Here is a 47,598-nt window from a genome sequence, read left to right as displayed (position 1 = left end):
TTCGGCTTCACCGCCGAAGCCGTCACCGCCGCCGCACAGCGCTCGCTCGCACGCGCCAAGCGCACGCTACCCTCTCCGCCTCCGCCCACGAGCAGGTTCACCGCAGCTACCAGAGCGAACTGACTACGCACACAATGCCTAGCCATACACGAACCGGCAATCCGTATGCCCGCGAACAACTGCGGCGGACTGGCACCTTCACGCACGGGTGCGATGGCCTCGGCGTAATAGCTCTCCGGCACCTCCCGCTCACTACGCACGATCAGCTCGGAGAAATCCCACTTCCGCAGCAACTTGCCGTCACGGAACACCGGCTGCAGGATGTTCTCCTCCGGCGAGATCGACTCCCGCGGCACCGTCTGGTACTCACCCTGCGACAGTCGCAACCCGAGACGGCCACGCTTGGACGCCTTCATCGCATCCCCGGTCGGCGCCTTCGCGATGCCCCGCCATTCACCATTCACACACACCGCCGACGCCTTCTGCCCGAAGTTCATCGTGTCCCGGTTGCAGTGCTGCAACAGCCCGCCACCCATCCCGAAGATCGCGTTCTCCGCCGAGAAACCGCGGCGCTCGAGCTCGGCATACACAAGCTCGAGCAGCAGTTGCGCCGCTTTGGGCCATTGTCGACGAGCGGCCGCCGGACGGTCGTCAGGCCGGCGGCTCGCGCGCGTCGAGGGCGAGCAGGTCGGATACCGCGACGACCGCCATCATCGGAACTCATTGGCAGGATGTGAGGGCCGCCGGACCCTGCGCCCGACGATTTCCGCGAGATCCGATGTTGGTCGACCTGTCCGCCGTTCGCGCGCGTGATCAGGACAGGTTGAATGCCTTGTACCCGGCCGCGACGTTTTCCTCCCAGTGGTCGAAGTAGGAAGGAAGGCCGCCAGAGTAGTTGAACATCTGGCTCGGCTTACCGGGAATGTTTGCCCCGTGATACCAAGACTTGACCCGCGGAAAGAGCGACATGTGGAAGACTTCCTCCACGTGCGCCGTCCATGATTGCTCTGCGTCCTCGCTGGTCTCGAACCGCTGGTATCCGCCGTCGCGAACGTGAGTCAGGAAGTCGACCACGATCTCTCCTTGCACCTCCGCGCAAGTGGGCCCGTTGCAGAATCCGGCAGGGCTCTGCGGGCCGTACACGAACATCAGGTTGGGGAATCCTGCAGTGGCGAGTCTGATGAAGGTATCGAGCCGCTCGGACCACTTGTGGCTCAGGAGTTGATCATTGGTGCCTCGGATATCGATCGACGTGATGCCACCGCGGTTCGCGTCGAAACCTGTGGCGAACACCAGGATGTCGAACTCGCGTGGACCGGACTTGGTATGGGCACCCGTCGGGGTGATCCGCTCGATCGGATCCTTGTTGACGTCGAGGATGTCGACGTTTTCCTGGTTCACCACATCATAGAAGTTCTGCTCCAGCGAGGGTCGCTTCGTCCCGAACGGATGGGGCGGATCCTTCGGGGCAAGCTTCTCGGCCTTGATCGGATCGGTGACGCGCTGATGGACCTTGTTGCGCCAGAAGTCGTACATGGTGCGGTTCGCGTGTTCTTCGAGCAAGATATCTTGATAGTTGGCGAGCCATAGCTCGAAACCGCCGGTAGCCCACATCTGTTCGTAGGTGTCAGCTCGCTCCTCGTCCGAGACTTCGAACACGCTCTTCTGGATGAAGTCCATATCGAATCTGGCAAACGACCTCCGGCGCTGGGCAAATCGCTCGGGAAGGTTTTCCTTCAGCTTCTCCTTGAGTTGGCCTGTCAACTGTTGCTGCCGCATCGGTAGCACAAGGTTGGGCGTCCGCTGGAAGATGGTGATCTGTTCGGCGTCTGCGGCGGCCTCTTGGGTGACCTGAACGCCGCTCGACCCGGTGCCGATGATCCCCACACGTTGCCGGCCTCCCGGTTCTGGCTGCCCGATCGCTTGGTGAGAGTCGATGACCAAGACTGCGGTGGGCAAGATCGACAAAGCCGACATCAGACGACAACATCGGGAAAACACAGGTCGGCCCACCTCGGCAGACCCGGCGAGCACAGTCTCCGATCGTGGCGAGCGCAGCGTTGCAGTCATCCCCACCGGGTCCGGGACAGTGGGCGGGCTGTAGCAAAACGGGACACTGCCACAGATGTGAGCCAGGTTACATTGCAAGGGGGATCGCTCAGACGATCCCCTGACCAGTTATGTAAGGTGGCTATGAGTATCGACGAGGCAGGCCGCGAGCCAGGGAATGAACGTGAACGATTCTGGACATCAGCGCCATCACGAGAGAGCCAGGAGTTGAGCACTCTCCGACCCGAGATCGAGGCGTCGTGGCGACGGTGTGAAGTGATCGGCGTCTCGTCCAGCGATGGCGACCTTCCCTACACGCCGGACGTGGATCGCGACAGCCGGTTGAGGAGAGCCGCCGATCCGGTGATCGACAACCTCGTCCTGCACCTGCAGGACGCCCCCGCGACCATCCTGTTGGCCGATTCCGCCGCTCAGATCGTCGACCGCAGGGCGGGCGATGCAGGGTTGCGAGCGCGTTTGGACCGCGCTTACGTCGCACCCGGTTTCCGCTATGCCGAGGAGGACACCGGCACCAACGGGATCGGGACCGCGTTGGAGGAGCGACGACCGTTCCAAGTCAGTGGTGGTGAGCACTTCCGTGAGGCGCTGCAGAGCCTGGCGTGCGTCGGGGTTCCTATCATCCATCCGATCACCCGCACCGTGGAGGGGATACTCGACATCACCTCCAACCTGTCGGACTCCAACGCGCTGATGGGCGCCCTGGCGCAATCAGCCGTTCGCGAGATTCAGTCACGCCTCTACGCCGAGTCCTCCGATCGCGAACAACTGCTTCTCCGCTCCTTCCTGCAGGCCTCTCGCCGCGGCTCCTCTGCAGTGGTGTCCCTGAATCAGGACGTCATCATGACCACTCCGATGGCAGCGCAGATCATCGACACGTCCGACCAGGCGCTTCTGTGGGATTGGGCATGCCGAATGCTGGCCGGCCGCGACGAATACATCGGGGAAGTCAGGCTCGCCGACAACGTCACGGTTTCCGCGGCTGCACGCAGAGTCGGAGACTCCCGAACGCCGGCGGGCATCATCATCGAGATGAGGCAGCATCCCCGCGATACGAAGAAGTCGCCCGCCCGTCAATTGGCGTCGGCCTCCCCGGTCGAAAGACGCACGGAGACTGTCAAGATCCCCGGCCGCAGTTTGTCGACGAAACGACTGCAGACCGAACTCGAGCGGCTCGCCGCGACCGACGCGCCTGTGCTCGTCACCGGAGAACCCGGCGCCGGCAAGTTCTTTGCCGCGAGCGCCCTCCACCGGATGCAGGATGCCGACGGCCATTTCACGGTGTTCGACGCGGGTACCGCCTCCCTCGACCCCGACGCGTGGATTGCCGGACTGGTCAATTGGAACAAGGTCGACGGAGCCCTCATCATCCGGCATCTCGATCTCCTGCCGGAACAACTGGTCTCCAACGTCTGCGCGGTCCTCAGTGAGGCCGTCGACCACCGCGCCCACATCGTTGCCACCGCCGGCGAAGGGGTCCGTCAAGGCCCCGCCGGACGACTGTGCGATCACTTCATGCGCCGCATCGAGATCGATCCACTGCGACTTCGGTCCGAAGATATCGCCGACATCAGTGTCGCCCTACTGCGTAAGCACGCCCCGGACCGCAACGGCCTGCGCCTACAACCCAATGCGTTGCAACTGCTGCTCGCGCGGGACTGGCCGGGAAATGTCAGAGAGCTCGAATCGGTTTTGGCGTCCTCGCTCCTGCGGTCGATGGGCTCCGACATCGGAGTGCAGCATCTGCCCGACGGATACCGCGACGGTGATCTACGCCGCCGAAATGCCTCGACCTCACTCGAATTGGCGGAGCGTGACGCGTTGCTCAGGGCACTCGTCGAGACCGACGGCAACAAACTGCTAGCTGCGCAACGCCTGGGGGTAGCTCGCTCCACCCTCTACCGCAAAATGCGCGCCCTGGGAATCGACGGAAGCCGGTTCCTTCCGCAGTAGTGCCAGTCGATGACGGGACCGTGCCGATCGAGACGGAGCGTCAGTCACCGGCTCGCGCCCAGGCCTCGAGCATGCGCCGGGCAATCGAGACCGCGCCGGGCAACAACACGTGCGCATCCGCCGAGCTCGTCCAATCCCCGGCAGCCAGTGCCTCCCGCACCTCCGCGCGGGTGCACCAGAGAGCGTCGCCGATCTCACCGTCCCTGAAGACGAGCTCGTCGCGAGGGTCGGCGGTGGCATGGAATCCGAGCATGAGGGAGCGCGGGAAGGGCCAGGGCTGACTTCCGATGTAGACCACGTCGGAGACAGCGAGACCGACCTCCTCCGCAACTTCCCGTGCCACACAGCTTTCCAGAGACTCGCCCGCCTCGACGAAGCCCGCCAGCGTCGAGAAGTTCCGTGCCGGCCAGTTCGCCTGACGCGCCAGCAGTACTCGGTCTGCCCCGTCGTGCACCAGACAAATGATCGCGGGATCGGTACGCGGATATTCCTCCCGGCCGCACGCCGTGCACACGCGCATCCAACCACCCGAGGTGAGCGTTGTCGGCGCTCCATCGCGCGCGCAGAAGTGGGCGTCGTCCTGCCACGTCAGCAATGCCAACGCTGTGACATACCGGTCGGCGTCAGCAGCATCGAGGTGTGCTCCGTGTGAGCGCAGGTCACCGACCTCGACCACGGCTCCCGCTGAGGACTTGTCAGCGAGGAACTCCTCCCGCACCGCCCACTCGTGAACCGTGCCACAGACGCCGAGCAGCACGGCGTGCGCGGGAGGCTTCGGGTAGAGGTCGGCGGCCGGTTCCAGCATCAGCTGTCTGTCGACAAGCCGGACCTGACCGCGACCGTTGACGCGAAGTATTCGGGCATCCGGCCACGCCTCCACCCATGCGGCCGCGTCGTCACGCACCGAGACGGGACGGCTCAGGGCACCCCGTGACAGGGCCTGCCGGGTGTGTTCGACACTCACCACTGGATCGCAACTTTCGGAAAACGAGCGACACTGTCGACCGGATCGTCGTTCGGCGAACGACGGTCCGGTCGGGGCTATCGCGAGGCGAATTCGATCTGAACGGACGAATATGATTCGGCCATCACCGAAATGAATTCCTGGACGAGGCGCACATGATCGGGATGTGCCAGGTAGGTGCGAAAGTCGGGGACGTCTGCGAAGGTCGCGGAGATTGCGTAGTCACCGCTGCCGGGCTTGAGGGCCAGATCCCTTCCGTAACGGTATTCCACGACCTCCGGAATATTCTCCGAGACCGCGCTCAGAGCTTCGTGAAAGGACTGAATGTGCTCGTCACTGACGTCCTGCTTCCATTTGAACGTCACAACGTGATTCAACATGGAGAACCCTCCTTGGATTCGTCATTCCAACGTGGCATGGTCGGAACCCGGGATGCGTTCCCGGTCAGATCAGCACAGAGATTGCTCCGACAACGCCACCGTCTCCGGAGCGTTCTCCACCATGGGGTAGTGCCCGGCTTTGCCCTGAACGGTCTTCAGGTTCCCGTTCTTCAAGGCCGCCAACGTGTCCCCGAGGTACTCGGCGGTGACGAACGGGTCGCTCTCCCCCACGATCAGGGTGGTAGGCCCTTCGTAGATGCCCATCCGGTCGAGGAAGTCGGGACTGGTCCAGTTCTTCAGGTAGGACTCCCACATTGCCTGGTCCATCGTCGAGCGGTTGCGGTCGACGAGGTTCTTCAGATCTGTGGCGTCGATGTGTGGTGCCAGTGCGCCACGGATGGCTGCTCCCGGGTCGGCCCAGGCCCTGGCGAAGGAACCGTACGTCGCCTCGTCGAGAGGGGTACCTGCCGGGGAGACGGGCGTCAGTGCGACGACCGAGGTCACGCGTTCAGGTGCCAGGGTCGCCACCCGAAGCGCTGTGGTGCCGCCCATCGAATGACCGAGAACGGAAAAGGTCGACCATCCGAGCTGATCGGCGGCGTCGAGGGCGACCGCGGCCATCCCGTCGATTCCGTCGACCGGTGCTTCGGGACGGTTGACCCCGTATCCCGGAAAGTCGAGGTACGCGTAAGTGAAGCGGGACTGATCCGTCCGGGCGCGGGCGGTGAGCCATACGCTGCTGTCGAGCGCCCAGCCGTGCAACACCAGGACCCGATGGTCACCGCTTCCTTCGATCGCTGCAATCGCGCTCACTGCCGTTCCTCTCTGTCGTCGACGCTGAAATTCCCGCCGTCTGTTGATCACTCCGAATGAAACTAGAACCGCGGTAGGGCGTCGGAGTGTCCGATTGTGAAACACACGCCCGGGACATCCGGGGGCGCAGATGCGTGTGTGATTTTCGGACACTCCCCGCGCCGGACGCCCCCATAGTGTGGCTCCACCTGCCGGCTGAACAGACTTGCTCATGACATGAAGGAGAACACCATGGCACTCGATCCTGCGGTCAAGAATTTGATAGACACTCTGCACGAGCAGGGACTGAAGTCGTTCGAGCAGATGAGCATTGCTGAAGTCCGTGGGGTCGTCGAGTCCTTCGGCGACCTTCAGGCACCGAAGGCGGATGTCGCTCGTGTCGTCGACACGGTTTACCCCGGCCCCGGTGGCGACCAGGCGGTGCGTCTCTACATCCCGGAGTCCGACACACCTCTGCCGATCGTGGTGTACATCCACGGCGGTGGCTGGGTCGCCGGCAGCCTCGACGTCACCGAGCAGCCATGTCGCGCGCTGGCCGCCGACGCGAAGGTCATCGTGGCTGCACTGAGTTACCGGCTGGCTCCCGAGCACAGGTTTCCTGCCGCACCCGACGATGCGTTCGCCGCACTGAACTGGGTGGTCGAGCACGCAGCCGACTTCGGTGGCGACGGCACGCGCGTAGCCGTCATGGGTGACAGCGCCGGAGGCAACCTGGCCGCGGTCACAGCCCTCCGGGCACGCGACACCGGCGCCCCGGCACTGCGCGCTCAGGTATTGATCTATCCGGTCATCGACGGCACGGCACGGTTCCCGTCGCGCGAGGAGAACGCCGAGGGGTACCTGGTCACCACGGCAGCCATCGACTGGTTCTGGGAGCAGTACCTGGCCACCCCGGAAGACGCCGAGAATCCGTACGCCTCCCCGGCCAAGGCCGCGGATCTGGCGGGGCTTCCCTCCACCCTGCTGTTGCTCAACGAATACGAGGTCACTCGGGACGAGGGCGTGGACTTCGGCCGGAGGCTGGCCGACCAGGGCGTCCCCGTGCAGGTCGAACTGTATGAAGGCCTTGTCCATGCCGTGTACTGGATGACCGGTGCCATTCCGCGCAGCGCTGAACTGCACGGTGCCGTCGTCGAATTCCTCGGCAAGCAGTTCGCCGACTGACCACGGTGTCCCGGGTCGACAGCATTACAGTCGTACGCTGCGATCGGACCAACTCCGGGCACCTTGCTCCAAGAGGGCGACCAGCCTGTCGCGCTCCTTCGTGATCACGGTATGTGGTGCGATGACACCGACGGCGGCGACGGTCTTGCCGTTCTCGCGAACCGCGACCGAGACACCGTCGCCGTCGGTCGACTCGTTGGGGGAGGCGCAGATTCCGGTCTGTTCGATCTCCGGTAGGGCAGCGAAGAACCGCTCGACAGTGTCGCGATCCTCGTCGGGCAGAGTCTGGATGTACGCCCAGAGGTCACGCTTGTCCATCCCGGCAAGCAGTATCCAGCCGCCGGAGGTACGGATGAGCGATCGCCTCACGTAGTTCTCGGCGAGGTACGCGAACCGTGGGTCGGAAGAGCAGTAGTCGACGTAGAAGATGTTCGGACCGACGGCGATCGACAGCACGGTCGTCAAGCCGGAACTCGCGTGGACGTCTTCGAGGTCGGCGTGCGTGACCGTCGAGACGGGCTGCCGCCCAGCGAGGCGGTTGAGTAGATACGGGGCACTGCCGAGCGAGTACCGTCGCTCGTGCTCCTCGAGATAACCCGTCGCAACGAGCCCGTTGACGAGACCTTGCGTCGAACTGATCGGCGCGTCCAGCTCTTTGGCCATCCCACTCAAGGTGAGTCCGGTGCGGGATCGGGCCACGAGCTCGAGAATCGCAGCAATGCGGTCCACGGTTCGATGGCGACTGCGGCCTCGAACATTGAGGGCGTCATCTGGTTGCGTCACGGCACATTCTCCCTACGGGCACTGCTCCATCCGAGCGGTCACCACCCACTCTATCTTACTTATATCAGTAATCAACTCCTTTATTGCGGAAAATTGCTCCGGCTGACATAGTCCTTGAAGTGCTTCCTGTCGCAGCGAAAGAGGTTTCAGTGGAACTCACACCCGGCGCTCTTCATGGTCTGCGCGTCATCGATCTGACGACCGTGATCATGGGTCCCTTCGCCACCGCAACCCTCGCCGACATGGGCGCAGACGTCATCAAGGTCGAGAGTCTCGACGGTGACATGAGCCGAGATGTAGGTGCCCGCCGCCATGAAGGTATGAGCGCTCTGACACTCAACCTCCAGCGCAACAAGCGCAGCATCGCGATCGACCTCGCCTCCGAGGAGGGCCGCGAGATCCTCGACGATCTGGTGCGTACCGCGGATGTGTTGGTGACGAATCTCCGGCCGCGCTCCCGGCAGAAGTTGGGCATCACCTATGAGCGGCTCTCGGAGAACAATCCGGGACTGATCCTCTGCACCGCACAGGCGTACGGCTCCGAGACCGCCTTCCGGGACTACCCCGCCTACGACGACATCGTGCAAGCAGCGTCCGGCGCCGCGAAACTCACGGAACTCATCGACGGTGAACCTCGTTATGCCCCATACGTCATCGCCGACAAGGTCGTCGGTCTCTACATCGTCATCGCCGTCCTCGCCGCCGCGATGGAGAAGAACCGCACCGGCCTCGGTCAGGAGGTCGACGTGCCGATGGTCGACGCGATGATCGGCTTCAATCTCGTCGAGCACTTCGGTGGCCACACCTTCGCCCCCGCCGAAGGGAACTTCGGATGGGCGCGGGTACTGACACCGGAACGAGTCCCGCACCAGACGGCCGACGGCTGGATCTGCATCATGCCGTACTCGGCGAAGAACTGGAACGACTTCTTCATCATCGCCGGCCGCGCCGACCTGGTGAACAACCCTCGCTACGCCTCGGTGAACGACCGCCACACCCACATGGGCGAACTCCTCTCGGCGATCCGTGAGGCCGTCCCGAGCCGGACCACCCGGGAATGGCTGAACTTGTGTGAGACACAGGGAATTCCCGCGTCCGACCTACTCGATCTCGCCCACGCACACGAGAGCGCCTACGTCCTGGACCAGGAATTGATCACCAAGCGTGAACATCCCACCGAAGGCGAGTATTACGCCACCCGCACTCCGTTCGCGATGTCGCGCACACCGATTTCGTTCAGCCGACACGCTCCCCTGCTCGGTGAGGACACCTTCACGATCCTCCAAGATCTCGGTTACTCCGCCGATCGCGTCCATGCGCTGGCCGATGCATCCGTCGTGACGGCGACGTCGCCTCAGGCCACCTCCTCTCGAATGGAAGAACCATCATGATCAACCTCAGATTGGTGCCCCCGGTCTCCAGTGACCCACACGCCGTGGACGACTTGCGGACCGAGGTCCGTGAGTTTCTTGCCGAGCAACTCAGTGAAGGCAAGATCGGCCGACAGGTCGACTCCTGGTTGACCGGCTGGGACGAGGACTTCACACGTGCATTGGCCGACCGCCGATGGCTCGGCATGACCGTGCCCGCCGAGTACGGCGGCCACGGTCGACGCCACCTCGAACGGTTCGTCGTCACCGAAGAGCTGCTCGCCGCCGGCGCCCCCGTCGCCGCCCACTGGATCGCCGACCGGCAGATTGTCCCGTCGCTGCTCAAGTACGGCACCGAGGTCCAGAAACACAAGTTCTTACCGGCCATCGCGCGCGGGGAATGCTATTTCGGGATCGGTATGAGCGAGCCGGATTCCGGGTCCGACTTGGCCAGTGTGCGCACAAAGGCCACCCGAGCGGACGGAGGGTGGTCTATTACCGGAGCCAAGGTCTGGACCTCCGGTGCTCATCGCGCGGACGCGTTCATCTGCCTCGCCCGCACCGCCCCACTCGATCCGGCACATCGACACGATGGCCTCAGCCAGTTCATCGTCGATCTGCACGCCCCCGGGGTCGACATCCGGCCGATCGTGTCGATGAACGGGCAGCACCACTTCAACGAGGTCCTCCTCGACGAGGTTTACGTCGAGGACGAGATGGTCTTCGGCACCATCGACAACGGGTGGCAGCAGGTCACCTCGGAACTCAGCTTCGAACGCAGCGGCCCGGAACGATTCCTGTCGACATTCGTCCTGCTCGCGAAGACCGCCGAACAGATGAAGCAGGGAACCTTGCCGCGGCATTCGAACCTGGGCCGGCATTTCGGACGGCTCGCCGGTCTGCACCAGATGTCGACCGCAGTGGCGGGCGCACTCGAGCGCCACGAACCCGCCGACACCGCCGCCGCCGTGGTCAAGGTCCTCGGGACGTCCACCGAAGGCGACATAGCCGACTTTGCCGACCTCCTCACCGACGAATCTTCGCCAACTCATTATCTTTCGATGCTCGAGGACGCCATCGTCCAACGCCCGGGATTTACTCTGCGGGGCGGCACCAACGAAGTTCTGCGCGGCGTGATCGCGCGGGGATTGGGGATACGCTGATGCACGCACCAACCACGGTCGACGCGGACCTCACCGACATGATGTCCGCGGTCTTTTCCGATCACCGGGAACGGAACGGGCCCGAGTACGGGATGGCCACGTGCGATCCCTCGCTGTGGGCGCAACTCGACGAACTGGGTCTGGTCCGGCTGACCGGCCGCGAAGAGACCGGCGGCAGCGGCGCAGGCTGGTACGAGGCCGCGGAACTCCTGCGCGCCGCGGTGTCGCACGGGGTCCGGATTCCTCTCGCCGAACACGACCTGCTCGCCGGTTGGCTCCTCGACGAGGCCGGCCTCCCGATGGACGATGCGCGGCTCACTGCATGCGTACTCGACGAGAACGGCGTCGCCCGCGGGGTGCCGTGGGCGTCCCAGGCAGACAAGATCGTCACGGTCTGGCGGAACAACGACACGTACGTCGTCGCCGACCTCGAGGCAACAGTCTTCGACATCACCTCCGGGTCCAACCTCGCCGACGAACCCCGCGACGTCGTTTCCGTCGACACGGCCGCATTGTCGGGCACCGCAGTGTCGGACTCGGTGATCCGACAACTTTTTCTGCGGGGCGCCCTCATCCGAGCGTTGCAGGTGTGTTCCGCCCTCGATCGCATCCTCGATCTCTCCGTCGCCCACACCACCGAGCGAGTGCAGTTCGGACGCCCACTGGCCAGGTTTCAAGCCGTGCAGAACCTGGTGGCCGATATGGCAGCCGAAGCTTCCCTCGCCCGAACAGCGACCGAAGCGGCTCTGACGGAAGCGGTCCGCGCGCAGTGGTCGAGTGAGAACCTCGAACTCCTCATTGCCGTCGCCCGGTCGTGTGCCGGACACGCGGCATCGGTCGTCGTCCGTAACGCCCACCAGGTACACGGTGCGATCGGCACCACCCGCGAGCACCGGCTGCACGAATTCACCACATCCGCCCTGGCGTGGCGCTCGGAATTCGGATCCGTCCACTACTGGGACGAGATCTTGACTACCGCCGCTCTCGACGCAGGTTGCGACAATCTCTGGGGTCTCATCACCCGCTGATGCACCCCAGGCGCCATCAGAAGTGGGCACCCGTTTCGTGAGGTGACCTGAAAAAAAGGAACTCCGTGGAGGCATCCGATCCGCCTCCACGGAGTTCTTCGGTTCTCGGGCACGTCACTCGCCGGTGAAGGTGGCAGTTCGCTTCTCCATGAAGGCGTTGACTGCCTCCGTGTGATCGGTCGTCTGCTGAACCAGCGCCTGCATGGCAGCGGACAATTCGAGGAGACTGTCGAGGCTTTGGTGCTGTCCCTCGCGCAGGAGCCGCTTGGCCATCCGTACCGAGTGCGGCGGATTGGCGGCCACCCGGCCGGCGAGCGCGCGGGCTTCGTCGAGCAGCTTCTCCGGCGCCACGACACTGGAGACCAATCCCCACTCGAGTGCCTCGACCGCGTCGACACGGTCGCCCGTCAAGATCATCTCAGCCGCCCGCGCCATCCCGACGGCCTTGGGCAGCAGCCACGCGCCACCGTCACCCGGGATGATTCCCAGCTTGACGAAGCTCTCTGCAAAGAAGGCCTTCCTGCTGGCAATGCGGAGGTCGCACATGAGGGCGAGGTCGCATCCGGCGCCGATTGCAGGGCCGTTCACTGCTGCGATGAGCGGTACGTCGCAGTTGTACATGATCCGCGGAATCCGTTGTATCCCAGCTCTGTAGCCATCCCGTTGTTCGTGAGGTTTCCCCCCGAACAATCCGCGACGATTCGCCATGTCCTTGACGTTGCCGCCGGCGGAGAACGTCGATCCGGCACCGGTGACGATGACAGCTCGCACACCGTAGTCGGCGTTGACGGCCTCGACGCAGGCGACCAATGCGTCGACTACGTCCATCCCGGAAACAGGATTGCTCTGCGCGGGTCGATTAATCGTCCATGTCTCGATGAACCCGTCGCGTTGGACGAGGACTGGACTATCCATGGGTGTATCTCCCTATCTTCACTGCGGATCGATCGTTCGACTGGTACCCGACCGGCACGCGAACGAACTCGTCGGCGGCGGTCCACACCGGTGTGGACCGCCGCCGACGAGCACGTTCACCTCTTGCCGCTGAGAGCCTTCGCGTTCATATGCACGCGGCGCAGGCGGGGTTCAGGCGAGGCCCAACTTGGGTCGCAGCCACCGGGCAATCCGGCTCAACGCTTGATCCGCCTCCGGTGCCCGTCCCGCGTTGAAGTGGAATACATGCTGTTGCTCATCGACCACGTCGAGCACGACCTCGCCGCTCGCCTTCTCGATCAATTCGGCCAACCGACGTGAGTCGTCCAGCAGGGTCTCATGGCCTCCGACCGATACGTACACCGGAGGGAAGTCGGTGTAGTCGCTGAGCAGTGGGTTCGCCCGCGGGTCCGTCGCGTCTGCGGGGTCGGACAGGAACATCCCCCGCATCATTTCCAGAACCGCCCTCTTGGCCAATACGTCGACCGCGTCGTTCGATTCGACCGTCAACCCCTTGATCTCCATATCGAGCCACGGCGAGAGCGTGACGACGGCAGCAGGAGTGGGAAGTTCCAGGCTCGCGAGTTCGAACGCTGTCGAGATCGCGAGATTGGCGCCCGCCGAGTCGCCGACAGTCGCCGTGTACTCCGCCTTGTAACCCTGCGTGCGGAGCCACTTGTGGACGGCCATGCAGTCTTCGAGTTGGGCGGGGTGCTTGTGCTCCGGCGCGAGCCGGTAGTCCACGATCAGGGCGTGAACTCCCGCCAGTTTGGCGAGGTGTGCTGCGAGCTTGCGGTGTGAGAACCGTGAACCTGTCACGAACCCGCCACCGTGGGTGAAGACGATCACGCGGTCCTCGGCGGCCCCCACAGGCTTGGCCCACGTTGCCGGCACACCGTTGGCTGTCACTTCCTCATAGGTGACGTCGACGGGTTCGATGGTCGGAAGATGCCACTCTTCGAACATATCTCGCTGACTGGCGAGGTCCATTCCTTCGGACCGGGTGAGCCACGAGGCGTACAGGTCGTTGAGGAACAGGGATTCTTTGCTCACGGACATGTGTTGCTCACTTTCATCACTGCTCGAGGGAGGAAATTGACTGTTCAGGAAAGCGTGAAGCCCTTGTATCCCGCACACACGGTCTCGTCCCACTTGGCCAGGTAGAGGGGAAGACCACCGGGGTAGTTCAGCAACTGCCGCGGCTTACCCGGGACGTTGGCACCCATGTACCAGGAGTCGGCTTTGTCGTAGAGCGCCTCGGCCGTCAGCTCGGCGACGTGATCGGACCAGGCAGCATCCGCGTCCGCCTCGGATTCGATACGGTTCAACCCGTTGTCCCGCATGTAGTCGATGGTGTTGACGATGAGGTCACCTTGGATCTCGGCGCAGCTGGGCCCGTTGCAGAAGCCCGACGGGCTCAGTGGTCCGTAGAGGAACAGCAGGTTGGGGAATCCTGCCGTTGCGACCCCGAGGTTTGCCCGCACACCGTTCGACCACTTGTCCCGCAGCAATGTACCGTCGGTGCCGCGAATGTCGATGGCGGTCAGGCCACCGGTGACGGCATCGAAGCCCGTTGCATAGACGATGATGTCGAACTCGTGCTCTTCCGATGTGGTCGTCAGCCCGGTGGGCGTGATCGTCTCGATCGGGTCCTCGTGCAGATCGACCAGACGCACGTTGTCCTGGTTGAAGATGTCGTAGTACGTCCGCTCCAGCGAGGGGCGCTTCACACCGAACGGGTACGCCTTCGTCATCGGCGCCAGCTTCTCTGCGATGACCGGGTCCTTGATCCGGGCACGCGTCCGGTCACGCCAGAACTCGTAGGCTGTGTCGTTTGCGTCGTCGTCGACGAAGACGTCGTGGTACGTTCCGAGCCAGAACTCGAAACCGAACTCCCACAGTCGCTCGTAAGTGGCGGTTCGCTCCTCGTCGCTCACCGCGAGGGCTGACTTGGGAATGAAGTCGAAGTCGAAGCCGGAGAATGACGCCGAACGACGACGGAATCTGTCCGCCAGATCGGACTTGATCTTCGCGTTGTCCTCGTCGGTGAGCTGGCGCTGTCGCATCGGGAGCGCCTGAACGGGGGTGCGCTGGAAGATGGTCAGCTGCGCGGCTTCCTTCGCCGCCTCCTGCGCGACCTGCACACCGCTGGCCCCGGTACCGATAATGGCGATTCGCTTTCCTGCGAAATCGATTCCGCCTTCCGGCCACAGACCGGTGTGGTGGTCGATCCCTGCGAAGCTGTCCATTCCCGGGAGCTTCGGGAAGATCGGCTTTGCCGCGAATCCGGTGCACAGAACGAAGTACTTGCAGACGAAAATGCTTCCGTTCTCCGCGGTCACGGTCCAGGTATTCGTCTTATCGTCGAACTCGGCGGAAGCGACCCGGGTGTTGTAGTAGATGTCCCTGCTCAGATCGAGCTTCGCGTCGACGTACTTGAAGTAGCGGCGCAGTTCCTCCCCTCCGGGGTAGAGCTCGGAGAACGCGAAGTCATCCCACAGGTCGGGCCGCGTGAACTGGTAGATGGGGCCTTCGCTGTCCACTCGGGCACCCGGGTAGCGGTTCCAGTGCCAGATTCCGCCCAGGTCCTCACCCGCCTCGACTACTTTCACCGAGTACCCTCGACTCCGCAGATGTTCGAGCTGGTACAGCCCGGCGAATCCTGCTCCGACAACGAGAACGTCGAGTACTTCGGTCACAGCTGGTGCGGCAGTGCTCATGTTGGTCTCCTCTTGAGCCAAGGGTTACTTGGGGGGTTGTCTTGATTACGCGAAGGCCGTCCGGCGTGGCCTCTAGGTCCAGCGGACATACGCGGTCTTGGTGGTTGTGAAGAAGGTACGTGCGGCCTTCCCTTGTTCTCTGCTCATGCTGCTCGAGCCTTTGAGGCCGCCGAACGGCACATGTGGCTCGACACTGCTCGTCTCGCGATTGACGTGCACCAACCCCGATTGTGTTTGCCGGATGAAGGTCATCGCGGTCGCGATGTCTCGGGTGAACACTCCAGAGGACAGGCCGTAGTCCGTGTCGTTCGCGGCCAACAGTGCATCGTCGAATCCGTCGACTTCGTGCACGGTCACGACTGGTCCGAAGATCTCCTCCCGGACGAGCCTGCTTTTCTCCGACACTCCGGCCAGAACGGTGGGGGCGATATAGCAAGTGTCGGAATCGAACTCCCCGCCGGTGAGGAACTCGGCGTTCTCGTCGCGGGCGAGTTGCAGGTATCCGGCCACCGTGTCACGTTGCTCCACCGAGGCCAGGGGCCCGATGTCGGTGGCATCGTCGTACGGATCACCGACGACGAGCGCGTCAGCATGCTTCACCAGCAGTTCTCGTAGTCTGGGAGCGACGGTGCGGTCGACGTAGACCCGGCTCGTCGCTGTGCAGCGCTGTCCGGTGTGAAGCATCGCGCTCTTGACGATCTGTAGCGCTGCATCCTCGACATCGGCGTCGGCGAGCACAATGGATGGGTTCTTGCCGCCCAGCTCGAGCTGGACCTTGACGTTGCGATCGGCGACGGCCTGTCGCAGTCGCGACCCGACCGCACCCGAACCGGTGAAGGTCAAGGCTGCGAGTCGCGCGTTCCCGGTGAGTGCCGCCGAAAGCTTTCTACCGCTGCCTGTCACCAGATTGAGGACCCCCGCGGGCAACCCGGCTTCTGCGAGGATCCGCGTCAGGAACACCGCGGATCCGCAGGCCGGTTCGGCGGGCTTCCACACCACTGCGTTCCCGAAACCTATTGCCGCCGCGATCTTCCATGCCGGAAGCGCGAAGGGGAAGTTCCACGGTGTGATTGCACAGACGACGCCGAGCGGCTGCTCGACCGTCATCAGCATCGTGTGCGAATCAGCACTGGGGTACGTCTCACCACTGGGCTGCAGGACCTCGCCGGCGTAGTAGCGCAGAATGGCGACACTTCGCAGGACCTCGGCGCGTGCGTCGCGGATCGCCTTCCCCATGTCCGCGGTGATCGTCAGCGCAGCTTCGTGAACGCGGCTTTCCAAAAGGTCAGCGGCAGCACGAAGAAAGTCCGACCGCTGAATCGCTGTCGACTCCGACCACGCTGGTTGAGCACCGGCAGCGGCCGCATACCCGGCCTCGACATCGCCAGGAGTCGCCGAAGCGTAGATTCCCGTCACACGGCGGAGATCGGAGGGATCTACACGCTTGAAAGTGTCGGTGGCGGTGCGCCATCGACCTGCGATGTACAACGTTCTCCCGTCAGCGATCGACGACGACAACGCTGGGTGGTCCAAGTTCACGGACATCTTTGTTCCCCGATCTGTGTAGGCGCAGAAATGGTGCAAGTTCACCACCCGGCGCGGAGTTGAATTGCCTGATCAGCCGTCCGCGCAACGCGGCAGCCGTGCCGGTACGAAACCCTTCTCGGCAGTTCGGTAGTCCGAACGTCGACCGCGGGCGGGTCGATGCCGGACCTTCCGCGCTCGGGGCGGGTAGAGCGACGGTAATCGCAGCAATTGGGACAATTCGCTCCCTTGCCCTCAAAAGCCCTGCACTCAAATGCCTTTGACGACTCGGAGGCATCAGACTCGCTGCTGCCCGGCGCTTTCGGCCGGCACCCGGACCGGCATCGCCCACTCAGCGACTCGACCTTCACGACATCCGCTCCCTGTTCGCACATCTACTGCGGCGCAGTGGCATCGAATCGCTGCGATGGCGACAGCCAGTGGGCCGTCCAACGCCCCGGCCACCTTGCCATCCGCTTCAGCAACGACTACCCGAAGTGACCTGAAACACCGTGCAGGGCAAGCATGACACCCCAGCCTCGAAAACACAATAGAGGAATAGTTTACGTATATACGAAGCTTTGAGCTTGTGTCGAGCGGGTAGATGCACGACAAAACCTCGCGGGATCGCGGTGGCGGGCGGCATGGACGGTCGATCCCGGCGACATACCCCCGCTCCCCGTACAACCCTGCGCCACATACTTTCGGGGGACGCACTCGAGCCAGTCCGCCTTGACCGCAGAGACTTCGAAACCCCGACTTCGAAACCCCGACTTCGCAATCAGGCATTCCCGTCACCGCAGTGCCGACATCATTTGTCACGCGAGAAGGGTGCGGGTTGGCAGCTGCGACCTACGCCGGAGCTACAGCACACCTCGAGAGCGCAGGATGGCCGCAGCATTGTTCGCCGCACAGACCCGCGGCGAACAATGCTGCGGCAGTGAGATCAACCATCATAAAAGAGGGGACTTTACTACCGCGGCTTGAAACTCACCGTTCGAAGTTGAACGCAACCGTGCTTGTGGTGGACCGAAATATCGCAGATTCAGCCCCTGGGACCGAACCACACCAACGCTGTCGATGCGGATCGGCTCGCGCGGGAAGCACACCCACGACTACGCCCGACACCGCACCTTCACCCTGTTCTCCGCCCCGGACATCGCCACCGGCACGGTACCGAGCTGCGCAACCCGCGACATCACCGTCAGGTTTCCTCATCTTCCTCACACACCTCGCCGGCGGCCCCGCCGCAGCGAGAGCTGCATCCGGTAACGAGCAACGACGCCATCCACAAGCAGACCGAGCCCGGGCGCGGCCGGCCGAAAATCCGCATATGCATGGCATCTCACCCGGCCTCGGCATCCTGGACGAACCTTGTGGAGGTGTGGTCTCGGAATAAGCACGGCAGGCCATCCACAGCGGACTGTGCAGCTCCGTCACGGAGCTGACCACCAAGATCCGCGCCTTCATCAACGGATGGAACACCCACGGTGCCCGTTTGTCTGGACCACCACCGCGGACCACGTACTTACCGAAGGCGCACCGTAAGGATACCTCGACAACGAGCCGCCAGAGACTGAACGTGCCCCACTGTCGTTAGACCCCGACGAGAGGGCCTATGACTGGATTCCATTGGTAAATACGCTGCTCTACGACGACACCCTGCTTGACGTAAGGATCTTCCGCAAGCAAGGAACGCACACTGTCTTCGCTGGCCGCTTGGAATACCAGTAGGGCTCCGGCGCCGTCGGCCCAGGCGCCGGCCTCCTGCAGCATGCCTCGGGCAGCGGCATCCTTGACGAAAGTCAGGTGTTCGGCATGCGCGGCCTCTTTGACAGAGGCATCGGTTGTATACGACCAGATCACAGCAAACAAGGCCATGGTCACTCCTCGAGTGGGGAAAGAAACGGTTCCGAACATGCACATCGATTGCGCACTCGAGAAGGTTAGAAGTACCGATGAGGTGACTCGTGTCCTATTTCGCAACACTGGCTGCCCCTCTTCGCAACACTGGCTGCCCCTCGAAGAGGAATAATAGAACGGAATCGGATCTGACCGGCGTGTCGTAAACCACGCCGCTCACCAGGCGCTGCTCATACACCGCTGCATGCCTTTCCTCGAAGCGCTCCAGTGGCTGCTCGGCCCGCTTCTTGCACCACGCCTGCTCGCCCGAGCCGATCGGCTCGTCACCGTACGCATTTCGGTGTCGAACTGCGCAAGCATCACCAAGCCGGCGAAGACGCCCATGCATGCGCACAAATTTTGAGCGAAATGAACTACGCCAACCGCACTCACCACCGGCTGGCCGAATTCGCGGTCCACACCGGCCAACCGATGGACACCCTCAACCGCGGACTTCCGAGCCGGGCTCTCCGCTCTCGACGCCGGATGTCGTATCGGCACGATGACGCTGTCTGAAACGACGGCCGGGATCCTCGCCGGTCGCAGCGCCATCCTCGTTAACCGTATGACCACCCGTACTCGGCCTACCGCAGCCACACTCGCCGACAGGCTCGGCCCCACCATCACCGACAAGGTCACCACACAGACCGATCTGCTCATCCGCGGGTCCTGCCCCGGCACGTCCGCCGACACCGTGGGGCTCAACGCTGCCCGTCCCAAATGGGGTGAGCCCATCGCGCGTGCCAGCCCGCCTCCGCCTGTTCGCCACCTATGGAAGTAGCCGACCCACCCCCGATCCGGCCACATCATGGAGACCGGCAATCCGACAGCGGCCGACACACGACGCGGCACCGCATGTGATCGCAATTACTTTCCAGCGATTCCCGTTCACCGCCGCGGCCGGTGTCGCTACCCTAGACAGCACACCCCGTACCCGCCCGTTCCGGGCGACGTAGGGGTGGAGCATCCGGGGTTACTCCCGGTCGCCGATGTCGAGCCCAGGCATCACCGCACCCATACGACCACTGCTGTGGACGCGGCGGCGCACCGAATTGCAGTCCCGGATTTGGTCTGTCGTTCTCGCCGGCGACCACGTCCGTAGGCCGCGCGAGTGTGCACGCGATGTGTCGAGGGGTCATGCCGCACAGCACTTGTGCGGTCTGCAGCAGGCGGGGTGCGTAACCCGTCCATTCGCTGCCCTTTTCAGGAGGACCCCCAACCCAGTCCGCCCATGTCGTCGACGTGCCCTGCCGCCACCGGCGACCACCCCGACCGAGCGCCGTCCCGATTGATTGTCCGCGCCTGACGGGCAGATCGCCACCTCGTTCGACTGTCGAAAGCGACCTACTTCACCATGCTCGACCATTCACACCACCGGATCGACCAGGACTGGCAGCACCGCGCCTCCTGCCGCGGTACCGACACCGACATGTTTTTCTCTCCCGACGGAGAACGCGGCAGCGTCCGCGCCCGACGCGAGCGCGCCGCCAAACAGATCTGCCACCACTGCCCCGTCCTCGCCGACTGCCGCGACCACGCCTTCGCCACCACCGAGACCTACGGCATCTGGGGCGGCATGTCCGAAGCCGAACGCGCCCGCCACACCCGACGCACCCGGCACACGAGGGCCCGGCCCGCACGCGGGTGGGAGCAGCATACCCCTTGACCTGGCGGGTCCGAACACCCAGAGCATGAGGACGCAGCAGCCATGGTCACCGACTACGACGCCCCCAGAGTCACCGAATCAGACGAGATCTCGGATACGTCCCTCGAACAGCTCACCGCCAAACGGAAAGACACCCAGTCCCCGCCGTGGACGTCGAGGACACCGACACCGCCGAATCCTTCGAACTGCCCGGCGCCGACCTGTCCGGCGAAGAACTGACCGTCCGCGTCCTGCCGAAGCAGGCGGACGAATTCACCTGCACCAGTTGCGTCCTGGTCCACCATCGCAGCCGGCTCGCCGACCCCGCGCGGCTGATCTGCCGGGACTGCACCTAACCGACCACCCGGGCCCCGCCGGGTACCCCGGGAACCTCGGACGTGTCCAGGCTTGGCTCACAGCATGGGGTCCCCACGCCCCCTCATCCCGGGGGTGTCCGCGGGCGGCCCGATCTGCCGGTTACTCTGCCCGGTGCCGGCCCGGTGTCCGCGCGGCCGAATCCGGGTTCGAATCCGGGTTCGAATCCGGATTCGGGTTGGGGTTGGGGTGAGGGAAGCTCGGATCGATGGTCAGGTCTTCGGTGTCGGCGAACACCAGCCGACCGTCGTCGAGCGCGACCGCCCATCGATGCACCGGCTCCCACTCGTGCCCACCGCCGCCCGGGTCGGTCACCGCTGCGTAGTCCTCGACCACCTCACCGGTCAGGTCGGCCCCGGCGCTCCTGCGGACCAGTACCCGGACCCCGACCGTCAGCTCCGGGCCCTCGACCGGCCGGTTGCCGCTGTTTTGGGCCACGCTCCGCCACCTCCCCAACTCCACGAACACTCCGGATCGAGCATAAGCACCACCCCGGCCGGCACGCGAGCGGATCTGCACGAACACCACCGTAGGACGCCGCTCTCCGCTTCACACTCCCGCGCCGTGCCGCGGCACAGCAGCGCCTCCGGTGCGCACGACACCCGGACCCGACCCCCGCCTGGGCATCTTCCATCCCGAATCCGACGGCACAGGGGCCGCTGTCGACGTCACCCTGCGCGGCCGATTCTACGAACGCTTCGGTGACCACGCCAACGTGGTCAGCCGCCGGGTGATCATCTTGGTTACCAGAGAATAGTTGGCGCAGTAGCCTTTTCCGATTCACCTAACCACGTCCGGTTCAGGTGTCGCACCCCGGTCGCGCGCCACGTCGGTCTCGGCGGCCGTGATCCTCTCCGCCGTCTCAGCATGGATGTGCTAGAGGTCCCGCGTGCCTCCCGTTCGCGGGACACCACGTCCTCCACGGTTGCGGCGGCCTCGGTCTGGATCCGCACCAGCTCCGTGTCCGCGTCCTCCGCGGCCGCGTCGGCCTCTTCGCGTGCCTGCTGATGTTCACCCGCGGGCCTCGGCCTGACGGCGCCGACGTTCCTCCTCGCCCTGCAACCGGTCGGCTTCGGCCACTTTCGCGAGCGCCTCGACGTGGACCTGGTCGACCTCCGCTGCGGCCGCCTCGACATCAGTCACGGCTTCAGGAAACCGCGGAGCTCGTCGCGACGGCGAGGCAGCTCCTCGAACTGCACACCGAGGGTGGCCCGTGCCATCGATACCGGTGCCGTCACCCCCCCCTCGTCTCCGGCCGCGCCCGGGGGGTTCGGCCGGTCCCTCACCGACGGCCGCGAGGCGCCGGCCCTCCTTCCCTGCGTTGCCCATGTAGACGCGTTGGACTGCGATGCGGGACTTGTCCCGCTTGTACATGCCAAGGTCGCGATGCGGTCGGCCGGCTGTGCGAGGTCGCGATCGGAACTTCAGTCCGGGCAGATCACCACGGCTGGTTTGCCGCCGAGTTCGAGGGTGACGTGTGCGTGGGACTGCCTCCCGGATCTGCCAGCCCACTGGGACTGATCCGGTGAAGGAGACGATTGGTAGCCGAGCGTCCTGGACTACGGGTGTCCTGCGTGCCTGTCGGTGCTCCGCTGGCGGGCACGCCGGAGAGTGCCGGTTCTGGTCAGGACTGCGTGGTCAGTGCTTCGTTCGTCCGCGGCGCCTTGCTCTGCAGGATCTGTAGGGCCTCGATGAGGTACGTGCGGAAGACGGCGTGGTTTTCGCTCATCGGGAAGTGTCCGATGCCCTTCATCTCGATGAACTCGGCGTTCGTGATCTGCCCTGCGGTGCGTGCGCTGTCCTCAGGGGTGGTGAGGTAGTCGTAGTCGCCGGTCAGCATGACCACCGGGCACTGGTCGCCGTCGATGTCACCGAGCTTGTCGCGCAGATCGTGGTCGACGGAGTAGAAGTGCAGGTCACCCTTGAAGGCCTCGGAGCCCTGGCTGTAGTAGAACCAGGTCTTCCACCGGCCCGCCTCGGGGGACTGCGGCGCCATCAGGTCCCACACTCCACTGGCGCAGACCTGAGCGGCGTTGGCGTGGGGGTGCTGCCACCAGTCGAGGTAGAAGCCCGGCGAGTAGTCGGCGCCCTCGACGGGGATGACGCCGGCGAACCGGTCGGGCCGGCGGTAGGCCAGTTGAAGCGCGATGTTCCCACCGAACGACGAGCCCATGAAGATGGGGTTCTCGAGGTCGAGCGCGTCGCACAAGGCGATGATGAAGTTCGCATAGTGGTCCGCGGACAGCTGGTACTCCTCGGTCCACCATTCGGTGTTCTCCGGCGGGTCGGACTTGCCGTGGCGGGGAAGGTCGTAGGCGATCACGCGGTAGTTCTTGGTGATTTCTTCGTCCTCGAGCAGGCCCCGCCACTGGTGGTTGTGGCAGCCGGCGGTGTGCTGGCACACCAGTGGTTGCCCGGTGCCGTTCTCGAGGTAGAAGACCTTATACAGCAAACCGTCGACATCGACGTCCACGTAGTGTCCGGTGACGGGTGAGATCTTGCTCATGTGTTGTAGTCCTTCGGGTTTCGTGGGGAGGAGTTAGACGGGGACGCCGACGGAGCGCAGGAGTTCGATCTGCCGGGTGACGCAGCGCAGGTTCTGCATGAGCACGAGGATGTCGCCCTCGAGTTTCATGTCGCGCTGGAAGCTGGCGGCCCAGATACCGTGGTACATCGGGGCCGGTACCGGAACACCAAAGTTGCGCCAGGTGTCTGCGCTCGCGCGAATGGCGAACTGGTAGGGCACGTCGAGGGGCCCCGGATCGACGGCGACGTCGACGACCTGACCGCCGCTCATCTGCACGACGAAGGTGTGCTCGGCCATGTCGAGCTGGTAGGAGCAGGTGAAGTATTTGCCGTGCGCCTGGATCTCCCGGTCCTGATTACTGGCCTGTGCGAACGAGGTGGCCCAATCGGCCGCGGTCGACACGCGGGTGGTGACGGTCATGGTGTGTTTCCTTCGATCGGTGGAGGTGGGCGAGCCGCAGGTCCGCACTCGCCGCGATGTCGGCGCGGGTTCCACACGAGCTGTGCGGCGCCGGCCGTGCCGGACATGACTCCCATCACACTCGCCGCGACCGGTGCACGTCCAATACCTACCGGCCATCGATCGATAGGCAATGACTACTGGTCTGCAACCGGCCTGCTCATCTAGCCTCGAAGGATGCTCCCCCAGCTCGACCTGCGACTGCTGTCGTACTTCGTCGCCGTCGCGGACGAACTGCACTTCGGCCGCGCCGCCGCCCGACTGCACATCGCCCAACCCTCGCTCAGCGTGCAGATCCGCAAGCTCGAGCACACCCTCGGTGCGGTGCTCTTGCTGCGGAACAGCAGGCACGTGGAGCTCACACCGGCGGGTCAGGTGCTACTCGCGGAGAGCCGGCGAATGCTGGCCGACGCGGAACGGATCGTCGCACTCACCCGGGACGCCGCGCACGGATCCAGCGCCCGCAAGCTGGTCGTGGGATTCCAGGCCAACGCCGCGGCAGAACTGACGCCGCAGATCCTGGGCGCGTTCCAGTCGCAGTTTCCGGGCGTGCAGGTTCAGATGCAGTCGTTCGACTTCACCGACCCGTACGTCGGGTTGGCCGACGGATCCTCCGATGTCGCGTTCGTCCGCCCGCCTCTGCTGATGCAGGACTGGCTGGGCCTCGAAACCCTCTTCGTCGAGCCGAGAGTGCTGGTGGTGTCGACGAGTTCGCCGCTGGCCGACAAGCCGCACATCAGCGTCGAGCAGGTGACCGATGAGTTCTTCGTGGCGCGCAAGGCGCCGCAGGAGTGGCGCAACTTTTGGCTCGCGACCGAGTCACGCCACGGTGAGCCCGTCCGGCTCGGTGCCGAAGTGTCCACGGTGGACGAGTGTTTCGAGGCAATTCTGTCCGAACGCGGAGTGGCCTTCTCGCAGTCCTCGACCCAGCGGTTCTACGGTCGGCCGGGACTGGCGTTCGTCCCCGTCACCGACATTCCACCCACGTCCCTGTCCATCGCGTGGCGCACCGACGTGGACTCGCAGCCGGTCCGCGACTTCATCGACACCGCCCGAGCGGTCGCCTCGCTCCGCACCGTTCCCCACGCGTGGGCGCCCACCGGGTAACAGTCCGCCGTCTGGGCGCCACCGCATCGGAGACACCGATTTGGCGACAGCGGAAGTGGGACACCAAACGGCTCCGAATATTTACATCGGAGTCGGCACCTGAGAACGCTGGAAGAACGTCTGAGGTGACTCGTGTCCTATTTCACAACACTGGCTGCTCCCTGCAAGATGGCGTACGAAACGGAATCGGATGAACGGCGTGTCGTAGCCCAAGAAGGCCCACGATATCGACCTGCACCAATCTTGCCGCTGTTCGTTCGGCTGACCCCGCTGTCACTCGCAGCTCTGCCTGGGAACACCCGTTCCCGGCCGCATCCCTATGTGCCCGGGATCGCGTTTCTCACCGCGGCCGGCCGTCGGCCTCCTCGAAGCGGGTCTCGAGCTGGTGACATCGCCGACGGACCACTCGAGGTCACGGTGCAGGCGCCGATAGGAACGCTACCAGCCACTGTCCACCGGCTGATCCCGCAGATACGCCATCAGTGTCGCGGATCTGCTCGCGCCTGGTGCGCTGTGCTGGATTTGGTGTTCAGGACGCAGGGCGTGCCGAATGGTCGCGCGCAGGTTCCGACGGACGCCGTCCTCTTCTCGAAGTGCGCTAGGAAGGCACGCCGGGTCCCGCATGTCGTCGGCTACATCCCGAACCGGCCCGCCGACAAAGTAGTGGAATTGGATCGCTTCCACGACATCGCCGAACTGTTCTTCGATATCGCCGAAGGTGAAGAGCAGGACTGGATTTCGAGCCCTGGACAACCTTCCTCGCCTCCGATGCGCAGTACCTACTCGACGTGGAACCAGGGCGGTCCTCCATCGTCGACTCGTGGTCGAGTCCGTCCGCGACGGCCGGCAGCTCGACTATCGTGTGGTCGCCTTCGGGGACAATCCCCAGAATCTTCCGGAGCGGACCGGTTCGGCATCGGTCCTACATCCGGCAGAGGCCGCGGCGATCGTCGTCGACCCGCCGCTCCCAACGCGCTGTCGGGACGACGCCGCGTGAGCCACGGAGATGCACCGTGACCCACGCGCCCACACTTCGGTCAGTTCGTCTCGAAGGCGGCGTAGCCGTTGGTCTTGATCTCGTCCCACCGCGCGAAGTACTGGGGAACACCGCCCGAGTAGTTGAGCATCTGTGCAGGCTTACCGGGCACGTTCGCGCCCCAGTACCAGGAGCGGGCTTTCGTGAACATCGAGTTGACGAACAGTTCGTCGACGTGCGCACGCCACTGCTTCTCCGATTCTTCGGTGTTCTCGAATCGTGTGATGCCGTTCTCCCGCAGGTGCTGGAGGAACTCGACGACGATCTCACCTTGGTACTCGGCGGAGGTCGGGCCGTTGCAGAAGCCGGATGGACTCTGGGGGCCGTAGAGGAACATCATGTTCGGGAACCCGCGGGTGGACAGGCCCATGCAGGTGTCGACGCCGGACTTCCACTTGTCTTGGATACTCAATCCGTCGACGCCGGTGATGTCGATGGCCATGATGCCGCCGCTGTTGTTGTCGAAGCCCGTGGCCAGTACGAGCAGGTCGCATTCGATGACGCCGTCGTCGGTCTCGATCCCGTGGGGCAGCACCCGGCGGATCGGGGTGAGGTTGGAGTCGATGACCTCGACGTTGCTCTGGTTGATGACGTCGAAGTAGTCCTGCTCGAGGGAGGGGCGCTTGACGCCGTAGGGGTGCGGCGGTGTCTCGGGCGCCACGATCGCGGCCTTCTTCGGATCGGTGACCCGCTCGAGGACCTTGTTGCGCCAGAAGTCGTAGAACGTGCGGTTGGCGTCCTCGTCGACGAGGATGTCCTGGAAGGTTCCGAGCCACATCTCGAAACCACCCTCTGCCCACATCTTCTCGTAGATCGCGTCGCGTTCCTCCCTGCTCAGGTCGGCGGCGTTCTGCGGCAGAAAGTCGAAGTCGAATCCGGCAAAGGCCTTGGAACGTGCCTCGAATCGCTCGGGCAGTCCCTTCCGGAACTGTTCGTTGTCGTCGTGCGTGAGTGCGCGTTGTTGCATAGGAATCGCCAGGTTCGGAGTGCGTTGGAACACCGTGACGTGTTCGGCGACGTGACCGGCTTCCTGGACGACCTGCACACCACTGGACCCGGTGCCCATGACGACGACCTTGCGGCCCGTCATGTCGACGCCCTCCTGCGGCCAGCGAGCGGTGTGGTAGCAGTCGCCGGCGAACGAGTCGAGCCCCTCGATGTTCGGATACAGCGGCTTGGCACCGAATCCGGTCGCGACGATCACCTGACGCGCCTTCTGCACCTTGCCGTCCGAGGACCGCGCGGTCCACTGCCGGGTCTCCTCGTCCCATGTGCAGGACTCGGCGAAGGTGTCGAACACGACGTCGCGGGTGAGATCCAGTTGTGCGTCGACGTATTCGAAGTAATTTCGGACTCCGTCGTGCCCTGGATACAGTTCAGCGAAGTCGTACTTCTTCCACAGGTCTTTGTGCGAGAACTGGTAGATCTGCCCGGTGCTGTCGGTGCGTGCGCCGGGATAGCAGTTCCACCACCAGATTCCGCCGAGGCCGCCAGCGGCGTCCCAGACCTTGGCGGTGAAGCCGAGGTCGCGAATCCGGTCCAGCGCATACAGGCCGGAGAAGCCTCCCCCGATGATCAGGACGTCGAGCACGTCGTTGTTCGAGTGTTTGCCGGTGCGGGTGGCCGTGTCGGCCTGGGATGCCGTCATGTCGTTCCTCCTCGAGATTTCCCGGGACGTGTATTCCCGCCCGGACACGTAAGACGGTAGAAGCGATCGTGTGATGTGAAGTGTCCGAAATCGAATCACGGACACACGCCAGGTTGCATCCACATATTCAGTGCCAGAACGTTATCCGTGTTCAGAATCCGAGATCGCGGCCGATCAGTTCCTTCATGATCTCGTTCGAACCCGCCCAGATCCTCGAGACGCGCGCATCCCGCCACGCCCGCGCCACCCGGTACTCGTTCATGTAGCCGTAGCCACCGTGCAGCTGCACGCAGTGGTCGATCACCCGGTTCTGCACGTCGGCGGTCCACCACTTCGCCTTCGCCGCATCGACGGAGGTGAGCTCACCGGCCACGTGCGCCGCGACGCACCGATCGACATACGCCTGCGTGACCTCGATCTGCGTCACCAGGTCGGCGATCAGGAACTTGTTGTGCTGGAAGGTTCCAATCGATTGGCCGAACGCCTTTCTCTCCCGGCAGTAGTCGACGGTCTCGACGAGGATCTGCGCAGCATGTGCGAGGTTGGAGACGGCACATCCCAATCGTTCCTGGGGTAGGAACGACATCATGTGAATGAACCCGCGATCGAGCTCACCGATCAGGTGGGCGTCGGTGACCCGCACGTTGTCGAGGAACAATTCTGCGGTGTCCGCTTCGTCCTGGCCGACCTTGTCGAGTTTACGGCCACGCTCGAATCCGGGCAGGGACGTCTCGACGCCGAAGAGAGTGATGCCCTTGGCCTTCCTCTCCGGCGAGGTCCGCGCCGCGATCACCACCAGATCCGCCGAATACCCATTGGTGATGAACGTCTTCGCACCCGAGAGCAACCAGCCGTCGCCGTCGCGAACGGCAGTGGTCTTGAGCGCAGCCAGGTCCGAACCTCCGCCGGGCTCGGTCATGCCGATTGCAGTGAGCACCTCACCCGAGCACACTCCCGGCAGCCACCGAGCCTTCTGCTCGTCGGTGGTCAGCTGCACCAGATATGGTGCCACGACGTCACAGTGGATACTGACACTCGACGCCAGAGCTGCGTTGACCTTGGCCAACTCCTCGATGAGCACCGCGTTGAAGCGGTAGTCGCCGGCGTCGCCACCTGTGTACTCGGCCGGGACTTCGAGACCGAGCAGATCGTGTTTGCCGGCTTCGAGCCAGAAGTCCCGGGGCAGCGCTTTATCGGCCCGGACGTCCTCGGCGCGCGGTTCGAAATACCGCACCAGGAACTGACGGACGGAGTCCCGGTAGGCCTCGTGGTCGTCGCCGTAGACCGTGCGTTTCATCGTTGATCATCCCTTCGGGTCGGTCCGACGTCACCGCCTGATGGGGTGGCGCGAGGAGCCGGGTAACCGAGGGTCGCCCGTCCTGCGCCCATCGTGTCCGCTCCGAGCCGGACCGGGATGTCCCGATATGCGACAGGGGCTTTCGGGAGGTCAGGATCCGAAGCGTTCGTTCTCCAGGCCGAGCGCGCGGATCTTGCGGTACAGCGTCGACCGGGCGACCCCGAGCCGATCCGCGGCGAGGGACTTGTTGCCGTCGGCTTCGTCGAGGGCACGCACGATCGTTTCCCGCTCGCTGCGTTCGAGGGAGGTGAGCTGTCGACCCGACCCGAGTGCGCGATAGTCGTCAGGGAGGTGCTCGAGTCTGATGTCGAACCCCATCGACCTCGAGACAGCCGTCGACAGCACCGCATCGAGCTCGCGGACGTTGCCCGGCCAGTGGTGGGCGATCAGCGCTCGATGCGCGGCCGGCTGCAGTTGCGGCGTGGGACGCTCTGGGAGCTGGGCGGTGAGGAGCTCCCGCGCGAGGTCGTCGAGGTCCTCGATCCGCTGCCGCAATGGCAGCACGGACACGCTCTGGCGAACGTGGGTGTGGAGCTGGTGGCCACCGGCCGGTGCGGTCGCGGTCGCAGTCGCGACCAGCGGCGCGGCCATCTCGGCGGCGGCGTCCAGCAGCCGGCGCGTGGGAGCGACCGCGTCGCCAGGTACCTCGTCCACGTGCTCGACGATCCACGGGGCATTGTTCGACAGGCGTGCGCGCAGGTCCGCGACAGCGGTCGGAGTCAACGTGGAACCGTCGATCACGAGGACCTCGCCACCGTGCCCCCACCGCTGCTGGATGTGCCGGGCGACATGCGACTTGCCGACCCCGGACTCGCCGGTCACCAGGACCGGACCCACCGTGCCCGCGATCTCGTCGATGCGGCTTTGCAGCCGGTACGTGGCCAGACTACGGCCGACGATCCGGCCCACGGGCTCGACGGAAGGACCCCGATGCGACGCGGGAGCTACGGCCGTCCGAGGTCGGGAGCGCGCGGAGGAAGCCATCGGACGCAGTTCGAGGATCGCACTGAGCGAGTCTCCCGATTCGCTGATCCGACGGGCATGAACCCGCACGTCGATGCCCTCGGCGAAGCGCAGTGGGCCCTCCCATTCCTGCCTGGTGCCCAGGTGGCTGCTGATCCAGTCCCAGATCATCATCTGGTCGGTCGAGTCCATCAGCCGCGACGCCGTCGGAGTCGCGATCACCGTGTCGCGGCTCATCGCCACCACCGCGGCGTTGCCGCGGCGCTTGCTGCGCATGTATTCGCGCAGCAGAACCTGCTCGCTTCTCGCGGACTGAGCGAAGAGCCGCTCTTCGACGTCCCGGACAGCGGAGAGGATCAGCGGGGCCATCAGGTCGCTGACCTGGTCGATGTTGCACGTGATGTCGAGGATGCCCGTCACCGTGCGTGAGACCGGGTCGACGATCGGCGAGCCGACGCACGCCAGCGACTGCAGGGACTCGAGCATGTGCTCGTCGCCGCGCACCCGGAACGCTTTGCGTTCCTCGAGCGCGGTGCCGATGCCGTTGGTACCCGCGTACTGTTCGGAGAACATGAAACCCGGCGCGACCTGGGCGCGGTCGAGACGCCCGAGCAGGGACCTCACCCCCGTGCGCCGGTCGACGATGGTGGCGTCCTGATCGGCCAACAGAATCGTCACCGGCACATCCGCGAGCTGCTCGGCCAACCGATCCACCACGGGGCGGGCGGCACGGACGAGCTTCGAGTCGGTGCGGGTGTCGTCGACGAACCGCAACCGAGAGCCATCCGCCGCCGCCCCGATCGCACGGCACCGGCGCCACGACTGCTCGATCTCCGGCCGCAACCCCAATGGAGCACCCTCGTGCGCGTCGATGTCACGATCATCCAACCGCGCGCGGATCCGGTCGCTCACCACACATCACCACCTCGGAACATCTCGCAGCCAGTACACCCATTATGTAACCGAGGTCACACCGGCTGTGAGTGTCCCAGAACGCTACACCTCGACGCCCGCGCGCCACCGCTGCCGCATCCGCGTCTTGTCGAGCTTGCCCACCGACGTCTTGGGGACCTCGTCCACCCGCACGAACGTGTCCGGAAGCCAGAATTTCGGCAGGGTCGCCGCCAGATGCGCCCGCAGTCCGTCGTCGGAGACGTCGTCGGTCAGCCGGACCCACGCGACGGGGCGTTCCTGCCACGTCTCGTGCGGCACCGCGATGACAGCGGCCTCGAGCACGGCCGGGTGCAGCAGCAGCGTGTTCTCCACCTCGACGGAGGAGATCCACTCCCCGCCGCTCTTGATGAGGTCCTTGACCCGATCGCGGATCTCGACCTGACCGTCGGGGTGGATCACCGCGACGTCGCCGGTCCGCAACCAACCGTCGTCGAACGCGTCGCCGGTACGGTCGTCGTCGAGGTAGGTGCCGGTCACCCACGGTGAGCGAGCTTCGAGCTCACCGGTGGTGAACCCGTTCCACGGTAGACTTCGCCCCTCCTCGTCGACGATGCGCACCTGGAACAGCGGCAGGGGCCGCCCCTGGCTCGCCGGGACGTGACTGAAGGTCCCCATCGGCGAGGTCTCGGTCATACCCCACCCGTTGACGGTCGAGACTCCGTGCGCGGCCCACCAGTTCACCAGCCCCGACGGCGGTACCTGACCGCCCAGCCACAGGGTGTGCACGCTCCCGAGGTCGTAGTGGGCGGGATCGGCGTCGAACCGCTCGCGCATGAGCGCGGCAACGGCCGGTGCGCCGACGACCACGTCCGGGGTCTGCTCCGTCGTGATCCGCAGCAGCTCGGCCGGCGAGGGGTGCGGCCCGGGGAGGACGAGGCGGGCGCCCTGCAGGACCCCCGCGTGTGGAACACCCCAGCTGTGGACGTGGGACATCTGCGTGGCCAGCAGATACGAGCGTGACCCGTCGATCGCGACACCACCGGACGCACTGATCGCCAGGGCGTGCAGCACGGTGCTGCGGTGGCTGTACACCACCCCCTTGGGCAACCCGGTGGTACCGGAGGTGAAGCAGATCGACGCCGCGGTGGTCTCGTCGAACTCCGGAAACTCCTCGATCGGTACGGCATCGTGCAGGAGCCGATCGAACGACCACCACGTCACCGTCGCAGAGACTGCGCGATCGAGGCCGTCGAGAGTGCCGAAGACGACCACGTGCCGGATGCGCGGCAGGCGCGGGAGGACTTCGGTGAGCACGGGCAGCAGGTCGGCGTCGATCAGAACCACCTCGTCCTCGGCCTTGTCCATCGTGTAGGCGATGTGGTCGGGCGAGACCCGGTGGTTGACGGTGTGCAGGATCGCCCCGGACGCCGGAACGGCATAGTAGGCAACGAGGTGTTCGAAGGTGTTCCACGCCAGCGTGGCAACTCTCGTTCCGAACCGGATGCCCAGGTCGTCGAAGGCACCGGCGAACCGGCGGCTGGCCGCGCCGAGATCGCGGTAGGTGAACTCCCGGTCGCCGCGGCCGGCGCCGCATGAAACCCCGACCCGGTCGGCGAAGACGTTCTCGGCGTGCCACAGCAACGAGCTGATCAGCAGTGGACGATCCATCATCGTGGTGAGCATGGCGGTATTCCTCCGGATCCGGTGGATGAGCGTGCGACCAGCGTCCATGCCGAACCGGCTCGCAGACCGTCCGAATTCGCGACAGCACCCCGATCCACACGCCGCTCTGCAACGCACTGTTGCGTTGTGGGACACCCGCACCACAGCGCACGTCGCGACACTGGGCTCACACCACCCGTACGGGTCGATCGACCTTCGGCGGAGGGCACGAGAACCCAGGAAAGAAGGTACCGACATGTCCGATCGTCAGCTCACCGAGATCGCGGCGGGCTTCACCTACACCGAGGGACCCCGCTGGCATGAGGGCCGGCTGTGGTTCGTGGACTTCTACACCCACTCGGTCAACGTCGTGGACGCCGACGGGTCCGTCGAACAGGTCTGCACTGTCGAGCACCAGCCCTCCGGTCTCGGCTGGCTTCCCGACGGACGCATGCTCGTCGTCTCGATGAAGGACCGCAAGATCCTCCGCAGAGAACCCGACGGCTCGCTCGTCGAGCACGCCGACATCTCCGAGCACTGCCGCGGATACGCCAACGACATGGTGGTCGCCGCGAACGGGCAGGCATACGTCGGCGAATTCGGGTTCGACCTCATGGGCGGCGCCGACCACGAGCACGGCGTCGTCGTCCTCGTCGACACCGACGGCGCCTCCCGCGTGGTCGCCGACGGGCTGTCCTTCCCGAACGGCATGTGCATCTCCCCGGACGGAAAGACCCTGTACGTCAACGAACTGTTCGGCAACCGAGTCTCCCAATTCGGCATTGCGAGCGACGGAACACTGGGCGCCCGAGGGGATTTCGCCTCGTTCGGGGACCTCGGTGACGAACCGAACGTGGAGAAGCGGCTCGCGGCATGCACCATCGCCCCCGACGGTCAGGCCCTCGACGCCGAAGGCGCGGTGTGGATCGCCGACTGCGTCAACCAACGTGCCGTCCGATTGGGTGAGGGCGGGGCCGTCCTCGACGAGGTGAGCACCGCACCGCTCGGCGTGTTCGCGGTCGCCCTCGGCGGAGACGACGGGCGCACCCTGTTCCTGTCGGTCGCACCGGATTTCGACGAGGCGAAGCGCAGCGCCGCACGGGAGGCCAAGGTTCTCTCGACGACGGTCGACGTTCCTCATGCCGGGAGGCCGTGACGATGCTGAATACACGTTTCACCGAGATTTTCGGTGTCGAGCATCCGGTGGTGTGCGGCGGCATGACCGGCGTGGGCACCGCGGAGCTGATCTCCGCCGTCGCCGAGGCCGGCGGGCTGGGCTTTCTCACCGCGCTCACTCAGCCCACCCCCGACGCGCTCGCAGCCGAGATCGCCCGATGCCGGGACAGGACCGACAAACCGTTCGGCGTCAACCTCACCATTCTCCCGACGGTCACTCCCGTCCCGTACGACGAATACCGTGGCGCGATCATCGACAGCGGCATCACCATCGTGGAGACCGCCGGCAGCAATCCCCGCGAGCATGTCGCCGCGTTCAAGGCCGCAGGGATCAAGGTCATCCACAAGGCCGTAGCCGTCCGACACGCCGTGAAAGCGCAGTCGATGGGCGTCGACGCGGTGAGCATCGACGGGTTCGAGTGCGCCGGCCACCCCGGCAACGAGGACATCCCCGGCCTCATCCTCATCCCCGCCGCGGCCCGCGTACTCGACATCCCGATCATCGCCAGCGGCGGATTCGCCACCGGAGACGGGCTGGCAGCAGCACTCGCCCTCGGGGCATCCGCGATCAACATGGGCACCCGATTCGTCGCGAGCGACGAAGCCCCGGTGCATCCGAACGTCAAGGCCCAGATCGTCGCCAACGACGAACGCCAGACCATCCTGGTGTTCCGGGAGTTCCGCAACACCGCTCGTGTGGCCCGGAACGCGATCTCCGAGGAGATCGCAGCCCTCTCGGCCCGGCCAGGCGCAGAATTCGCCGATGTCGCACACCTCGCATCCGGGGCACGCGGCCGCACCGAGGTACTGCAGAAGGGCGACATGGACGCCGGAATGTGGTGGGCGGGCCAGTCCCAGGGCCTCATCGACGCCGTCCTGCCCTGCAAGGCCATCATCTCGGACATCGTGAGCGATGCGGAAACCGCCATCCGCAAGCTCGCCGCCGACCTCACCTGACATGCAGGCAGGAGCAGCCATGAAATACACGACCATCCGCCACGAGATCGAGGACGGTATCCTCACCATCGTCCTCGATCGTCCCGACCATCTCAACGCGTTCACCGTCGAGATGGCCGACGAACTCGAGCACACCTTCGTGTCGGTGAACGACGACGATGCGGTTCGGGCCGTGATCGTCACCGGTGAGGGACGCGCGTTCTGCGCCGGCATGGACCTGTCGAGCGAAGGAAACGTGTTCGGCCTCGACGAATCGAAGACGCCGACCCTCGCCGACATGCACGATCTCGACGATCCGGGACTGCGCCGGATCCGCGATACCGGTGGCCGTGTCACCCTTGCGATCCACGCCTGCCGGAAACCGGTGATCGCCGCGATCAACGGTGCGGCCGTCGGGATCGGCGCGACCATGACGTTGGCGATGGACGCGCGTCTGTTGTCGAACAGGGCGCGGTTCGGGCTGGTGTTCGGCAAGCTCGGGATCGTGCCGGAAGCGTGCTCGACCTGGTTCCTGCCCCGGCTCATCGGCCTGCCCGCAGCACTGGATCTGGTGTACCGGGCAGAGATCCTCGATGCCGACTCCGCCCACGACGCCGGGCTGGCACAGGCCATCCACGAACCCGACACATTGCTCGGTGAAGCACGGGCCCTGGCGGACGCATGGACACGCGACCGGTCCCCGGTATCGGTCGCACTCATGCGCCAGATGCTCCTGCGCAATTCCGCAGCGCCGCACCCCGTAGAAGCTCATCGCGTCGATTCCCTGGCCATGTTCTACACCAGCATCGCCGACGGGGCCGACGGCGTGCGCGCCTTCCTCGACAAGCGCCCACCCCGCTTCCGCGGAAAGGCATCCGAGATGCCGCCGTTCTACCGGGAGTGGGTCGATACCCCAGTCCCGTGAACACCCCACACTGGCCAGCCGGACGGTGTGGATGATGCGGTCGTAACGTTATGGATGCACGCGGGCATCGCAACATCGGATGTCCTCTGTTGCCACGGCGAAGCACCTCAGTGTGCTGCGCGGGCTCAACACCCGGGCCCGCGCTCGAACAGTTCCTCGGCACCGGTGCCGGCCTGTCGGCCAGCCCGATCACCCGCCTCACCGCTCAGTGGCAGGACGAGGCGAACGCCTTCGCCCGGCGGGATCTCTCGCAGGCGGATTACGTCTACCTCTGGGTCGATGGTATCCACCTGAAAGTGCGGCTCGAGCAGGAGAAACTCTGCCGCCTGGTGGGGGTCCCTCCCGCACGGAGCGCTTGGGGGAATGATCGGGGTCCGCGCCGACGGCCGCAAGGAGCTCGTCGCCCTCTCCGACGGGTACCGGGAATCGACCGAGTCGTGGGCGGATCTGTTGCGGGACTGCTGGCGGCGCGGGATGCGGGCCCCGGTGCTGGCGGTCGGGGACGGTGCCTTGGGGTTCTGGCGGGCCCTGCGCGAGGTGTTCCCGGAAACGCGGGAACAGCGCTGCTGGTTCCACAAGCAACCGAATGTTCTTTCTGCGCTACCGAAGTCGGCGCATCCTGGTGCATTGGCGGCGATGAAGGAGATCTACCTCGCCGAGGACATCGACAAGGCGCAGGTGGCGATCAAGGCATTCGAGATCGACTACGGCGCGAAGTACCCGAAGGCGGTGAAGAAGATCACCGACGACGCCGACGTGCTGCTTGAGTTTTTCCGGTATCCGGCCGAGCACTGGATACATCGACGCACCACCAATCCCATCGAATCGACCTTTGCGACAGTGCGATTGAGAACCAAGGTGACCAAGGGGCCGGGTTCGCGGGCGGCCGGGATGGCGATGGCCTACAAGCTGATCGAGGCCGCCCAGACCCGCTGGCGGGCCGTCAACGCACCACACCTGGTGGCGCTGGGCCGGTGCGCTGTTCCACAAGGGCAAGCTCCTCGAACGGCCCGTCGAGATCACCCCGCACCCGTCACCGGACACGCCGGTATCCGAGGTCGCCTGACACACCCCGATCCACAGGATTTGACGATTCCTCTCGCCAACGGCCTGAGTCCCTTTAGCGGCCTTGATGGAGCAGACTCTCGGGCACCGGTGCACTCGATGGCAAGTTCGCGAAGCACGCTTCCACGCGACGGTTGCGACTCCTGCGAATGGCGGTCTCTAGCCAACCATGGTTATTCATCACGCCGCCGACCCGATCGTGCCGATGGCATCGGGGTATTTAGAAGAGCATTCATCGAGCACGCAACAAGCTCGTCGGGGAACTCGGCGTGTCGTGAAAGGTGCGGAATACGGACAAGATCGTTGAGTGCTGTGCGAACCGCATTCACCAGCGCGAGTGCGTCTGCCTCGGTGACTTCTGAACGCGAGGTTCGTAGCCATTTGACCCATTCGGCGAGGTCGTCCTGGCGGATTCGCCGATCACGCTCGGCAGCACTAGCGGGGAGGTTGAGGGCTTCGGTAACTGAAACCGCGAGCAGATCCGTTGCTTCGGTTGCGATACGAACATAACCTCTCACGAGGCCTTCGATGACCTGTTCATCGGAGGCGCTGTGATGCATAGCCCTGGAGCTCTCCAGGGCCATCCATTCCTGTACTCGGATGATCAAGGCGGAAAGGATGTCGGCCTTGCTGTCGAAGTACCTGTAGACGGCAGGGCCTGCGATGCCGAACTCGTCGAGGCTGACTCCACCGAAACCGCGCTCCCGGAACGCGCGCGCCGCTGCTGCGATGATCTGTTCGCGACGTGATGTACCCGGTCGTTCATTTGCGACTGGAGCCTCCGCCGCTGGCGCATCGCGGGACTCGGGTGACGCTGACGCGCATTCGGGGGTATTGATGGCTGCCAACGCAGCAGACACCAGCAGTGGGGACAGGCGACGCTGTGACAGTGACCGGTCGTAGTGCCCTGGGCTGGTGATGATGCTCACTGCCATCCACGCGCGTACGTCGGCACCGAATCTGCTCTTGGAGGGATCGGCTTTTTCAATGGCCCTTCGCACCGCGCCTCCGATGCGGCGAGTACCCTCGCGCACTCGCTCGAAGTCATCGGCGGTGAGGTGCCGTGCTTCTCGCTGCCATAGGGGGCCGAGCCGAAGGCTCTCCAGTGATGCCTCGACCATCCGCGTCAATAACTCCTCTAAACTGCAGACGCCGGTTTCGGAGCGCTCGGCGGATTGGGCTGCCATGAGCAGTCGGTCCTGGTCTTCGAGGACCACCTGCGACAGTAGATCCTGCTTGTTGGCGAAGTGCCGGTAGATCGCCCGTGCGGTGACGCCGGTTGCCTCAGCGATGTCTTCCATCCGCACGGCGTGAAACCCGTATTTCGTGAACAATTCACTGGCGTTGTGGAGTATCTGCGCACGCCGGTCACGGGGTCGCCGGCGCGTGGCAGTGGACGCCTTCACAGTTTGCGGTGCGGTCACGACGCCCCTTTCCTCCTTGAGGCCATATGGGATGCACACGACGTCCGGACTGGCGGCGCAGCCATTAATACAGCCTTCCGACGATATACCGGCGGCGGACGGTCCCCCGCAGTATCCCGCACTGCCGCCGTTCGAGGGCCGATCGGACACAATGCCTCCTCCCACGCGGGGCGGCGCAGGCGCACTGCGCCCGAGCGATAGGTGAAGTCTCCACTACGGCCGCAGTCCGAACAGTATGCACAATTTGCGATACGAGTCATGGACAAATTCCTTTACATGATGTTACCTGCTTGATTCGATGAAAGATACGTTCACCTGACATGTTCGCCTCAGCACTCAGCGGCGCCCTCTCGCACTGCCGCGATTCACGCGCGGATCGGCAGCACTTCCTGCTTGGTATTTGCCGCTTGAACAGGTCATATGCTTCCGAATGAACAAAATATCAACCATGCATCCTCTGAACTCTCTGGCTCTGAGCAGTTTTACATTTTCAGATACGAGCTATTGACATATCTACAGAGTGGGGCTTACTAATGTGGGTAGAAGCACACCAGGTTTGTGAAGCAAACCACTAGGGATCAAGGACATGCCGCCTCATGGAGGCGACCATCCGCACCCGGCCGGTCACAGCGTCTGCTTACGCCCGTTCGAACAAAGGAACTTCGATGAAGGATCTGCAATTTCTGCAATGGAAGACCGATCAGAAGGTAGGCACGGTCTGGCTTACCCGCCCGCCGGTCAACGCGGTCACCCGGGAGATGTACGCAGAGATCAAGTGGTTCTTCACCCACACGGAGGAGTACCTCCCCGAGGTTCGGGCGATCGTCTTGACCGGCGCCGGCAAGCACTTCTGTGGCGGCAACGATCTCACCGAATTCCAGACGATGACGCCGGAAAACGCCGGTGAGCGCATGCTTGCGGTCCGTGAAGCGTTCTGGTCGATCTACGATTGCCCGTTGCCGGTGATCGCAGCTGTCCACGGAGTGGCCGTGGGCACCGGATTGGCCCTGGCAGCGTCGTGTGATCTGGTCGTGGCAGCCAAGGGCGCCACCTTCAGGCTTCCCGAGGTCAACGTCGGTGTGATGGGCGGCGCCAAACATGCCTCACGCCTGGTACCGCAGCAGTTGGTCCGCTACCTGCACCTCACCGGCGAACCGCTGTCTGCCGAGGAACTCGCCCAGCAGGGAGGCGTTTTGAAAGTCGTCGATCCGGATCAGCTACTCGACGTAGCCTACGACGTGGCGGCCAAGGTGGTCCGGCACTCCCCGGTCACGTTGCGGTTCGCCAAGCGCAGCCTCAATGCGATCGAATACCAGGACCTCAAGGGCGGCTACGAGTTCGAGCAGGGTCTTTCCGGGGAGTTGTCCGCTTACTCAGACGCCAAAGAGGCCGTGGCAGCATTCTTCGAGCATCGCGCACCGGCCTACACGGGAGCATGAGATGAATGCTGTTTCACCTGTGCCGGTCGAGCAGATCACCGAGATCGCCGATCTGCGGCCCGCGGCTCGGAGGTGGCTTGCCGAAACAGAGATCCCCACCGTGCCGTTGGAGCTGGAGGAACGGTTCCACGTCCTTCGTCGATGGCAGCGCACACTATTCGATGCCGGCTGGATGGGGCTGGGATGGTCACGTGAAGCCGGCGGACGTGGCCTCACCGCGCGGCACCAGCAAGTCTTCTCCGAGGAGCTGGCGCGCGCTCATGCACCCGCCCCGATCGGGTTGATCGGCCTCGATGTGGTCGGGCCCTCGATCCACCGGTACGGTTCGCCCGAGCAGCGCTCCCGTTTTCTGCCACCGCTGCTCGCCGGCGAAGACATCTGGTGTCAGGGGTTCTCCGAACCCTCTGCCGGCTCCGACCTCGCATCACTGCGGACCCGCGCTCTTCGCCACGGGGACAAGTACGTCGTCAACGGACAGAAGGTCTGGACCAGTTGGGGCAATCAGGCCAGTTGGTGCGCACTGCTGTGCCGCACCGACCCCGACGCCGAACCCAAGCACGCCGGCATCTCCTACCTCATCGTCGACATGAGTTCCCCCGGAATCACCGTCCGTCCACTCGTCCAGATGACAGGCGATGCCGAATTCTGCGAGGTCTTCTTCGATAACGTCGAAGTCCCGGTCGGCAACCTGGTCGGCAAGGACAACGACGGCTGGCGAATTGCCCTCGACACCCTGTCTCAGGAACGTGGCAACTATGCAATGCGCCGACAGGTGGAGATCGGCTGGGGTGTCGAGAAGACGATCGACGGACTACGAGACACCGCCCCGGAATCGGCGACCAATCGTCGGATCAGCTCCGCCATCGGAGAGTCACACGTGGCGCTGCGGGTGTTGGATGCTCAGATCCGCCGAACTGTGCAACGCCTGATCGACGAAGAGGGACCACATCCGCTCGACTCGATCGACAAGCTCGTCCTCAACGACGCAGAGCAGGTGGTCGGTCGCGCCCTCGCCGATCTTCTCGGACCGTTCCGCCTCGACACCGAATCACAACCTCTCGGGCTGAACGCCGCGCAGTTGCTTCACGATCACTACTTCTCGCGTGCCGCATCGATCTACGGCGGTACGTCACAGATCCAACGCAACATCGTTGCCGAGCGGCTGCTCGGCCTACCCAGGAGCTGATGATGAGTCTCACCGCACCTGACGTGGACCTCGTCACCCCGATCCGCGAATTCTTTGACCGCCGTGTCACATCCGACTACCGTCATGCCCTGCTCAGCGGCGGCGGCTGGGACCCGGATCTGATGGCCGAACTCGACGACCTCGGCTGGTGCGAGCTGACCCGCCCCGAAAACCGCGGTGGTCTAGGATTCGATCTGACCGCGGTCGCCGGTCTGATCGCGCTGGTCGGCGATCGGCTCGTGCCCGGCCCGCTGGTCGAGCAACTGATCCTGCCGGCGTACCTCGACATTCCCGAAGGTTCGCTCGTCGCCTTCGCCGACCCTGCCGTCACCCTCGACTGGGCATCCTCGATCGGTTCCGTGCACATGGAATCGGGGCAGATCCAGGGAACGATCGAACTCGTACGCTTCGGCGCCGAGGCCGACTCGCTGGTACTGGCAGTCGACGGCCCGGACGGACCGGCGCTGCTGCTCCTACCGGGCGGTGACCCGGCGCTGGCGCTCACGCCGATCACCAGTTCTGATCCCACATCGCATTACGTGCGCCTGGAGATCGCACCGCGAACTGTCGCCGACGCCGAGATCCTCGCCACCGGAATCGAAGCGGCCACACTCCTACGACAGATCCGGGCATGGTTCCGGCTTCTCACCGCCTGCGAAATCAGTGGTATCGCCCGCCGTATGCTCGAGAAAACTGTCGAGTACGTCGCGCAGCGCCAGCAATTCGGCAAGCCCGTCGGATCCTTCCAAGCCGTGAAACACATTGCGGCGTCGATGGCACAGGCGGCCATCTCGATGGAGGCGCTCTGCGAGGCAACGGTTTCCGATATTGCCTCTGCTGAGGTTGATTTCGACATCGAGATGGCAACGTGGACGGCCAAGGCCTATGCCGCCGGCGCCGGACGACAGGTGGTCGAGGACGCCTTGCAGTTGCATGGCGGGATCGGCTTCACCACCGAATACGACCTACACTGGTACTACCGTCGCGTCCTCGCCCTGCGGACCTGGTATGGGGACGAGCACGAACTCCACGCACTCATCGGTTCGCGGCGCCTGTCCGACGGAGTCGACCGATGATCACCGCAACTCACACCGATTCCGCGCGCCGCGACCGCTACCTCACCAGCGGCGAGTGGAGCCACAGCACGATCGATTCTGCTTTGGCCGAGTATGCACACCATCACCCCGATCGGCTGGCTGTGGTCGATGGCGATCGTCAGGTCAGTTATGCCGAACTCGACGCCATGATCCGCCGCTTGGCCGGCGTGCTACTCGAGCGTGGGATCCGGCCGGGCGACTCGGTGGTCTGGCAGTTGCCGAACTGGCTTGAAGCGATCGTCGTACATCACGGTGCGCTGCGGATCGGCGCGGTCTCCACCCCGATCATCCCGATCTATCGACATCGCGAAGTGCAGTTCATTCTGAAGCAATCGCGAGCGCGTATCGCGTTTGTGCCCGGCATGTTCCGCACCTTCGATCACCGCGGGATGTTCGACGAGCTGGCGCCCACGCTTCCCGACCTCGAGCATGTGATCACCGTTCGCGGTTCCGACAACGAGTTCGACCACCTCCTCTCGGGCGCAACTCCACTCGACAATCCCGTCGAGCACGCGAGCACCGATATCGCATTGCTTCTGTACACATCCGGAACCACCTCCGATCCGAAGGGTGCTCTACACACCCACGAAAGCCTGGATTACGAGAACCGGAGCATCATCGAACTCTTCGATCTGACCGGCGAGGACATCGTGTACATGCCCTCACCGGTCGGTCACATCACCGGCATTCTGTACGGACTACAGTTGCCGTTCATGCTCGGCAGCCATGTCGTGTTCCAAGATATCTGGGACCCCGGCGCCGGCCTGGAGTTGCTGCAACGCCGACGCTGCACGTTCGTCGTCGGTGCCACACCCTTCTTGCACGGACTGGTACACCACCCGGCTCGCGCCGAGTACGACATCGCCCTGCGGGTTTTTGGTTGCGGTGGCGCCGACGTACCCCCCGAACTGATCCGGCAGGCCGAGGAGCAGCTGGGCTGCACCGCGACCCGCATCTACGGATCGACCGAATTCCCGACTCTGTCCGGCGGAAACGCGAGCGATCCGCTGGACAAGCGCGCCACCACAGACGGGCGTCCTATCGGGTCCGCAGAAGCGAGGACTGTCGATGAGCACGACACTCCGGTCCCCCCGGGCGCGGTCGGCGACCTGCAGGTTCGCGGCCCTGACCTGTTCACCGGATACCTCGATTCGAGACTCAATGCGGATGCCTTCGCCTCGGAGGGCTGGTTTCGGACCGGTGATCTGGCGGTGATCGACGAGGACGGGTACATCCAGATCACCGGTCGGCGCAAGGACATCATCGTCCGGGGCGGGGAGAACATTTCCGCCAAGGAGATCGAAGACCTGCTCTTCGAATATCCCGGTATTGCCGATATCGCGGTGATCGGCATGCCCGACCCGATCATGGTCGAACGCATCTGCGCCTATGTGGTACCGAGCGACCAGGCGCATCCACCTGCGCTGGACGAGCTCACGTCGTTCCTGCGCGAACATCGGATGGCTACCCAGAAGCTACCCGAACGGCTCGAAGTCGTCGAACAACTACCGCGGACGGCGACAGGCAAGATCCAAAAGTTCGTCCTGCGTGACCGAATCCGAGACGTTCTGACCTCCGACAACGCTGTCTGATCGCACTCCCCCATCTCCCTCATACCCCTTCCGGAAGGAAATCGCGTGAACACCACACTCCTCGAGGAGCTCGACGTCCTCGTCATCGGCGGCGGCTTCTCCGGCGTCTACCAGCTCGACCGGCTGCGCATCCTCGGCTACAACGTCAAGATCTACGAAGCCGGCACCGGACTCGGCGGCGTCTGGCATTGGAATTCCTATCCAGGTGCACGCGTCGATACCTGGGCGCCGGTCTACCAGTTCTCGCGTGAAGAGCTCTGGCGCGACTGGAACTGGAGCGAGATGTATCCCGGTCGTGACGAGCTGGTTCGCTACTTCGAATACGTCGACGAGAAGCTCGACCTGAGCAAAGACGTCCGCTACGAGACCCGTGTCCTGGCAGGCCGATTCGATGAAGAAACACATACGTGGACATTGGTCTCCCGCAACGAGCGCACCGGTGAGGAATTCACCACCCAGGCGCGGTTCGTGATCATGTGTCTCGGTGCCGGCTCCAAGCCCCTCTTCCCCAACATCCCTGGCCTCGAGAAGTTCGGGGGCGACTGCTTCCACACAGCACGCTGGCCACAGGAGGGCTACGACCTTGCGGGCAAGCGGGTCGCCGTCATCGGCACCGGAGCCAGCGGCATCCAGGTAATCCAGGAGGCCTCGAAGGTCGCAGATCATCTGACGGTGTTTCAGCGCACCCCCAACACCGCGCTTCCGATGAATCAGCGGGCGCTTGGTGAGGCGGACAATGCCGAGATGAAGAAGACCTACCCGGAGCGATTCGCCAATCGCAAGAACACCTGGGCCGGTTTCGATTATGACTTCCTCAAAGAGAACATCCAGGATCTGACCGAGGAACGTCGCAACGAAATACTCGAGGAACTCTGGACCAACGGTGGACTGCAGCCCTGGCTGGGTGGCTTCCTGAATGTCCTGTTCGACAAGGACGACAACGACATCCTGTACGCGTTCTGGCGGGACAAGACACGTCAACGTATCACCAGGCCGGAGCTGGTGGAACTGCTTGCACCGACCGAGCCGATCCATCCGTGGGGCGTCAAGCGTGTCTCCCTGGAGCAGAACTACTTCGAGAGCCTGTGCCGTGACAATGTCGAGCTCGTCGATACCTCTGCCAATCCGATCCGGGAGGTCGCCAGTGACGCCATCGTCACCGCGGACGGTACCCGACACGAAGTCGATGTCATCGTGCTGGCCACCGGCTTCGACTCGGTCACCGGAGGCTTGACTGCCATCGATATTCGCGACACCAGAAATGAGACCTTCGAGGAGGTGTTCCGCGGCGGCAGCCGGACAGCACTGGGCAAGGCGACAGTAGGCTTCCCGAATCTCCTGTACGTATACGGACCCCAGAGCCCGAACGCATTCTGCAATGGTCCGACATGCGCCGAACTTGAAGGCGAACATCTGATCCAGATCGTCGAGCACATGCGGAACAACGGCTACACCCGTATCGAGGCCAAGCCGGAAGCCCAGCAATATTGGGGTGCGCATATCGCAGAGCTGACCTCGGCCACCCTGTTCCCGCTGGCCAAGTCTTGGTACATGGGCGCCAACGTGCCCGGCAAAACCGTCGAAATGCTCATGTATCCCGGCGGTCTTTCGGTATACCTTGAGATCCTCGAGAAGGCTGCTGCCGGTGGATATCAGGAGCAGTTCGAACTCGTCTGATCTCACGTGACCAGCCACCCCGAGCGGAACCCGAGGGTAAACATGCTCATACATGTCGTGACATTCACCTTCAAGCCGTCCATCTCGACCAGTGAAATCGACGAATTCCAAAAGGATTTCAAATCTTTCGTCGTCCAAACTCCGTACGCGCGCAATGTCCGGCACGGTATCGACCTCGGAAAGCGACCGAACAACGCCAGCTACGCACTGGTTGCCCATTTCCAGGACGAAGCCGACTTCCAGCAGTATCTCGACCACCCTCTCCACAAGGAGCTGATCCAGTCCACAATCGTGCCCAAGTGTGAATCCTGGCTCGGGACCCAATTCCTGACAGCCGAGTGCCAATCACCCAGTACCTCAACCCGCACGGACTGAGGAGTTCACGCGATGGCTACCTACCAACCCACAGTATTCTCGACCGGGCATCAGTTTCTCGAGGCACCTCGCTGGCATGACGGAAAATTCTGGGCCAGCGACTTCTTCAGCGAACAGGTGCTCACCTTCGCCGAGGACGGCACCGCAACGCCGATAACCAAAGTGCCCGGACGACCGTCCGGACTCGGTTTCCTACCCGACGGGACCCCCTTGTCGTCTCGCAGAACGAGCGGTCGGTGTATCGCATCACCACCGGCGGCAAGCTCGAGCAGTATGCCGACTTCAGCGCACTGGCCGGAGGGATCGGCAACGACCTGTATGTGTCACCGGCCGGCGACGCTTATGCCGGCAATTTCGGATTCGCGCTCGGTGAAGAGGATCCGAAGCCGACTCACCTCGTCCACATCCGCGCCGACGGCAGCGTCCCACAGGGTCCTGGGGATCTGATCTTCCCCAACGGCTGCGCACGTACCCCCCACGGCACCCTGCTGGTCGCGGAAACCTTCCCGCACCGCATCAGCGCGTTCGACATGGCGGAAGATGGCGGTCTGACCAACCACCGAGTATGGGCGCAGCTCGACGAATCGTTTCATCCCGATGGCATCGCCCTGGATAGTGACGGCGGCCTCTGGTTCGGGAACGCGTTGACCCTCGGCGCCGACAGTGGCTTCTATCGGGTCGTCGAAGGCGGCCAGATCACCGATAAGGTCGAGATCACCGACACATGGGCAGTGGCGTGCGCATTCGGCGGAGAGAACCTCGACACCCTCTACCTCTGCTACAACACAACAACGCTCGAAGAGTTTCACGAAGGACGCTCGACCGCTCATGTGGCCGTCGCGCAAGTCGGGCGCACCGGAGTTCCGGCGTCCATCTGAAAGTGAGGACACAGGCGTGAACACCACGATCGTCACAGAAGGCCGCGGCGGAATCGGGCTCGCGACAGCGCGTACCCTTCTGAGGATTGCCCGAAGCGCCAGGTCGTCCTGGTGGACCTCGACGCTGGCGAGGCCCCCGGCCTTCACTGATCGAGTACATCTCATCGCCTGCGACGTCACCGATCCGGCATCAGCGAAGGACGCACGGGCGCAGATCGAATAGGCGGCCCCACCGGTGGTCGGTCTGGTGAACTGCGCCGGTACCGTCATGAACGAAGCCACCGCCGACATCGCGCTGGCCGACTTCACTCGACTCCACGCAGTTCACATCCACGGCACCTTGCTGTGGTCACAAGCGCTGGTTCGCTCACTCGACGGGCGGCCAGAAGCAATCGTGAACGTGGGATCGATCGCCGGCCAGTTCGGTCACCCACGGCGCATCGCCTACTCGTCAGCCAAGGCTGCGGTCCACTCGATGACCAAGACAATGGCCGTGGAGTGGGCTGCCCAAGGCGTCCGAGTTAATGCGCCGGGTGGCCCGGGGGAATCTCACCCCCGGTCTCCCACAGAACCGTGCTTAAATTTAGGACTGTATTCCGATGGCCGGCCCAAATCGCCGCCCGTGGCGGGGCCACATGACGTCAGCTCAGCATCACTACGCAGGGCGTTCGCGCGGGGACCGGAGTTCGAGTCAACGACCAGGTAGTCGCAACGTCGAACTGGCGTTGCACGTGCCCGTGATCGGCGCCGCGGTTGCCCCGTTCATGGCTGGGCCCGACACAGACACCGACGCCGTTCGTGCCGCTGACTCGCTGGCCTATCTCCCCAGTGATCCCTCGGCCGCTGCCGAGGAGATCCAGCGGCGACACGAGGAAATCGGCTTCTCGTACTTCGTGCTCGGAGCGGACGTCGCCGGCGCTCTGGCTCCCGTCGTCGCCGACCTGGCCGGACGGTAGCCCAACACCCTGCCGGCGTGGCCCTCCTCCGCCCTTACCCGGCGCCCACGCTCGGCCGGGTCCCGACCGTCTCAGTTGCCGATCATCATCCGGCCTGCACTCGTCTCACCTGGGTAGCCACGAATGCGAATCCCTCTACCGGACCGGTCGGCTTCTGCCACTCGAAGTCGATCTCTTGACCAGGGTCGAGCTTTCTGAAGCCAGCGATGTCGAGCTCGCTGAAGTGCACCCAGCAGCCCCCTGGGGTTTGGGCACAGTCGATGGCGCCCCACCCGTCTTCACGGTTCCAGGACCGGACAACGCCACGTGAAGTCATCTCCCGATGATGCCGGAAGTTCGAGCAGGTCAGCGAGACAAGGGCACCGTCTGCCTGCTACCAGTCGAATACCAGCAGCGGTTTGCCCCCGTGTGCGGGAGCTTCGGCCAAATAGACGG

The 47,598-nt window shown here is 64.2% G+C and carries 41 protein-coding genes and 4 pseudogenes; 24 read left to right on the top strand and 21 right to left on the bottom strand.

The features are described 5' to 3' along the window. Both P3H15_RS40855 and P3H15_RS40850 read right to left on the bottom strand, forming a co-directional pair. Positions 1 to 590: pseudogene (locus P3H15_RS40855) on the bottom strand (hypothetical protein); the annotation flags it as partial. A gap of 223 nt (positions 591 to 813) precedes the next feature. Then, positions 814 to 2,070 carry an NAD(P)/FAD-dependent oxidoreductase gene (locus tag P3H15_RS40850; protein ID WP_276142488.1) on the bottom strand — a complete coding sequence of 419 codons (1,257 nt, stop codon included), beginning with the start codon at positions 2,068 to 2,070 and terminating at the stop codon, positions 814 to 816. 207 nt (positions 2,071 to 2,277) lie between these two features. On the opposite strand from P3H15_RS40850, the gene P3H15_RS40845 reads away from it, so the two are divergent. Beyond that, entirely contained in the window at positions 2,278 to 4,020 is a 1,743-nt protein-coding gene (locus P3H15_RS40845; RefSeq protein ID WP_276142487.1) for a sigma-54-dependent Fis family transcriptional regulator, read from the top strand. 40 nt (positions 4,021 to 4,060) lie between these two features. On the opposite strand, the gene nudC is transcribed toward P3H15_RS40845, so the two are convergent. From nudC to P3H15_RS40830, 3 genes are all read right to left on the bottom strand, one after another. After that, the gene (gene nudC, locus P3H15_RS40840; RefSeq protein WP_276142486.1) at positions 4,061 to 4,987 is read right to left on the bottom strand and encodes an NAD(+) diphosphatase; all 927 of its coding nucleotides are present in this window, start codon (positions 4,985 to 4,987) and stop codon (positions 4,061 to 4,063) included. 74 nt (positions 4,988 to 5,061) lie between these two features. Next, positions 5,062 to 5,364 (bottom strand): Dabb family protein, encoded by a 303-nt coding sequence (locus P3H15_RS40835; protein WP_276142485.1) that lies wholly within the window; start codon positions 5,362 to 5,364, stop codon positions 5,062 to 5,064. Between the two features lie 69 nt (positions 5,365 to 5,433). Continuing rightward, a complete protein-coding gene (locus P3H15_RS40830; protein ID WP_276142484.1) occupies positions 5,434 to 6,177 on the bottom strand; it encodes an alpha/beta fold hydrolase in 744 nt (247 codons plus the stop codon). A 231-nt stretch (positions 6,178 to 6,408) separates the two neighbouring features. On the opposite strand from P3H15_RS40830, the gene P3H15_RS40825 reads away from it, so the two are divergent. Continuing rightward, a complete protein-coding gene (locus P3H15_RS40825) occupies positions 6,409 to 7,341 on the top strand; it encodes an alpha/beta hydrolase (RefSeq protein WP_276142483.1) in 933 nt (310 codons plus the stop codon). A 24-nt stretch (positions 7,342 to 7,365) separates the two neighbouring features. Here the strand turns inward: P3H15_RS40825 and P3H15_RS40820 are convergent, their stop codons facing one another. Then, positions 7,366 to 8,124, bottom strand: a complete 759-nt coding sequence (locus P3H15_RS40820) for an IclR family transcriptional regulator (protein ID WP_276142482.1) — start codon at positions 8,122 to 8,124, stop codon at positions 7,366 to 7,368. Positions 8,125 to 8,273: 149 nt separating this feature from the next. Here P3H15_RS40820 and P3H15_RS40815 point away from each other — a divergent pair, with 149 nt between their 5' ends. From P3H15_RS40815 to P3H15_RS40805, 3 genes are read left to right on the top strand one after another with little or no spacing between them, the layout of a single operon-like run. Continuing rightward, complete coding sequence (locus tag P3H15_RS40815; protein WP_276142481.1) at positions 8,274 to 9,515, top strand: CaiB/BaiF CoA-transferase family protein; 1,242 nt, start codon at positions 8,274 to 8,276, stop codon at positions 9,513 to 9,515. Continuing rightward, entirely contained in the window at positions 9,512 to 10,657 is a 1,146-nt protein-coding gene (locus P3H15_RS40810; RefSeq protein WP_276142480.1) for an acyl-CoA dehydrogenase family protein, read from the top strand. The genes P3H15_RS40815 and P3H15_RS40810 overlap by 4 nt, the downstream gene beginning before the upstream one ends. Further along, entirely contained in the window at positions 10,657 to 11,685 is a 1,029-nt protein-coding gene (locus tag P3H15_RS40805; RefSeq protein WP_276142479.1) for an acyl-CoA dehydrogenase family protein, read from the top strand. Before P3H15_RS40810 ends, P3H15_RS40805 begins: the two co-directional genes overlap by 1 nt. Before the next feature lie 114 nt (positions 11,686 to 11,799). Here the strand turns inward: P3H15_RS40805 and P3H15_RS40800 are convergent, their stop codons facing one another. The 5 genes from P3H15_RS40800 to P3H15_RS40780 form a co-directional block, all read right to left on the bottom strand. Beyond that, on the bottom strand, positions 11,800 to 12,600 hold the full coding sequence (locus P3H15_RS40800) for a crotonase/enoyl-CoA hydratase family protein (RefSeq protein WP_276142478.1): 801 nt from the start codon (positions 12,598 to 12,600) through the stop codon (positions 11,800 to 11,802). A gap of 171 nt (positions 12,601 to 12,771) precedes the next feature. Continuing rightward, entirely contained in the window at positions 12,772 to 13,677 is a 906-nt protein-coding gene (locus P3H15_RS40795) for an alpha/beta hydrolase (protein ID WP_276142477.1), read from the bottom strand. A 44-nt stretch (positions 13,678 to 13,721) separates the two neighbouring features. Then, positions 13,722 to 15,338: an NAD(P)/FAD-dependent oxidoreductase gene (locus P3H15_RS40790; protein ID WP_276142476.1), complete on the bottom strand. Its 1,617-nt coding sequence runs from the start codon at positions 15,336 to 15,338 to the stop codon at positions 13,722 to 13,724. A 72-nt stretch (positions 15,339 to 15,410) separates the two neighbouring features. Then, positions 15,411 to 16,883: an aldehyde dehydrogenase family protein gene (locus P3H15_RS40785; RefSeq protein ID WP_276142475.1), complete on the bottom strand. Its 1,473-nt coding sequence runs from the start codon at positions 16,881 to 16,883 to the stop codon at positions 15,411 to 15,413. A gap of 1,575 nt (positions 16,884 to 18,458) precedes the next feature. Next, positions 18,459 to 18,743, bottom strand: coding sequence for a YciI family protein (locus P3H15_RS40780; RefSeq protein ID WP_276142474.1), 285 nt, complete (start codon positions 18,741 to 18,743; stop codon positions 18,459 to 18,461). A gap of 226 nt (positions 18,744 to 18,969) precedes the next feature. Here P3H15_RS40780 and P3H15_RS40775 point away from each other — a divergent pair, with 226 nt between their 5' ends. The 4 genes and pseudogenes from P3H15_RS40775 to P3H15_RS40760 all read left to right on the top strand — a co-directional run bounded on the left by P3H15_RS40775 (position 18,970) and on the right by P3H15_RS40760 (position 20,765). Beyond that, the gene (locus P3H15_RS40775) at positions 18,970 to 19,128 is read left to right on the top strand and encodes a hypothetical protein (RefSeq protein ID WP_276142473.1); all 159 of its coding nucleotides are present in this window, start codon (positions 18,970 to 18,972) and stop codon (positions 19,126 to 19,128) included. A gap of 138 nt (positions 19,129 to 19,266) precedes the next feature. Continuing rightward, a complete protein-coding gene (locus P3H15_RS40770) occupies positions 19,267 to 19,545 on the top strand; it encodes a hypothetical protein (protein ID WP_276142472.1) in 279 nt (92 codons plus the stop codon). Positions 19,546 to 20,118: 573 nt separating this feature from the next. Next, positions 20,119 to 20,430 carry a WhiB family transcriptional regulator gene (locus tag P3H15_RS40765; RefSeq protein ID WP_276142471.1) on the top strand — a complete coding sequence of 104 codons (312 nt, stop codon included), beginning with the start codon at positions 20,119 to 20,121 and terminating at the stop codon, positions 20,428 to 20,430. A gap of 42 nt (positions 20,431 to 20,472) precedes the next feature. After that, a pseudogene (locus P3H15_RS40760) lies at positions 20,473 to 20,765 on the top strand (DUF4193 domain-containing protein). Positions 20,766 to 20,886: 121 nt separating this feature from the next. Here the strand turns inward: P3H15_RS40760 and P3H15_RS40755 are convergent. After that, positions 20,887 to 21,222, bottom strand: coding sequence for a hypothetical protein (locus P3H15_RS40755; protein WP_276142470.1), 336 nt, complete (start codon positions 21,220 to 21,222; stop codon positions 20,887 to 20,889). Between the two features lie 217 nt (positions 21,223 to 21,439). Here P3H15_RS40755 and P3H15_RS40750 point away from each other — a divergent pair. Beyond that, positions 21,440 to 21,541, top strand: a pseudogene (locus P3H15_RS40750) (phosphate transport system regulatory protein PhoU); the annotation flags it as partial. A gap of 254 nt (positions 21,542 to 21,795) precedes the next feature. Here the strand turns inward: P3H15_RS40750 and P3H15_RS40745 are convergent. The 3 genes from P3H15_RS40745 to P3H15_RS40735 all read right to left on the bottom strand — a co-directional run bounded on the left by P3H15_RS40745 (position 21,796) and on the right by P3H15_RS40735 (position 23,731). Continuing rightward, on the bottom strand, positions 21,796 to 21,927 hold the full coding sequence (locus tag P3H15_RS40745; protein ID WP_276142469.1) for a hypothetical protein: 132 nt from the start codon (positions 21,925 to 21,927) through the stop codon (positions 21,796 to 21,798). Positions 21,928 to 22,408: 481 nt separating this feature from the next. Continuing rightward, positions 22,409 to 23,290 (bottom strand): alpha/beta fold hydrolase, encoded by an 882-nt coding sequence (locus tag P3H15_RS40740; RefSeq protein WP_276142468.1) that lies wholly within the window; start codon positions 23,288 to 23,290, stop codon positions 22,409 to 22,411. A 33-nt stretch (positions 23,291 to 23,323) separates the two neighbouring features. After that, a complete protein-coding gene (locus P3H15_RS40735; RefSeq protein WP_276142467.1) occupies positions 23,324 to 23,731 on the bottom strand; it encodes a hypothetical protein in 408 nt (135 codons plus the stop codon). A gap of 216 nt (positions 23,732 to 23,947) precedes the next feature. Here P3H15_RS40735 and P3H15_RS40730 point away from each other — a divergent pair, with 216 nt between their 5' ends. Further along, positions 23,948 to 24,877: a LysR family transcriptional regulator gene (locus P3H15_RS40730; RefSeq protein ID WP_276142466.1), complete on the top strand. Its 930-nt coding sequence runs from the start codon at positions 23,948 to 23,950 to the stop codon at positions 24,875 to 24,877. A gap of 1,037 nt (positions 24,878 to 25,914) precedes the next feature. On the opposite strand, the gene P3H15_RS40725 is transcribed toward P3H15_RS40730, so the two are convergent. The 4 genes from P3H15_RS40725 to P3H15_RS40710 all read right to left on the bottom strand — a co-directional run bounded on the left by P3H15_RS40725 (position 25,915) and on the right by P3H15_RS40710 (position 32,458). Beyond that, positions 25,915 to 27,561, bottom strand: coding sequence for an NAD(P)/FAD-dependent oxidoreductase (locus P3H15_RS40725; RefSeq protein WP_276142465.1), 1,647 nt, complete (start codon positions 27,559 to 27,561; stop codon positions 25,915 to 25,917). A 151-nt stretch (positions 27,562 to 27,712) separates the two neighbouring features. Beyond that, positions 27,713 to 28,858 (bottom strand): acyl-CoA dehydrogenase family protein, encoded by a 1,146-nt coding sequence (locus P3H15_RS40720; RefSeq protein WP_276142464.1) that lies wholly within the window; start codon positions 28,856 to 28,858, stop codon positions 27,713 to 27,715. Positions 28,859 to 29,008: 150 nt separating this feature from the next. Beyond that, positions 29,009 to 30,793 carry a sigma-54-dependent Fis family transcriptional regulator gene (locus tag P3H15_RS40715; protein ID WP_276142463.1) on the bottom strand — a complete coding sequence of 595 codons (1,785 nt, stop codon included), beginning with the start codon at positions 30,791 to 30,793 and terminating at the stop codon, positions 29,009 to 29,011. 84 nt (positions 30,794 to 30,877) lie between these two features. After that, a complete protein-coding gene (locus P3H15_RS40710) occupies positions 30,878 to 32,458 on the bottom strand; it encodes a long-chain fatty acid--CoA ligase (protein ID WP_276142462.1) in 1,581 nt (526 codons plus the stop codon). A gap of 235 nt (positions 32,459 to 32,693) precedes the next feature. Between P3H15_RS40710 and P3H15_RS40705 the strand changes: the two genes are divergently transcribed. From P3H15_RS40705 to P3H15_RS40690, 4 genes and pseudogenes are all read left to right on the top strand, one after another. After that, positions 32,694 to 33,593 (top strand): SMP-30/gluconolactonase/LRE family protein, encoded by a 900-nt coding sequence (locus P3H15_RS40705; RefSeq protein ID WP_276142461.1) that lies wholly within the window; start codon positions 32,694 to 32,696, stop codon positions 33,591 to 33,593. A 2-nt stretch (positions 33,594 to 33,595) separates the two neighbouring features. Continuing rightward, the gene (locus P3H15_RS40700; protein ID WP_276142460.1) at positions 33,596 to 34,570 is read left to right on the top strand and encodes a nitronate monooxygenase family protein; all 975 of its coding nucleotides are present in this window, start codon (positions 33,596 to 33,598) and stop codon (positions 34,568 to 34,570) included. A gap of 19 nt (positions 34,571 to 34,589) precedes the next feature. Further along, on the top strand, positions 34,590 to 35,474 hold the full coding sequence (locus tag P3H15_RS40695) for a crotonase/enoyl-CoA hydratase family protein (RefSeq protein WP_276142459.1): 885 nt from the start codon (positions 34,590 to 34,592) through the stop codon (positions 35,472 to 35,474). A gap of 134 nt (positions 35,475 to 35,608) precedes the next feature. Beyond that, positions 35,609 to 36,540, top strand: a pseudogene (locus P3H15_RS40690) (IS256 family transposase); the annotation flags it as partial. Between the two features lie 172 nt (positions 36,541 to 36,712). On the opposite strand, the gene P3H15_RS40685 reads toward P3H15_RS40690, so the two are convergent. Continuing rightward, complete coding sequence (locus P3H15_RS40685; RefSeq protein ID WP_276142458.1) at positions 36,713 to 37,963, bottom strand: TetR/AcrR family transcriptional regulator; 1,251 nt, start codon at positions 37,961 to 37,963, stop codon at positions 36,713 to 36,715. Positions 37,964 to 38,559: 596 nt separating this feature from the next. Here P3H15_RS40685 and P3H15_RS40680 point away from each other — a divergent pair. The 9 genes from P3H15_RS40680 to P3H15_RS40645 all read left to right on the top strand — a co-directional run bounded on the left by P3H15_RS40680 (position 38,560) and on the right by P3H15_RS40645 (position 47,163). Next, entirely contained in the window at positions 38,560 to 39,402 is an 843-nt protein-coding gene (locus P3H15_RS40680; protein ID WP_276142457.1) for an enoyl-CoA hydratase-related protein, read from the top strand. A gap of 19 nt (positions 39,403 to 39,421) precedes the next feature. After that, positions 39,422 to 40,588 (top strand): acyl-CoA dehydrogenase family protein, encoded by a 1,167-nt coding sequence (locus tag P3H15_RS40675; RefSeq protein ID WP_346348831.1) that lies wholly within the window; start codon positions 39,422 to 39,424, stop codon positions 40,586 to 40,588. Then, positions 40,588 to 41,664: an acyl-CoA dehydrogenase family protein gene (locus P3H15_RS40670; protein ID WP_276142455.1), complete on the top strand. Its 1,077-nt coding sequence runs from the start codon at positions 40,588 to 40,590 to the stop codon at positions 41,662 to 41,664. Before P3H15_RS40675 ends, P3H15_RS40670 begins: the two co-directional genes overlap by 1 nt. Then, entirely contained in the window at positions 41,661 to 43,277 is a 1,617-nt protein-coding gene (locus P3H15_RS40665; RefSeq protein WP_276142454.1) for an AMP-binding protein, read from the top strand. Before P3H15_RS40670 ends, P3H15_RS40665 begins: the two co-directional genes overlap by 4 nt. Positions 43,278 to 43,322: 45 nt before the next feature. Beyond that, entirely contained in the window at positions 43,323 to 44,954 is a 1,632-nt protein-coding gene (locus P3H15_RS40660) for an NAD(P)/FAD-dependent oxidoreductase (protein WP_276142453.1), read from the top strand. A gap of 57 nt (positions 44,955 to 45,011) precedes the next feature. Then, complete coding sequence (locus P3H15_RS40655) at positions 45,012 to 45,329, top strand: Dabb family protein (protein WP_276142452.1); 318 nt, start codon at positions 45,012 to 45,014, stop codon at positions 45,327 to 45,329. Positions 45,330 to 45,565: 236 nt separating this feature from the next. Then, complete coding sequence (locus P3H15_RS40650; RefSeq protein WP_276142451.1) at positions 45,566 to 46,207, top strand: SMP-30/gluconolactonase/LRE family protein; 642 nt, start codon at positions 45,566 to 45,568, stop codon at positions 46,205 to 46,207. A 235-nt stretch (positions 46,208 to 46,442) separates the two neighbouring features. Next, positions 46,443 to 46,913 carry an SDR family NAD(P)-dependent oxidoreductase gene (locus P3H15_RS55890; RefSeq protein ID WP_369426225.1) on the top strand — a complete coding sequence of 157 codons (471 nt, stop codon included), beginning with the start codon at positions 46,443 to 46,445 and terminating at the stop codon, positions 46,911 to 46,913. Continuing rightward, on the top strand, positions 46,843 to 47,163 hold the full coding sequence (locus P3H15_RS40645; RefSeq protein ID WP_276142450.1) for a hypothetical protein: 321 nt from the start codon (positions 46,843 to 46,845) through the stop codon (positions 47,161 to 47,163). The genes P3H15_RS55890 and P3H15_RS40645 overlap by 71 nt, the downstream gene beginning before the upstream one ends. Before the next feature lie 85 nt (positions 47,164 to 47,248). Here P3H15_RS40645 and P3H15_RS40640 read toward each other — a convergent pair whose 3' ends face one another. Next, positions 47,249 to 47,479, bottom strand: coding sequence for a cold-shock protein (locus P3H15_RS40640; protein ID WP_276142449.1), 231 nt, complete (start codon positions 47,477 to 47,479; stop codon positions 47,249 to 47,251). Positions 47,480 to 47,598: the final 119 nt, after the last annotated feature.

Source organism: Rhodococcus sp. T2V (assembly GCF_029269925.1).
GTDB classification, from domain to species: Bacteria; Actinomycetota; Actinomycetes; order Mycobacteriales; family Mycobacteriaceae; genus Rhodococcus_F; species Rhodococcus_F koreensis.
This window is presented reverse-complemented; position numbering and strand designations above follow the sequence as displayed.

Bases quoted from the DNA above. Each gene is read 5' to 3' on its own strand.
- P3H15_RS40680 (WP_276142457.1), top strand. From the start codon at position 38,560: ATGGAGGCGACCATCCGCACCCGGCCGGTCACAGCGTCTGCTTACGCC.
- P3H15_RS40640 (WP_276142449.1), bottom strand. From the start codon at position 47,479: ATGACTTCACGTGGCGTTGTCCGGTCCTGGAACCGTGAAGACGGGTGG.
- P3H15_RS40695 (WP_276142459.1), top strand. From the start codon at position 34,590: ATGAAATACACGACCATCCGCCACGAGATCGAGGACGGTATCCTCACC.
- P3H15_RS40785 (WP_276142475.1), bottom strand. From the start codon at position 16,883: ATGTCCGTGAACTTGGACCACCCAGCGTTGTCGTCGTCGATCGCTGAC.
- P3H15_RS40775 (WP_276142473.1), top strand. From the start codon at position 18,970: ATGCCTTTCCTCGAAGCGCTCCAGTGGCTGCTCGGCCCGCTTCTTGCA.
- P3H15_RS40670 (WP_276142455.1), top strand. From the start codon at position 40,588: ATGATGAGTCTCACCGCACCTGACGTGGACCTCGTCACCCCGATCCGC.
- P3H15_RS40710 (WP_276142462.1), bottom strand. From the start codon at position 32,458: ATGCTCACCACGATGATGGATCGTCCACTGCTGATCAGCTCGTTGCTG.
- P3H15_RS40765 (WP_276142471.1), top strand. From the start codon at position 20,119: ATGCTCGACCATTCACACCACCGGATCGACCAGGACTGGCAGCACCGC.
- P3H15_RS40740 (WP_276142468.1), bottom strand. From the start codon at position 23,290: ATGAGCAAGATCTCACCCGTCACCGGACACTACGTGGACGTCGATGTC.
- P3H15_RS40700 (WP_276142460.1), top strand. From the start codon at position 33,596: ATGCTGAATACACGTTTCACCGAGATTTTCGGTGTCGAGCATCCGGTG.
- P3H15_RS40725 (WP_276142465.1), bottom strand. From the start codon at position 27,561: ATGACGGCATCCCAGGCCGACACGGCCACCCGCACCGGCAAACACTCG.
- P3H15_RS40810 (WP_276142480.1), top strand. From the start codon at position 9,512: ATGATCAACCTCAGATTGGTGCCCCCGGTCTCCAGTGACCCACACGCC.
- P3H15_RS40790 (WP_276142476.1), bottom strand. From the start codon at position 15,338: ATGAGCACTGCCGCACCAGCTGTGACCGAAGTACTCGACGTTCTCGTT.
- P3H15_RS40795 (WP_276142477.1), bottom strand. From the start codon at position 13,677: ATGTCCGTGAGCAAAGAATCCCTGTTCCTCAACGACCTGTACGCCTCG.
- P3H15_RS40770 (WP_276142472.1), top strand. From the start codon at position 19,267: ATGACGCTGTCTGAAACGACGGCCGGGATCCTCGCCGGTCGCAGCGCC.
- P3H15_RS40805 (WP_276142479.1), top strand. From the start codon at position 10,657: ATGCACGCACCAACCACGGTCGACGCGGACCTCACCGACATGATGTCC.
- P3H15_RS40705 (WP_276142461.1), top strand. From the start codon at position 32,694: ATGTCCGATCGTCAGCTCACCGAGATCGCGGCGGGCTTCACCTACACC.
- P3H15_RS40645 (WP_276142450.1), top strand. From the start codon at position 46,843: ATGACGTCAGCTCAGCATCACTACGCAGGGCGTTCGCGCGGGGACCGG.
- P3H15_RS40720 (WP_276142464.1), bottom strand. From the start codon at position 28,858: ATGAAACGCACGGTCTACGGCGACGACCACGAGGCCTACCGGGACTCC.
- P3H15_RS40735 (WP_276142467.1), bottom strand. From the start codon at position 23,731: ATGACCGTCACCACCCGCGTGTCGACCGCGGCCGATTGGGCCACCTCG.
- P3H15_RS40780 (WP_276142474.1), bottom strand. From the start codon at position 18,743: ATGGCCTTGTTTGCTGTGATCTGGTCGTATACAACCGATGCCTCTGTC.
- P3H15_RS40835 (WP_276142485.1), bottom strand. From the start codon at position 5,364: ATGTTGAATCACGTTGTGACGTTCAAATGGAAGCAGGACGTCAGTGAC.
- P3H15_RS40825 (WP_276142483.1), top strand. From the start codon at position 6,409: ATGGCACTCGATCCTGCGGTCAAGAATTTGATAGACACTCTGCACGAG.
- P3H15_RS40730 (WP_276142466.1), top strand. From the start codon at position 23,948: ATGCTCCCCCAGCTCGACCTGCGACTGCTGTCGTACTTCGTCGCCGTC.
- P3H15_RS40665 (WP_276142454.1), top strand. From the start codon at position 41,661: ATGATCACCGCAACTCACACCGATTCCGCGCGCCGCGACCGCTACCTC.
- P3H15_RS40800 (WP_276142478.1), bottom strand. From the start codon at position 12,600: ATGGATAGTCCAGTCCTCGTCCAACGCGACGGGTTCATCGAGACATGG.
- P3H15_RS40850 (WP_276142488.1), bottom strand. From the start codon at position 2,070: ATGACTGCAACGCTGCGCTCGCCACGATCGGAGACTGTGCTCGCCGGG.